Source organism: Brenneria sp. L3-3C-1 (genome assembly GCF_016456245.1).
Classification (GTDB): domain Bacteria; phylum Pseudomonadota; class Gammaproteobacteria; order Enterobacterales; family Enterobacteriaceae; genus Brenneria.
Map to the genome: position 1 here is coordinate 346,028 of NZ_JAEMHF010000002.1, position 57,671 is coordinate 403,698.

Sequence of the window (57,671 nt, forward strand, 5' to 3'; positions counted from 1 at the left end):
ACCTTAGCAAGTTACAGCTAAAACCAACAGTGCTCTAACTTAGCGGTACAAAAAAAGGCTGGCAAGCACGATTTAACTTACCAGCCCTGATTTTATCAAGGGTTTTTGCGATAGGTCACTATTTTGCCTTGGCGGTGGAGTTGGAGCTAACCACCTGCATGCCATAAGGCGCATTCAGCAACGCCAGCGCTAATACTTCCTCGATGCGTTTCACCGGATGGATATCCAGATCGGCAATGACATTTTGCGGGATGTCTTCAAGATCGCGCTTGTTATCATCCGGTATCAATACCGTTTTGATGCCGCCACGGTGAGCGGCCAGCAGTTTCTCTTTCAGGCCGCCGATCGGCAGCACCAGACCACGCAAGGTAATTTCACCCGTCATCGCCACATCTGCCCGCACCGGATTCCCCGTCAAACACGACACCAGCGCGGTGCACATCGCAATCCCCGCGCTCGGCCCGTCTTTTGGCGTCGCGCCTTCAGGAACGTGAACATGGATATCGCGCTTCTCATAGAAATCCGCATTGATGCCCAGTTTTTCCGCTCTGGCGCGCACCACGGTAAGCGCGGCCTGAATCGACTCCTGCATGACCTCGCCCAATGACCCGGTATAAGTCAGCTTGCCTTTACCGGGAACACAGGCGGTTTCAATGGTCAGCAAATCGCCGCCGACCTCCGTCCACGCCAGACCGGTTACCTGACCAACGCGGTTTTCTTCGTCCGCCCGGCCATAGTCGAAACGCTGTACGCCAAGGAAATCCTTAAGATTATCGCCCGTTATCTGGATATGTTTAACTGTTTTATCCATCAGCAGCATTTTTACCGCTTTCCGGCACAGCTTGGAGATTTCACGCTCCAGATTACGCACGCCGGCTTCACGGGTGTAGTAGCGGATAATGCCGACAATCGCGCTATCTTCCACGGACAGCTCGTTTTTCTTCAGCGCATTGCGCTCTATCTGCTTCGGCAAAAGATGCTGTTTGGCGATGTTTAATTTCTCGTCTTCGGTATAACCGGAAAGACGGATCACTTCCATACGGTCAAGCAGCGGCGCCGGAATGTTCATTGAGTTGGACGTGGCGACAAACATCACGTCCGACAGATCGTAATCCACTTCCAGATAGTGATCGTTAAACGCCACGTTCTGTTCCGGATCGAGGACTTCCAGCAAGGCGGACGCGGGATCGCCGCGCATGTCGGAAGACATTTTGTCGATCTCGTCCAACAGGAACAGCGGGTTTTTCACCCCGACTTTCGCCATCTTCTGAATCAGTTTGCCCGGCATGGAACCGATGTAGGTGCGCCGGTGGCCGCGGATTTCCGCTTCATCGCGCACGCCGCCCAGCGCCATACGCACATACTGACGCCCGGTCGCCTTGGCGATGGACTGCCCCAGCGAGGTTTTACCTACCCCCGGCGGCCCGACCAGACACAGAATCGGCCCTCTGATTTTGCTGACGCGGCTCTGCACCGCCAGGTATTCCAGAATGCGTTCTTTTACCCGCTCAAGACCATAATGGTCGGTATCCAGCATTTCCTGCGCCTTGAGCAAGTCTTTCTTCACTTTGCTGCGGGCATTCCAGGGAACCTGCACCATCCAGTCGATGTAGCTGCGCACCACGGTCGCCTCGGCGGACATCGGCGACATCATCTTCAGCTTTTGCAATTCCGCTTCGGTTTTTTCCCGCGCTTCCTTCGGCATTTTCGCCGCGTCGATCTTGCGCTTCAGCGCTTCATGTTCATCCGGCGCATCGTCCATTTCGCCAAGTTCTTTCTGAATCGCCTTCATTTGCTCATTCAGATAGTACTCGCGCTGGCTCTTCTCCATCTGTTTTTTAACCCGACTGCGGATCCGCTTCTCAACCTGCAACAGGTCAATCTCGGATTCCATCATCGCCATCAGGTACTCTAAACGCTCGGTGATGTCGGACATTTCGAGCACCGACTGCTTATCCGCCAGTTTCAACGGCATATGCGCCGCGATGGTATCGGCCAGACGCGCGGCATCGTCAATGCTGTTCAGCGAGGTCAGAACTTCCGGCGGGATCTTTTTATTCAGCTTGATATATCCCTCAAACTGATTGATCGCCGTGCGCATTAATACTTCCTGCTCGCGCTCATCAATCGCCGGGGAGTCCAGATATTCGGCCTGCGCGGCGAAATGCTCGCCGCTGTCGGAAAGTGTCGTGATCCGCGCGCGCTGCAACCCTTCAACCAGCACTTTCACCGTGCCGTCCGGCAGTTTCAGCATTTGAAGAATTGAGGCTACCGTCCCTACCGAGAAAAGATCGTTAATACTTGGCTCATCCGTTGAGGCCTCTTTCTGCGCCACCAACATGATCTTTTTATCATGATCCATTGCAGCTTCAAGGCACCGAATTGACTTCTCACGACCAACAAACAACGGAATCACCATGTGCGGATAAACCACCACATCGCGCAGCGGCAATACGGGGATTTCTATGCGTTCGGAACGCTCAGGGTTCATAGAGCTCTCTCTTAGTTTCGTTTCCGCCAGGTTAAGGGAATCTCGTGAAACGCGATCTTCACGGGTTTCACCAAATAGGTATTCGAGTATATGGGGATAAATATCTCACATTCAACGACCAGAACGCGTGTAAAAGCGAATGGGGGATAAAATCCCCCATTTTTGTCTTGCAGAACGGTGTAATCGGCTAATTATTCGCCGGATGCCTGCTGCGCTTCGTGTTTGCCATAAATCAGCAAAGGCTCGGACTGGCCGGCGATGACGGACTCGTCAATCACCACTTTATCGACGCTTTCCAGCGACGGAAGATCGTACATGGTCTCCAGCAATGCGGCCTCAACGATGGAGCGCAGACCGCGAGCGCCCGTTTTACGCGCCATCGCTTTCTTGGCGATAGCCGTCAGAGCGTCATCACGGAACTCCAGTTCAACGCCTTCCAGGTTAAACAACGCCTGATACTGTTTCGTCAGGGCGTTTTTCGGTTCGCGCAGGATCTGGATCAGCGCGTCTTCGCTCAACTCTTTCAGCGTGGCGACCACCGGCAGACGACCGATAAATTCAGGGATCAAACCAAACTTGATTAAATCGCCGGGTTCGACCTGACCCAACAGTTCGCCTTCCGTCGCCTTTTCAGCCGTGCCTTTTACCGTCGCGCCGAAACCGATACCGCGCCCGGTGTCGGTACGCTGCTCGATAACCTTATCCAGCCCGGCAAAAGCGCCGCCGCAGATGAAGAGGATCTTGGAGGTATCGACCTGCAAAAACTCTTGCTGCGGATGCTTGCGCCCGCCCTGCGGCGGAACGGCGGCGATAGTGCCTTCAATCAGCTTCAGCAACGCCTGCTGAACCCCTTCGCCGGACACGTCGCGGGTAATCGACGGGTTATCGGACTTACGTGAAATCTTGTCGATTTCATCGATATAGACGATACCACGCTGCGCTTTCTGCACGTCATAGTCGCATTTCTGCAACAATTTCTGGATGATGTTTTCAACGTCTTCACCGACATAGCCCGCTTCGGTCAAGGTTGTCGCATCCGCCATGGTGAACGGTACATCAAGGAAACGCGCCAGCGTTTCGGCCAGCAAGGTTTTACCGCTACCGGTCGGACCAATCAGCAAAATATTGCTTTTGCCCAGTTCGATGCCGTTACTGCTGTCGCCGTTGCGTAACCGCTTGTAGTGGTTGTACACCGCAACAGCCAGCACTTTCTTAGCCTGTTCCTGACCGATAACATAATCATCAAGATGGTGACGAATTTCGTGTGGCGTCGGCAGTGCGCTGCGTTCACGATGCGGCGCCACTTCTTTAATTTCTTCGCGAATAATGTCGTTACACAAGTCAACACATTCATCGCAGATATACACTGACGGCCCGGCAATCAGCTTGCGTACTTCATGCTGGCTTTTGCCGCAAAAAGAACAGTACAGCAACTTTCCTGAACCGTCTTTGCGCTTATCTGTCATGAGTAAAACCTCTTCTTAGTCTTTTGCCCGCAGGCCAATCACAGCGATATCGCTACAGCGAACGCCGATATTCATAGCCGATACGCGCCAAAAACATCGCAAACAGACCATCGGTCGAACACTGATTAAACTATCAACATAGCAGATTATCACTCACGGTGAGTAAATACAGAATCCACCAAGCCGTAGTCTACTGCCTCATTGGCAGAGAGGAAACGGTCACGTTCCGTGTCTCTTTCTATCACGTCAAGAGACTGGCCCGTATGTTTAGCCATCAATTCATTCATTCTGGCTTTTACTTTCAATATTTCTTTGGCATGGATTTCAATATCCGTCGCCTGCCCCTGGAATCCGCCCAGCGGCTGATGAATCATTACCCGTGAGTTGGGCAGGCAGATACGTTTGCCTTTCGCGCCCGCCGCCAGCAGGAACGATCCCATGGAACATGCCTGCCCCATACAAATCGTACTGACATCCGGCTTGATAAACTGCATGGTATCGTAAATGGACATGCCGGCAGTAATGACGCCCCCGGGAGAGTTGATGTACAGGAAAATGTCCTTTTCCGGGTTTTCAGCTTCCAGAAACAACATCTGCGCCACAATCAGGTTCGCCATATAGTCTTCGACCTGACCGGTCAGGAAGATTATCCGTTCTTTCAGCAGACGGGAATAGATATCGTAAGAACGCTCCCCACGAGAGGTTTGCTCAACCACCATCGGCACCAGGGCCATGTGGGGTGCTTGTGTTTCTTGTTCGCCACTGTATGACATTCACGTCTCCTAGATAAAATACGTCCTGCACCATTATCGCCCGATTCTACTTGAGATAAACGATGATGACCATGCTCATGCATTCGGCGCGCGTATCCGTGGGACAACACGGTTAGCGGACGTCCCTAATGATACCGGACTTTTCTCTTCACTTATGTGGGGCATTCATAGCGTTTTTCAAGCTTACACTATCCATTGTTTTATATTAAAGCGTAATCAGCCTCGCCCCCCGGCTGGTTAGCTTTCCCCTCTGTTACATAATAGTGCAATTTAAGGTTCGCCGTTTAACAACAAACAGAGGATACGGCTATCATTCAAATAGAAAAAACCCGCGCCATAAGGCTACGGGCTTTTATTGACAGGGAAACATCTCCCCTGACGCAGCAGCGGAATGATGCTTATGCGGTAGCAGGCGCAGTCTGATTCATCAGTTCATTAAAGCTGACGGATTTCTCAACCACTTTTGCTTTGGCAAGCAGTGTTTCAACCGCTTGTTCTTCCAATGCAACGTTACGCATGTTGTTCATCAGTTCTTTGTTTTTGCTGTAGAACTCGATAACTTCCTGCGGATCTTCATAGGCGGAAGCCATCTCTTCGATCAGTGCGTTGACGCGCGCGTCGTCGGCTTTCAGTTCATTGCTGCTGATGACTTCGCCCAGCAACAGGCCGACAATAACGCGACGCTTGGCTTGTTCTTCGAACAGTTCGCGCGGCAGTTCCAGCGCCTGTTTTTCATTGCCGCCAAAACGTTGCGCGGCCTGACGGCGCAGAACGTCAATTTCACCGTCGATCAGCGCGGCAGGCACATCGATTTCATTCGCCTTGACCAGACCGTCGAGAACCTGGGTTTTCACACGGTTACGCACCGCGCCTTTCAACTCACGTTCCATATTCTTGCGAACTTCGGCGCGCAGACCTTCCTGAGAGCCATCTTCCACGCCGAAACGCTTAATGAATTCTTCAGTCAGTTCAGGCAACTCGCGCTCTTCCACTTTCTTCAGAACGATAGCGAATTTAGCCGCCTTACCTTTCAGGTTTTCAGCGTGGTAGTCTTCAGGGAAATTCACATCAATGGTGAACTCTTCGCCGGCTTTGTGACCCACAACGCCATCTTCAAAACCGGGGATCATACGGTTCTGGCCCATAGCCAGTACGAAATCGGAGGCTTTGCCGCCTTCAAACTCTTCGCCATCGATAGAACCGCTGAAGTCGAGAGTAACGCGATCTTCAGCCGCCGCCGCGCGATCGGTTTCTTTCCAGGTCGCCTGTTGCTTACGCAGCGTTTCCAGCATGGTATCCACGTCGGCGTCAGTGACTTCAACCACCGGTTTTTCAACTTCGATGGCTTCCAGATCTTTCAATTCGACTTCCGGATAAACTTCGAACTCCACAGAGTATGTGAAGTCGCCGCCCACCTGATACTCACCCGGAACATAGTTCGGCGCACCAACTGGGTTAATCTTTTCTTTGATGATGGCGTCAACGAAATTACGCTGCATCAAATCGCCCAGCACGTCCTGACGCACGGATGCACCATAACGCTGAGCGACAACGTTCATCGGCACTTTGCCTTTGCGAAAGCCGTCAATACGTACTTTTTTGGCCACGTTGACCAGTTCGCTCTTAACTGCACTCTCAATGCTGTCAGCAGCAACGGTAATCGTTACACGGCGCCCAAGGCCTTGAGTGGTTTCAACAGAAACTTGCATCTTGTTACCTCAAAAAATCACAGTGCTCGGTCAACCCCAAAACTATTCTCACAACAGCAAAACCCGTTTCGAACAAGCGCCAACCGGCACGTCGAAAAGGCCTTACGGAACCGGGACGGCCACCATGTCGTTACCAGACCCGATTCCCTGTAGTCAGAAGCGTCCCGAATACATTCCGGAAAAATAGACGCGGCATTATAGCGGTATAGATAGGATGAGTCGAGGACGGCGGGCAGACTATTACAACAGGACATTCACACTTTGATGAATAACCCGTTCGCAAACGGGTTATATCAAGAATTATGACATGATGCCGGCGCCGCCGCAGGGGGGTGATGAAGGAACGCTATTCTGCAAACTCTCCCATTCTTTTCGCGTATAGGTATGCAGCGCCAGCGCGTGCACCGTACTGGCTAATTCCGCGGCCAATAACGCATAGATAGCCCGATGGCGGCCCAACACCCGTTCCCCGGAAAAACGTTCGCTGACTATCACCACCTTGAAATGGCTTTCAGATCCCGCGGGCACGTTATGACGATAGCTTTCATCGATCACCTCCAGGTGGAGCGGCTCGAATTCCACACGCAATTTTTCTTCTATGACTTCACGTATCATACGGCTACCCCTTCGGCTTTAAAAAAGTTCGCTGTCCCACATCCATTTTAGCTGCTTTGCACAGCGCTATGGCTCTGTAACATAACTATTAAGGGAAAAATAGCAACCGGCCGACATTTATTCAGCGGTCTCGATGTGATAAAAACGATTTTGCCAGAGGTAAGGGAGAGAAAAGATAAATTTCAGGAGAAATTACCCACTCTCCGCTCTTTCCCCTGTCGGCGGCAATGATATGATATCGGGAATTTTTATCAGCTCACCACCCTAATCATTACTGAGAAAATACCAATGTTAAAAAAATTATTTTTCCCTCTTCTGGCCGTACTGATACTTGCGGGTTGCGCAAACAGAAGCAATACCCTCAATATTACGCCCAGCATCAGCCTTCCCTCACAGGATCCGACGCTGATGGGCATTACGATCAGTATTAACGGCGCGGACCAGCGTGCCGATCAGGCGCTGGCTAAAGTTAACCGCGACGGGCAATTGCTGACCCTGACTCCGTCACGCGACCTGCGTTTCCTGTTGCAGGAGGCGCTGGAAAAACAAATGGCCGCTCGCGGCTATATGATCGGCACCGGCGGCCCGGTCGCGTTGCAGATCGTGGTGAATCATCTTTATGCCGATGTATCCGAAGGCAATCTGCGTTACAACATCACCACCAAAGCGGATATTTCGATTATTTCCCAGGCGAACAACGGCAACAAGCAGGTTAAAAACTACCGGGCGACCTATAGCGTCCAGGGCGCTTTTACCGCTAACAATCAGAACATCACCAATGCCGTTAATACCGTGTTAAGCGATGTCATTAACGATATGGCGCAAGACACCAGCGTCAGCACATTTATTAAAGAGAACGCCCGTTAATTACTTCAATCCGCTTCCTTTGCTCTGCAACTTCCCCTGCGGAGCAAGGGAAAGGACTTCCCATGCTTAGTCGTATCATCAATCTGTTTAGTCAGCGTAATTCGCTTTTCCTGCTGCTGCTCGGGTTTGCTTCCGGCCTACCGCTGGCGCTTACCTCCGGCACCTTGCAAGCCTGGATGACGGTAGAAAATGTCGATCTGAAAACCATCGGATTTTTCTCTCTGGTCGGTCAGGCGTACGTCTTCAAATTTCTGTGGTCGCCCTTGATGGATCGCTACACCCCGCCTTTTCTCGGGCGCAGACGGGGATGGCTGCTGCTGAGCCAACTGTTGCTGATCGTGGCGATTGTCTGCATGGGCTTTATGAATCCCGCTCGCGATCTCTGGTGGCTGGCCGCGCTGGCGGTACTGGTTGCGTTTTGCTCGGCGTCACAGGATATCGTGTTTGATGCCTATAAAACCGACCTGCTGCCGCCGGCGGAGCGCGGAACCGGCGCCGCCGTTTCAGTATTGGGGTATCGACTGGCGATGCTGGTCTCCGGCGGACTGGCGTTGTGGATAGCGGACAGGCTATTGGGCTGGCAGGCGACTTACTGGCTGATGGCGGGATTAATGCTCATCGGGGTGCTTGCCACCCTGCTGGCCCCCGAACCGGATAACAGCCAGCCCGCGCCGCGGACGATGGAACAGGCCATCGTTGCGCCGCTGCGTGACTTTTTCGGCCGCAACAATGCCTGGCTGATCTTACTGTTGATCGTGTTGTACAAATTAGGCGATGCCTTCGCCATGAGCCTGACGACCACGTTCCTGATCCGCGGCGTCGGTTTTAACGCCGGGGATGTCGGTCTGGTAAACAAAACGCTGGGCCTGTTTGCCACGATTGTCGGCGCGGTTTACGGCGGATTGCTGATGCAACGGCTGACGTTGTTCAGGGCATTGATGCTGTTTGGTATTTTGCAGGCGGTATCCAATGCCGGCTACTGGTTGCTGGCGATCACCGATAAAAACCTGTTCAGCATGGCCAGCGCCGTTTTTCTGGAAAACCTGTGCGGCGGAATGGGAACCGCGGCGTTTGTCGCGCTATTAATGACGCTGTGCCACAAATCTTTTTCCGCGACGCAGTTTGCCTTGCTGTCGGCCCTTTCCGCCGTGGGACGGGTGTATGTCGGCCCGATTGCCGGCTGGTTTGTCGAGGCCCACGGCTGGGCATGGTTTTATCTGTTTTCGATCGTCGCGGCCTTGCCAGGTCTGTTTCTTTTAATGGTGTGCCGAAGAACATTGGAATACATGCAAAAAACCGACGCTTTCCTGTTGCGTCACTCGTTTCCCGGTTATTACAGCGCGGCATTGCGTACGCTGGCTATCGGTTCGAGTCTGTTGGGCTTGTGGTTAGTGCTGCTGATAACCAATGCCATGGGGTGGACTGCCCTGCCATGGCTGGCCGATTACGTGTTGATGGCGGGCGGCGGACTGGCGCTGCTGGGCATTCTACTCGGCAGCCTGCTGGACTATCTTTCACTGCGGGCGCCGTCGAAACGTTACGGCTGAGCGGCGTCAAAGGGATAAAAGCGCCTTATTCTGTGGTTTTATCCCCTTATTAAATTATTTTTTTGTAAATAATCGGGTAAGGGGAAAAATTTATTTCATACGGCAACCTTTTTCGTAAACCTATTTTGTTTTTTTGACGAAAATGCTTGCCATACCCAAAATATCTACTCTCTTGAAAATAAAAGTCGCTATGGGTTGTAATTTTTTATTATCAATCCATACTTTTGCCTGGGTAAAACGTTAATTACCTGTTTTTAAATACCATTTTTTATTTACTGCTGTCTTTGTGACAATTCGTGCAAAAAGCAGCAACAACTGGCTGACATAACCCTAATCATGTTTACAGTACAGTAACCTTCCCGTAAAATGCCCGCTCGCGTGAAATGACAATAGAGCCCTTGTAATTGAGGTCGCTAGATGAGACTCAGGAAATACAATAAAATTTTTGGGATGTTGTCTTTATTTGCAGCCACAGCACTGCTCAGCGGCTGCGATATGGCATTGATGAACCCCAAAGGACAAGTCGGGTTAGAACAACGATCGTTAATACTGACCGCCATCGGGCTGATGTTGATCGTTGTCGTTCCCGTCATCATTATGGCCATTGCCTTTGCCTGGAAGTTCAGAGCTTCCAATGAGAAGGCGAAATATACTCCCGATTGGTCCCACTCCAACAAGATCGAAGCTGTTGTCTGGACAGTGCCCATTATCATTATCGTTATTCTTGCAGCGATTACCTGGAAAACCACCCATTCGCTTGATCCTTATAAGCCTTTGGAATCCGACGTTAAACCCATTAATGTCGAAGTGGTTTCCCTTGACTGGAAATGGCTGTTCATTTACCCGGATCTGGGGATTGCCAGCGTCAATGAACTCGCTTTCCCTGCCGACACGCCTGTTGCATTCAAACTCACCTCTGACTCAGTGATGAACTCGTTTTTCATTCCTCGTCTCGGCGGACAAATCTATGCAATGGCCGGCATGCAAACCAAGCTGCATCTGATTGCCAACGAAGCGGGTAAATATGATGGTATTTCCGGCGGTTACAGCGGAAGAGGCTTCTCGGGAATGAAGTTCACGGCTATCGCCACGCCTACCCAGCAGGAGTTTGACCAATGGGTTGCCAACGTTCGTGCGTCTTCCAAGACACTCAACAGCATGGATGAATTCAACCAACTGGCCCAGCCAAGTGAATTTCATCCCGTGGAATACTTCTCCAGTGTTCAACCGGATTTATTCAGGAATATTATTCTCAAATTCACAGGCAACAACATGAACATGCAGCATCATGGCGAAGGCATGAAGCACGATGAAAACATGCGCCACGATGAGAGTATGAACATGGGCGAGCATGGCTCGCACCAAGGAGCCGAGGGATAATACGATGTTCGGAAAACTTACACTTGATGCGGTTCCGTATCATGAACCTATTATCATGGTCACCGTGGCGGCGATCATTGTCGGCGGCCTGGCGCTGCTGGCGGCACTTACCTATTTCGGCAAGTGGAAATGGTTATGGACAGAATGGTTTACCTCTGTAGACCATAAAAAGATCGGCATCATGTATGTCATCGTCGCGTTGGTGATGATGGTTCGCGGTTTTGCCGACGCCATTATGATGCGCGGTCAACAGGCGCTGTCCTCCGCCGGTGAAGCCGGCTTCCTCAACGCGCACCACTACGATCAGATCTTCACCGCTCACGGCGTGATCATGATCTTCTTCGTGGCGACCCCGTTCGTCGTCGGTTTGATGAACCTGGCGGTTCCTCTGCAAATCGGCGCCCGCGACGTGGCCTTTCCTTTCCTGAACTCGCTGAGTTTCTGGTTATTTGTGGTCGGCGTCATTCTGATCAACATATCGCTGGGAATCGGCGAGTTTGCCCAAACCGGCTGGGTGGCTTATCCACCGCTTTCCGGCAAGGAGTACAGTCCCGGCGTCGGGGTCGATTACTGGATATGGAGTTTACAGATATCCGGTCTGGGCACCACGCTGACCGGGGTCAATTTCTTCGCCACCATCATGAAAATGCGCGCGCCGGGCATGACGCTGATGAAAATGCCGGTCTTTACCTGGACGGCCCTATGCACCAACGTCCTGATTATTGCCGCATTCCCGATCTTGACGGTGACTATCGCGTTGCTGACGCTTGACCGTTACCTCGGCACCCATTTCTTTACCAATGATATGGGCGGCAACATGATGATGTACATCAACCTGATTTGGGCCTGGGGCCATCCCGAGGTGTACATTCTGGTGCTGCCGGTATTCGGCATCTATTCCGAAATCGTGGCCACATTCTGTAAAAAACGCCTGTTCGGCTACACCTCGCTGGTGTGGGCGACCATCGCGATTACCGTATTGTCGTTTATCGTTTGGCTGCACCACTTTTTCACCATGGGGTCCGGGGCGAACGTCAACGCCTTCTTTGGTATCGCCACCATGATTATTTCAATCCCGACCGGGGTTAAAATCTTCAACTGGCTGTTCACCATGTATCAGGGCCGCATTCAGTCCCACTCCGCCATGCTATGGACCATCGGCTTCATTATCACCTTCTCCATCGGCGGGATGACGGGGGTTCTGCTGGCTGTACCGGGAGCCAACTTCGTCCTGCATAACAGCCTGTTCCTGATTGCTCACTTCCATAACGTGATCATCGGCGGTGTGGTATTCGGGTGCTTTGCCGGTATTACTTACTGGTTCCCGAAAGCATTCGGCTTCACCCTGAACGAAACCTGGGGTAAACGCGCTTTCTGGTTCTGGATCATCGGCTTCTTCGTCGCCTTTATGCCGCTGTATGTGCTGGGCTTCATGGGCATGACCCGCCGTTTGAGTCAGCAGATTAATCCTGAGTTCCATGCATGGCTGGTGGTTGCTTCGGTAGGGGCGGTGCTGATCGGTATCGGCGTACTGTGCCAAGTGATGCAATTCTACGTCAGTATTCGCGATCGCCACCAGAACCGCGATTTGACGGGCGACCCCTGGGACGGCCGCACGCTGGAATGGTCAACCTCCTCTCCGGCGCCGTTCTATAACTTCGCCACCGTGCCGCACGTTCATGAACGCGATGCGTTCTGGGATGCGAAAGAGAAAGGCGAAGCCTACCGGAAACCGGCCGGCTATGAAGAGATCCATATGCCGAAAAACACCGGCGCGGGCGTCATTATTTCCGCCTTCAGCCTGGTGTTCGGTTTTGCCATGATCTGGCATATCTGGTGGATGGCGATTATCGGCTTTGCCGGAATGATCGTGACCTGGATCGTGCATAGCTTTAACCAGGATGTTGATTACTACGTTCCGGTTAAGGAAATCGAGCAAATTGAGAATCAGAATTTTGATCAAATCAGCAAAGCAGGTCTGAAACATGTCAACTGAAACTCTGACCAACCATAGCGCAGCCCATGCCGAGCATGGGCACCACGATGCAGGAGCCACCAAAGTATTCGGCTTTTGGATCTACCTGATGAGCGACTGTATTTTGTTTGCGTCTTTGTTCGCAACCTATGCAGTGCTGGTTAACGGTACCGCCGGCGGTCCGACAGGGCAGGACATTTTCGAACTGCCTTTCGTGCTGGTCGAAACTTTCGTCCTGTTGTTCAGCAGTATCACCTACGGCATGGCGATGATCGCCATGAACAAGGGTAACAAGTCGCAGGTTAACGCCTGGCTGGCGATGACCTTCCTGTTTGGTCTGGCGTTTATCGCGATGGAAATCTATGAATTCCATCACCTGATCGCCGAAGGCTTTGGCCCGGATCGCAGCGCGTTTCTGTCGGCGTTTTTTGCGCTGGTGGGGACGCACGGTATCCACGTTACCGCCGGCCTGATCTGGATCATCATCATGATGGTTCAGGTTTCCAGCCGTGGTTTGACCGCGACGAATAAAACGCGTCTGATGTGCCTGAGCCTGTTCTGGCACTTCCTTGACGTGGTATGGATTTGTGTCTTCACCGTTGTTTATCTGATGGGGGCGATGTAATGAGTCATTCTACCACCGATCATGCAGGCGCCAGCCACGGCAGCGTCAAATCCTACCTGATAGGTTTTGTGCTGTCGGTTATTCTGACAGTGATTCCTTTCGGCCTGGTCATGGCCGGCTCCGCTTCACATAACGTCATTCTTCTGACGGTCCTGGGATGTGCGGTGATTCAGATTCTGGTGCACCTGGTGTACTTTCTGCATCTGAATTCGTCCTCTGAAGAGCGTTGGAATGTGGTGGCCCTTGTGTTTACCGTCCTGATTATCGCAATTGTCGTTGTCGGCTCCATCTGGATTATGATGAGCGCGCACCACAACATGATGATCCAGTAACAGAGCCGTAAAAGATGATTAAGCAATACCTGCAAGTCACTAAACCAGGAATTATTTTCGGTAATCTAATTTCTGTTATCGGCGGATTTCTCCTTGCTGCCCAGGGCAGCATTGATTATGTCCTGTTTCTCGCCACCCTCGTTGGGGTATCGCTGGTTGTTGCGTCCGGTTGCGTGTTCAACAACGTCATCGATCGCGATATCGACAAAAAAATGGAGAGAACCAAGAATCGGGTTCTGGTAAAGGGACTGATTTCACTGAAAGTCACGCTGGTTTATGCGGCGGTGCTGGGTATTGCGGGCTTTGCGTTGCTGTATATCGCCGCCAATCCGTTAGCCATGTGGCTGGCCGTGATGGGCTTCGTGGTTTATGTCGGCGTCTATAGCCTGTACATGAAACGCCATTCTGTTTACGGCACGTTGATTGGCAGCCTGTCAGGCGCCGCGCCGCCGGTTATCGGCTATTGCGCCGTCAGTAACCAGTTTGACGCCGGCGCCCTGATTCTGCTGCTGATTTTCAGCCTGTGGCAGATGCCCCACTCCTACGCCATCGCCATTTTCCGACTCAAGGATTATCAGGCGGCCAATATCCCGGTGTTGCCGGTAGTGAAAGGCATTTCCGTGGCGAAAAACCATATCACGCTGTATATTCTGGCGTTTATGGTTGCGACCCTGATGCTCTCTTTAGGCGGTTATGCCGGTTACAAATATCTGGTGGTGGCCGCCGCCGTCAGCGTATGGTGGTTGGGCATGGCGCTGTCGGGCTATAAAAACGCCAATGACGACCGGGTATGGGCCAAAAAACTGTTTGTGTTTTCCATTGTCGCCATTACCTCGCTGAGCGTGATGATGTCCGTCGACTCCATCGCTCCGACGCAGGACGTGTTGCTGACCTACCTGCGCTGACAAAAGCCGCATTCGAAAACTCAGGCGGATTTATCCGCCTGTTGTTTTTTTATACCGCCCTCTTCGACTCCGCCCGCCAAATAACGTAACAAACCTGTCGTTTACGCAATGATGGATAACCAACTAGAATAGCGCCGACTGTTTTCCCGAGGTATCAATGAACGATAACAAAATGACCCCAGGCGAGCTCCGTGCGACATGGTGCTTAGGCACGGTATTTTCTCTGCGTATGCTCGGCATGTTTATGGTGCTGCCCGTTCTGACCACCTACGGTATGGCGTTGCAAGGCGCCAGCGAAGCCCTTATCGGTATTGCTATCGGCATCTATGGCCTGATGCAGGCCATTTTTCAAATCCCATTCGGACTGTTGTCAGATCGCGTTGGCCGAAAACCGTTAATCGTCGGCGGATTGCTGATTTTTGCGCTGGGAAGCGTGATTGCCGCCCTCAGCGATTCAATCTGGGGCATCATTCTTGGCCGCGCCTTGCAAGGATCGGGCGCTATCTCCGCCGCCGTCATGGCCTTGCTTTCCGATCTCACCCGCGAGCAGAACCGCACCAAAGCCATGGCGTTTATCGGCGTCAGTTTCGGCGTTACCTTCGCCATCGCCATGGTTTTAGGCCCCATCGTCACCCATGCGTTTGGATTACAGGCGCTTTTCTGGGGCATTACCCTGCTGACGCTGATCGGCATTGTGATTACCCTTACCCTGATCCCCGCCGCCCCGGCCCATATACTGAACCGCGAATCGGCGATGGTGCGCGGCAGTTTTCATAAGGTCTTGGGCAATAGCCGGTTACTGAAGCTGAACGTGGGCATCATGTGCTTACACATTCTGCTTATGTCGAGCTTCGTTGCATTGCCAAGGGTGCTGGAACAAGCCGGGCTGGCGCCGCAGGACCACTGGAAAGTCTATCTGGCGACCATGCTGATTTCATTCGCCGGCGTAGTGCCCTTTATTATTTATGCCGAATTGAAACGACGGATGAAGCAGGTGTTCGTCGGCTGTGTCGTGGTGCTTATCGCCGCCGAGCTGGTGCTGTGGTCGGCAGGAAATCAACTCGGATACCTTATCCTCGGCGTACAGCTTTTCTTTCTGGCATTCAACGTGATGGAAGCCCTGTTGCCTTCGCTGATCAGCAAAGAAGCGCCGGCCGGATACAAGGGCACGGCGATGGGCGTCTACTCTACGACGCAGTTCCTCGGGGTCGCGATTGGCGGCAGTCTTGGCGGAGGGGTATTCGAATTGTACGGCGCGGCGTTTGTTTTCATCGCCGGCGCGGCGATTGCGGTTATCTGGCTGATGGTCAGCCTGACCATGCAAGAACCGCCCTACCTCAGCAGCCTGAGAATTACGCTCTCCGATTTCGCCTTACGCAACGGCGATCTGGAGCAAAAAATGCGCACTCAGCCCGGCGTCGCGGAAGTGATTATCGTACCCGATGAGTTCAGCGCCTACGTCAAAATCGATAACCAGAAAATCAGCAGACAGCAGTTAGAGCAGTTGGTCAGCCAGCCGTGAAAAACAGACCGGCCGCGCTGACCTGTTACCGATTAATCACGGAAGTTCGTGAACTGGAACGGTTGCCCCAGGTCGGCGCCGCGCACCAACGCCATGGCGCCTTGTAAATCGTCGCGCGATTTCCCCGTCACCCGCACCTGCTCGCCCTGAATCTGCGCCTGTACTTTCAGTTTGCTGTCTTTAATCAGCTTAACGATTTTTTTCGCCAGCGTACTTTCAATCCCCTGCTTCAGTTTGGCCTCGACGCTGTAGGTTTTACCGCTGTGTTCTATCTCTTCGGGGATCTCCAGCGAACCGCCTTCAATACCGCGCTTCAGCAATTTTTCTCGTAGGATATCGATCAATTGCTGTACCTGAAAATCCGACTCGCTGGCCGCTTTGATGCTTTGTGATTTTTCATTCAGTTCAAAGCTGGCCGGAACATTGCGGAAGTCCCAACGGGTGCTCAGTTCCCGCGTCGCGTTTTCCACCGCATTACGGACTTCCTGCATATCAATTTCCGAAACAATATCGAAAGACGGCATAATTTGTTCTCCTGACAAGTTTGGCTGGCGAGCATCATAACCGCTCCTTTGTCATAAATAAAATACGAGCCGATAGCGAGCTTATCATCGTCAGACTTTACTCTTCGACGCAGACTCATTAGCCTGATATGCAAACTGCCGATAACAATAATGGCCTATGTTGGGCCTGGACAAGAACGTCTGTTCCCGTATCAATAAAGGGAGAATAAAATGAAAATAACCGTTCTTGGTTGCGGCGCGATCGGGCAACTATGGCTCGCGGCTCTGCATCAGCAAGGCCATGATGTCCAGGGATGGCTGCGTATTCCGCAGCCTTTTTGTCCGGTCAATGTGATCCGGTTAAACGGCCAGCACTGTAACCTTAACCTGACGGCTAACGACCCCGACCATCTGGCGCACAGCGAGTTATTGTTAGTGACGTTAAAGGCCTGGCAGGTTTCCAATGCCGTCGCCGCATTACTGCCGCGACTCAGCCCGCATTGCACCATCTTGTTATTGCACAACGGCATGGGCACGCGCGAGGAGTTACCGCCTCTCAGGCAACCGTTGATTTTCGGCATCACGACCCATGCCGCTCGCCGTGATGCGACCACCGTGGTGCATGTCGCCGCAGGCACGACACATATCGGCTCGGTTAATGATGCGGACACGCACGGCTACCTTGCTGAAGTGCTGCATCAGGCTTTACCCGACGTTGCCTGGCATAACAATATTACCGCGACCTGCTGGCTGAAGCTGGCGGCCAACTGCGTCATCAATCCGTTAACGGCGCTCTATCAATGCACCAACGGAGAATTGCAGGCTTACCCGCAACAGCTTAAGTCGCTTTGCCGGGAAATTGCCGAGGTAATGGAGCGGGAAGGTTTTCATACCTCGGCGGATAGCCTGCTACTCTATGTTAACCAAATCATTCAAAACACGGCGGCCAATACCTCTTCCATGTTGCAGGATATTCAGGCTCAACGTCACACCGAGATTGACTATATCACCGGTTACCTGCTGCGGCGCGCGCGCGCCCACGGCCTGAGCGTCCCGGAAAACAGCCGTCTGTTTGAACAAATCAAGCGAAAGGAAAATGAATATGAACGCATCGGTACTGGTGTGTCTGGCTCCTGGCAGTGAAGAAACGGAGGCCGTCACCACGATAGATCTGCTGGTCAGAGCCGGCATTCAGGTGACGCTTGCCAGCGTCGCCAGCGACGGCAACCTGGAAATCACCTGCTCCCGCGGCGTGAGGCTTTTAGCCGATGCCCCGCTGGTGGCGGTGGCGGATCGGCACTTCGATGCCCTGGTGCTCCCCGGCGGGCTGCAAGGCGCCGAATGTTTCCGCGATAGCCCCGTGTTGGTGGAGTGTATTCGTCAGGCGCATCAGGAAGGGAAAATCGTGGCGGCGATGTGCGCCACCCCGGCCTTGGTGCTTGAACACCATCAGCTTTTCCCGATCGGGAATATGACGGGCTACCCGGCGCTGAAAGATAAAATCGCGCCCGAAAAATGGATGGAAAAACGCGTGGTTTACGATCCGCGCGTCAGCCTGCTGACCACGCAGGGGCCGGGAACCAGTATGGATTTTGCCCTGAAATTGATTGACCTGCTGCTGGGTAAGGAAAAAGCCGCCGAGGTGGCGGCGCAATTAATTCTGCCGCCCGGTATCTATAACTATGCGGATTAATTAATAGACTGATTGATCAATCCGGCGTGAAAATGCCGTCCCACAGGTGAGACGGCATGGTTCAAGCGTTTATATTACGCGTTCACGGTTTTATTGGTACTCAATTGGGTGCGTTGGCGTTCCAGTTCCAGCGCGCCCCGATGAGACAGATAGCAGAAAATAATGCAGCAAATGATGCCGCCCATCAGCAGGTAAAAACCGCCATGCCAGCCTGATTTATCAACGATAAAACCAAATAGGCTGGTTCCCAGGCTGGCGCCCAGAATATAGCTCATAAAGCCGCGCAGACCGACCGCGGAGCCGACGGCAAAACTGGGAACAATCTCCATAGTTTGCACGGAAGCCAAAAATTGCGGCACATAGATCAGGCAACCCACAATCGCGGCAAAGAAGGTGACCACCAGCAGTGAATCCGATTTCCAGTATCCGATCAGGCAAATGAAAATCAATGCCATACAAATCATCGCCAGCGGCATACGACGCCCGCGGAACAACTTATCCGACAACCATCCGGCAAATAAGGTTGACGGGATCGCCGCCCATTCAAAAAATAAAAACGCAACGCTCATTTCACTCTTGGTGAAATGCTTTTCGCTTAACAGGTAGATAGGCAACCAGCTAATTATCCCGAAGCGCACCATATAGACAAAAACATCGACGAAAGAAATGTACCAGGCATGTTTATTTTTCAGCACATAGGTACAAAATATCTGCCAGGTGGTCATATTTTCCGGCGCGGCATGCGACTGCCCGGCGGTATCAATGACAATTTCATCCTTGATGATCCGGTGGAGAGGGGGCAGGCCTTCACTAACGGGAGAACCTTTCCCAATCATCATCACTACGCCCGCCATTAAAATAGCGATAAGAGCCGGCACGATATAACTGGCGGTCTGCCAGTGTTGGCTTCCCAGAAAAGCGAAGGCGGTGCCGACTATCGGCGCGACAATACCGCCGCCCACATTATGAGAAATATTCCATACCGCGCCGACGCGTCCCCGTTCGTGCCGGGGAAACCAGTTGGCAATGGTGATAAAGGATGGCCCTACTCCCATTCCCTGGAAAAAACCATTACAGACCACCAACAGGGCAAATAGCCAGAAAGCGCCGCTGAAACCCATGCCGATATTAACCAGCGCGCACAGCAACAGGCCGATCGCCATATACATTTTGGGATTCGCCTTATCCGCCAGGGTGCTCATAAGACCTTTACTGATGCCATAGGTCATCAGCATACAGCTGCTGAGCAGGCCGATCTCCGTCGCGCTTAAATGTAACTGTTCCTTTAAATACGGCGTGGAAAGCGTGAAGTTATTACGAACAATATAATAAGACAAATAACCCAGAAAAACGCCTAAAAGCGCCTGAATTCGATTACGCTGATAAACCACCATAATTTCATTATCAGGAACTTTGTGCGTTGCGATTCTGGGTTTAATAAATGAAAACATAATTTTACCCTGGTGTTATAAATAATTAATAATCATCCCCATCAACCCGAATAAAATACTCGAATGATGTATTGACGGAATAAAAAACGATATATCACTATGACATGACTGGATGTTTCACTCTATTTCACTGCGGTATGAACACAGCATGAATAGATTGAAAGCAGGATGCAACCGCCTGGTTTTGAGTCAAAACTGACTCAAAAAAATAAAAATTACGAGTCAATATTATCTCAATTTAATTATTTTATTTTTTATTTCCCTTTAGGCCGGTTAAAATGGTAAAAAACGGAACAAATTATCATTAAACACTTTATTCTCTATTTTTTATTTTTTTGATGCGAGTCACACAAAACAGGTGTAAGAATGCGTTCGTTCAGGCTGGTCACGATCTGGCTTATAAACTTTCTGATGTTGTCGCCGCTGTGGGCCAATGAATTGGTTATCGCCACCACCTTCTCGCCCGAGGCAACGGCGAAGATGATGTCTCACTGGCACAGGCAATCGTCATCCCTGCCTGTGCGCACCCTGAACCGTACCAGTTCTTCGCTGGAACGCCTGATGGATACGCCATTAAATGACGGCATCGATCTGATCCTGACCTCATCCCCTATGCTGATGCAACATTTGCAGGATCGCCAACTGCTGTCGCCAATCCCTGTTCTTCCGCTGGAAAGCCAGCGTCTGGTTCCCGATTCCATTCGCGGCAGCGCCGCCGCCATCGCGATTTCCGGGTTTGGCATTCTGGCGAATTCCGCGGCGCTGCAAGAGAAAAATCTGCCGCCGCCGGCTAGCTGGGATCAGCTAAAAGATCCTCGCTATCAGTCGTTGATTTTGATGAGCAGCCCTTCCCGCTCGGATACCAGCCACCTGATGATTGAAATGCTGCTGCAACAACAGGGGTGGCGGCAAGGCTGGGCGACGCTGATGGAAATTTCCGGTAATCTGGCGACCATTTCCTCGCGCAGTTTTGGCGTGGCCAGCAAAATAAAAACCGGGCTGGGCGTGGCCGGGCCGATCATCGATAATTACGCCACGCCGTTGCTAAAAGATCCGCATCTGACATTCCGTTATATTCCCCAGGCCGGCGCCGCTCCTACGTTTATCGCCATTGCCCGTAACAGCGCCAATAAAGATCTGGCGATACGTTTTATTCATTTTTTGCTCAGTAAACAGGGGCAGGACATTCTGGCGGATAACGATACCGGCAAATTCCCGGTTTTCCCTCTGCCCGCGCATAACCCGCGCGCCCAGCAACAATTTATTCTGCTGCAATCATCGCCGCCCGATTACCGCCGCGTTTTACTGCGCCAAAAATTGGTTCAGCGGCTGTTCGACACCGCGATTACCTTCCGCCTGAACCAGTCTCAAGATATATGGAAAGCGCTGCATAATGCGGAAACGCGTCTGCATCGCCCGTTGCCCGACATTCGCGCGCAACTGACCGCCATGCCCGTCAGCGCGCAACAGGCCGACGACCCTGACTATCTGCGGCAATTCAATCAGTCGGCAAACAATAGCATTCCGCTTGAATCACGCTTGATTGAATGGCAACGGTTTTTTCAGCATCAACATCAGCAGGCGCTCCAACAACTGGAGGCGGTGGGTGATTAAATTTTTTAAAACCATGACCATCAGCAACAGCTTACGCTGGGCGTTTGCTTTCGGCGCCGTATTGACGCTCTCCGTCAGCGCCATCAGTCTGTATTCATGGCGTGAACAAAGCTCGCAGATCCGCTATGCGCTAAACGAGTATTTTCCCAAAATCCAGGCGTCTTTTCAGCTTGAGGATAATCTTAATATTCTGATTAAAGAGCTGAATGAATTTCTGACGGCGGAGAGCACCAGCCTCAGGCTACAGCGACGGGAACAAATTCTTTCCCGGCTGAATATTATTCACAAAGCCAGCCGGCAGTTAACCTTTGACGATCGCCATCTGCTGGAAGAGACGATCCGGCAGATGCGCAGCCTGTTGACCCAGCTCGACGGCATATTGGCGGCCAACCTGGTTATGCGGGAAAAAGCCAATGAAATGACCACCCGCATCAACTGGCTGCATGATGATTTTAATCTTGAATTAACCTCGCTCTCACAGGATATCAGTTGGCAGCAAAGCTCGTTGCTGGATCAATTCACCCAAAGCGCCGGGCAAAATAAAAACCCGCGCTTGCAGGATACGTTGCGGAATATTCAGGATGAGCTGCAACTGATTTACACCTTAGCCCATATCGAAAACCAGATCGTCGACGATTTACGGGAACAGCTGGCCGATCGGCATAGTGAAAATCTGGACAGCCATATACGCTATCTGAACTACCTGAGACAATCCGTCGACGACCTTATTCAGTCGTTGTCCCGTCATCCCAGCACCGTCACGCTGCGGCAAACCATCGACGAACTCTTGGCGCTGGGACTGGAAGAAAACAAATTACCGGCAATGTTGCGCGATCGAAGCCGGATTCAGGCTTCCCTCCGACAAACGACCCGTAGCAAGGAACAGGCGCTGAGCCAATTTCGCCATCAGATTGAACAGCAGTTGGGTAATAACCACCAGCAACTGCAAACCTTTAACCAGCGCCTTGAACATATTATGAATATCAGCGGCATGGTGATGGTGATAGCAACGCTGCTGGCGTTGCTATTCGCTTTTATCCTCAATCATGTCTATATCCGCTCGAAGCTTATCAAACGTTTCACCCAACTTAATCAGGCGGTCGCCAGGCTGGGGTACGGCGATCTGAATACCTCGATTCCGGTGTATGGGCGCGATGAACTGGGGCGTATTGCCGGTTTGCTGCGCAACACCCTGCATCAGATCAAGCGCCAACGTTCGCAGCTTGAGCAGGAAATTACCGAGCGTAAAGCCATTGAAAATAACCTGCGCACCGCCCAGGATGAATTGATTCAGGCGGCCAAACTGGCCACGGTCGGGCAAACCATGACCACCCTGGCGCATGAAATCAACCAGCCGCTCAATGCCCTTTCTCTGTATCTGTTTACCAGCGAACAGGCCGTGAATCGGCGCGATCGGGACACTGTCGCCGCTAACCTCACGAAAATGCGCGGCTTATTACAACGCATTGACAGCATTATTCGCCAACTGCGGCAGTTTTCACGCCGCAGCGACAGCGATGCCCCGCTCGGCCCCATCGATTTACGTCACGGCCTTCTCGCGTCCTGGGAGCTATTGGCCCTGCGTCACCGCCCGCTTAACGCCCAACTCATCCTGCCGGAAACGCTGGTTCGGGTGATTGGCGAAGATATCAGGGTGCAACAGGTACTGGTCAACTTGCTGACCAACGCGCTGGAAGCGACGAGCGAGGCGGCGCCGCGCATCACCATCAGTCAAATCATGCAGGGCGGCGAGTGTCTGTTGCTGATCGAAGATAACGGCCCCGGCTGGCCGCTGATATTGGCTCCCCGGCTGTTGAAACCTTTTACCACCAGTAAAGATATCGGCCTGGGAATCGGCCTGTCCATCAGTCAGTCCATCATGCGACAATGCGGAGGAGAACTGTATCTGGCATCAACGTTGGATCGGCATGCTCTGGTCATTCTACAGTTCAGGAAATCAGATGACGTTAACTGAAGAACAACACGTCCTTTTAATTGATGATGATAACGATGTGCTCGACGCCTACTATCAGATGCTCAAGCAGGCGGGCTATCAGGTCGTTCCCTGTAATAATCCCCAGCTCGCCGTTGAGATGATCCCGGACGAATGGCCTGGCGCGGTCATCAGCGATGTTTATATGCCGCAACTCTCCGGTCTGTCGTTACTGGAATATTTATTAAACCGGGATAAGCAACTGCCGGTGTTGCTGATAACCGGCCATGGCGATGTTCCTATGGCCGTCGAGGCGGTCAAAAAGGGGGCGTATGATTTTCTTGAAAAACCCGTCATGCCGGAAAAACTGCTGCGCTGTTTGCAGCAGGCGCTAAAAGAACGTCGACAGTTGATCCAACGCCGCCGCTGGCAGCGCAGTCAGTTGGCGGAAAATCTTATCGGCGTCAGCGGGTGGAGCAAGCAATTACGCGAGCGGCTGCAAATGCTGGCGGAAACCCGTATGCCGGCTTTTTTCTATGGCGAACTGGGCACGGGCCGGACGCTAGCGGCACGCCATCTGCACCAGCTCAGTATGAACCGCCACTTGCCGCTGGTCGTCTTTGACGCCGCCAGCGACCGGGCGGAAACGTTTGAAGAACACTGCGCGCGGGTACGGCAGGGAACCCTGATCGTTCGCAATATTGAACAGCTCAACCATCAGCAGCAGTATTTTTTGGCTCAACAGCAAAGCGATGAGGAGCGCGCGTTCAGGCTGCTGGCGATCGGCCAGCAGTGCGCAACCCGGTCGGCGACGCAGCAAAAAATCCTACCTGAACTTTATTATCAGTTTTCCATGACCCAGATAGAATGCGTGCCGTTATCCAAACGCCCGGGCGATATCGAACCGCTGTTTCGCCACTATCTCAAGCTGGCCTGCCAACGGCTCAACCGGGAATATCCCACGCTGAGCGATACATTTAGCAAAAGCCTGTATCGCCGCAGTTGGAGCGGCAACATCAAAGAGTTACGCAACGCGGCCGAATTATTCGCCGTTGGGGTAATGCCTATCGCCAGCGACGAAAAGGAGTGGGTCAGCCAGAGCGCCACCCCCACCCCGCTCGACGACCGCATCGAACAATACGAATGCCAGATCATTACGGAAGCGCTGGATATTCATCAGGGACGGATTAACGATGTGGCGGAATACCTTCAGGTGCCGCGCAAGAAGCTCTATTTAAGAATGAAGAAATACGGCATTGATAAAAAGGATTATCGCTTTTAACCGGCACCCGCGCCGCCGCCGGAAACCGACGGCGGCGCGGCGACGATCAGGGACGGTAGACTTTTACGTTGGTGAACCCTTGCTCATGCAGGTAAAGCGCCTGTAAACGGCTCATCACGCCACGCTCGCAATACAGCAGATAGGTTTTGCTCTGATCCAGGTCGCCGAACTGGGTGCCCAATTTATAGAACGGCAGCAGCCGGATCTCAATCTGCTCCAGCGCCAGCGGCTTATCTTCCTGCTCGTCCGGCGCGCGGATATCCAGCAACACATCGGTAGGCGCGAAAGCCACCACCGTTTCCACCTCAACCACTTCCTGACGGGTTTGCTCGGCAATTTCGCGAATATCAATATTGCGGGCTTCGCTGACCACCCGATCCAGAATAGTGAAATCGAAATGGCTCTCTTCGTGCTCGATTTTCGCTTTTACCGCTTTCACCGTGGGGCTTTTGGAGATAACCCCGCAGTATTCCGGCATGGTCTTGGCAAAGTCTTCCGTGCCCAGTTCACGCGCCTGCTTGATAATGTGCTCTTTGTCATGAGAAATCAGCGGACGCAAAATCAAGGTGTCGGAGGCGTTGTCAATCAAACGTAAATTGGTGAGCGTCTGGCTGGAAACCTGGCCCAGCGCTTCCCCGGTCACCAATGCCTGCACGCCGTAGCGCTCCGCCATTTGGGAAGCCGCGCGCACCATCATACGCTTAAGCACCACGCCCATCTGACCATCGTCGATTTTTTCCAGGATCTCGCCGACCACCGGCTCAAAATCGATGGCGATAAAACGCACCCGATGCGAGCTGCCGTAACGATTCCACAAATAGTGAGCCACCTGCTTTACGCCGATCTCATGCGCGGCGCCGCCCAGATTAAAAAAGCAGTAGTGTACGCGGCAGCCGCGACGCATCAGCATGTAACTCGATACGCCGGAATCAAAACCGCCCGAAATCAGCGACAGCACATCTTCCTGCGTCCCGATAGGAAAACCGCCGATACCTTCGTAGCGGGCATTAATCAGCAGTAAACGATCCTGATCGATTTCCAGATGAACGGTAACCTGCGGCGAGGTAAGATTGACCCGGGCGGTTTCAATATGTTGATTCAGACCGCCGCCGACATAGCGTTCCACGTCCTGCGAGCTAAACTCATGTTTACCGCGACGTTTTGCGCGAACGCAGAAGGTTTTCCCTTCCAGTTGTTCACGGTACAGCGCCAGCGTTTGCTCGAAGATGTCATGAACGTCGGTATATTCGCGATCTTCAACGTCAAGAATATGGTGAATGCCGGGAATGCGCGTCAGAGCGTCGCGAATAATCTCGCGCCGGCTCTCGTCTTTTGCGCGAACTTCGATATGATCCCAGTGACGGACAACCGCCAGCGCGTCATCATAATGTTTTAATACGTTGCGAATGTTTCCGGTCAGAATCTTGATAAAGCGCAACCGCACAGATTGGCTCTTGATGGTGATTTCCGGGAACAATTTAATGATAAACTTCATGGTGGCTGTCGTTACTTGGTCAGAACGGCGTAAAAAAATTTACCCCGAGCGCTAAAATCACGTTATCGGTAAAATCGGCCGGACAAGGATGATTTTACCCATAGCATCCAGGGCGCGGAGTATATCATTATATATACTCAAAGTAATTGGCGTTGCATCCCGGCGGTAAACGCCCCCCTCGCCGGATAATCCGCCGCCCAGGCCAGGGAGAGACAGCGTCTGCGACTTGCCGGATAACGCGTATAATGGCGTCGTTATACGTTGGCGATCACACGAAACAACGCTATGCAGCGACAAGGCTACGGCGTATAAAACCAGGATCCTGAAAGACTATGCCCAAGAAAACCGAGCAGCCAGCCAGCTTTGAAAGCTCACTGAACGAGCTGGAAAAAATCGTTACCCGTCTTGAATCCGGCGAATTGCCGTTGGAAGAGGCGCTAAATGCGTTTGAGCAGGGAATACAGCTTGCGCGTCAGGGACAGCAAAAGCTGCAACAGGCGGAGCAGCGGGTACAGATTCTGCTGAGCGACGAACCTGATGCGGCATTATCCCCCTTTACCCCGGACAGTGAATCGTTATGACAGACTTCACTGAGCAATTGAATGCTCACTCCCAGCGGACCAATCGTGTGTTACGTCATTTTATCGCCGCACTTCCCTTTCAGAGGAGTCCACTGGTCAATGCCATGGAGTATGGTTCACTGTTAGGCGGCAAGCGACTCCGTCCGTTCCTGGTTTATACTACTGGTGAACTGTTCGCTATGCCGTTGGAAAGTCTGGATGCGCCCGCCGCCGCGATAGAATGCATTCATGCCTATTCATTAATCCATGACGATCTTCCGGCAATGGACAATGATGATCTGCGCCGCGGTCAGCCGACCTGTCATATCAAGTTCGGCGAGGCAGGCGCCATTTTGGCCGGCGATGCCCTGCAAACGTTGGCATTCTCAATTTTGGCCGACGCGCCGATGCCGCAGGTCACCGACCGCTCCCGGCTGGCGATGTTGTCTGAACTGGCGCTGGCCAGCGGCGTTGCCGGCATGTGCGGCGGTCAGGCGCTGGATTTGGCGGCGGAAGGCCATCAGGTGGATCTCGCCGCGCTGGAACAGATCCATCGTCATAAAACCGGCGCGCTGATCCGCGCAGCGGTAAGACTTGGCGCATTGGCGGCCGGCGATCAAGGTCGCGCGGCGCTGCCTTATCTCGATCGCTACGCCGACGCTATCGGGCTGGCGTTCCAGGTGCAGGACGATATTCTGGATGTGGTTGGCGACAGCGCCACGACGGGCAAACGTCAGGGCGCCGATCAACAACTGGGCAAGAGCACCTACCCCGGATTACTGGGGCTGGAAAACGCCCGGAAAAAAGCTCGGGAGCTTTATCAGGAATCACTGGCATCGTTGGATGATTTAGCCACTTTCAGCCAGGCACCACTGAATATTGCGCCATTACAAGCGCTGGCGAATTTTATCGTTGAGCGCAATAAATAAAATCTCTGAATGAGTCTCTAATGAGTTTTGATACAGCGAAATACCCGACATTATCGTTAGTGGAAACACCCGATGAACTACGTCTGCTACCGAAAGAAAGCCTGCCGAAGCTGTGTGATGAACTTCGTCAATATCTGCTGGACAGCGTCAGCCGTTCAAGCGGCCATTTTGCCTCAGGGTTGGGCACGGTCGAACTGACGGTGGCGTTGCACTATGTCTACAACACGCCGTTCGATCATCTGGTCTGGGATGTCGGGCATCAGGCCTATCCGCACAAGATCCTGACCGGCCGCCGCGACCGCATTTCAACCATCCGGCAGAAAGGCGGTTTGCACCCTTTCCCGTGGCGGGATGAAAGTGAATACGACGTATTGAGCGTCGGTCATTCCTCGACCTCCATCAGCGCCGGGTTGGGTATGGCGGTGGCCGCCGAACGCGAAGGAAAAGGCCGCCGCACCGTTTGCGTGATTGGCGACGGCGCCATTACCGCCGGTATGGCGTTTGAAGCCATGAACCACGCCGGCGACATTAAATCAGACCTGCTGGTGGTGCTGAACGACAATGAAATGTCGATTTCAGAAAACGTCGGCGCGCTGAATAACCATCTGGCGCAATTACTGTCCGGCAAGCTCTACGCCAGCCTGCGCGAAGGCGGAAAAAAAGTGTTATCCGGTCTGCCGCCGATCAAAGAGCTGGTCAAACGCACGGAAGAGCATATTAAAGGGATGGTGGTTCCCGGCACCCTATTTGAAGAGCTGGGCTTTAATTATATCGGCCCGGTGGACGGCCACGATGTGCAAGCGTTGGCGCAGACGCTGAAAAATATGCGCAGCCTCAAAGGCCCGCAGTTGCTGCATATCATGACCAAAAAGGGCAAAGGCTACGCGCCGGCCGAGCAGGATCCGATTAGCTGGCACGCCGTGCCCAGGTTCGACCCCGCCAGCGGCACGTTACCGAAAAGCAAAGACGGCGCGTTGCCGACCTACTCCAAAATTTTCGGTCAATGGCTACAGGAAACCGCAGCCAAAGACAGCAAACTGATGGCCATCACCCCCGCCATGCGCGAAGGCTCAGGCATGGTGCAATTCTCCCGTGATTACCCGCAGCAATATTTTGATGTGGCGATTGCCGAACAACACGCGGTGACGTTCGCCGCCGGATTGGCCATCGGTGGTTATCATCCGGTGGTGGCGATTTACTCGACCTTTTTACAGCGCGCCTACGATCAGGTTATCCATGACGTGGCGATTCAGAATTTACCGGTGCTGTTCGCCATCGACCGCGGCGGCATCGTCGGCGCCGACGGACAAACCCATCAGGGCGCATTCGATCTGTCATTTTTACGCTGCATACCGAACATGATCATCATGACGCCCAGCGACGAAAACGAGTGCCGTCAGATGCTGTATACCGGCTATCACTATCAGCAAGGCCCGACGGCGGTGCGTTACCCGCGCGGCAACGGCACAGGGGCCGCACTGGCGCCGCTGGCTGAAATACCGATGGGTAAAGGCGTGGTTCGCCGTCAGGGTGAAGAGATCGCCATCCTTAACTTCGGCACGCTATTGCCGGAAGCGCAAAAAGCGGCAGATAAACTGAACGCCACGCTGGTCGACATGCGTTTCGTTAAGCCATTGGATGAAGCGCTAATAGTAGAACTGGCTAAAACACACGGCACGTTTGTGACCGTGGAAGAGAATGCCGTTATGGGCGGCGCCGGCAGCGGCGTAAATGAGCTGCTGATGGCAAAACGTATTACGGTTGCGGTACTCAACCTCGGCCTGCCGGATAAATTTATCCCACAAGGCGGTCAGGAAGAGATCCGTGCCGATATCGATTTAGACGCCGCAGGCATTGAGCGCAGAATAACCCAGTGGTTGAAGTAGATAACGCAGAAACAGGCCGGACAGCACATCTGGCCTGAATATCCTCTCGCGCGCCACGCTCAGTTCAGGCGCTCAATATCCGTCCCGCCCTACCAGCCCATGTCTACACAGACCCGGCATTCTAGCGTTTTTTTTTATCCGGCAACGGGAACCACCGCGCATCACTCGCCACTAAGATGGGAAAATGGAGGGGATGGAATGAACAAACGCGCTTTTCATATTGTCATGTCCCGGCTGATGAAATCATACGATATTGATACCACAAAAGCGGCTCAGAGCGGACATGACGTCTATATCATGACGCTGGAAGACGGCACCTCAATCTTTTTAATGGGCAACCAGCAGGAGTACCTGAACATCATGAGTCCCTTTGCCAGTCTGGAACAAGGGATAAACACGGCCAGCGGCACCCTGTTGTCACTTCTGGCGATCAATGCCTGGAGCCCCCGCCATCCCATGTTTACGCTTGGCGTTGATATTCACAAGATGAAAATAATACTTTCGTGTCGGCAGGCGCTCGCAGAACTGAATGACAGCGAAACGCACAAGCTGGTTCGCACTTTTATTGAAACGGTATTAACACTTCAGACATGGCTACGCCGGTAGGCGAAAGACGCGCGGAAAGCATAACGTTCGTTTCCGGTTGGAAACCGGGCCTATTACAGACCAATAAAGCAACAGATAAACAAGGAAGTCACCATGTTAAACCCATTGCAAAACCGATATTTTAGCGGCGAGAGGGCCGTCGATCCTCTGGCGAATTTCAATCGGGAATCCGTGGTGAAACTGCATGATGCGGTGAGTGCGGATTTTCTCGGCATCAGCCGTTTCGAAGGCAAAAACATTCGGGTTGACTCGTCTACCATGGAAAATCTGAACCTGGCGCAGGAAACCCTGCGCCAAGTAAAAATGATGCTGCCTTATGGCGCGGGTAATCAAAAAGCCGATATTATCGCGACGCAGGGGGAAAGCGCGGTACGCGTGTTGATGCATAGGGAAAAATCCGATTCCCCTTTTCCGATGGTAAATGCCAGAGAAGCCGCCCGCTATCAGGCAGGCAACTGCCATGAACATGCCGATTTGGCCTACACGCTGCTGGCCGGGAAAAAAGTCGATGCCCCGGTACAAATCGTCGACGATAAAAACTGGGAGCATGAATACGTGTTGATTGGCGATCCGCGCGACCAGACGTGGGGTGAACAAAAAACCGTGGTGGTTGATCCCTGGGTTAGACTCCCCACGGCGGCAACCCTGGCGCAAACCAGCAACAGAAATCCAGAGTCACACGCACAATCTCAAAGAGAGCGAAATGCGGAACCCGCACCGGCGGCGCTGGCATTACATAACATCAAACACGTGACGAGCGCGGAAGTAGCCCAATTCATAAGAGAAGAGCACATGCCCCAAATCGGCCCCGAGTTTCTTGCATGGATCCTCAATCCCGAGATCCCGGAAGGGGCTGATGCAAGCGAAGCTGAATTACTCGATGAGAAAAACGTCGCTAAAGATCCAAGTACGCGCTATTCCAGCCACTTTTTCAATGCCGCATCAATGGATAGCATTGCAAAAACCACGGTTGATCACCAAAAGGCCGCGCAACGCGCCTGGGACGAGATGCGCGCCATGACGCGTGATTAATGGCGACGGCGGCCTGATACAGGACGGGAAAGAGGATCAAAAAACGGGCCAGTGATACCCCAACCCGTAAATAATCCCCGCGGAAATAACGCCTGCGACGATGTCGTCGATCATAATCCCCATCCCGCCGTGCACATTGCGATCAAACCAGCGGATTGGCCAGGGTTTCCAGATATCCAGGCAGCGAAACACCACAAAACCCGCGGCAACCCATTGCCATTTATCCGCCGGCAACGCCATCAACGTTATCCACATGCCGACAAACTCGTCCCAGACGATACTGCCATGATCGTGAACGCCCATGTCTTTAGCCGTCTGATGGCACAGATATACGCCGATACAGATGCTGAACATCACCACCAGCGAATACAGCTCAAGCGGAAGAAACGACATCACATACCACAGCGGGATCGCCGCCAACGACCCTACCGTACCCGGCATCCAGGGCGACAAACCGCTGCCGAACCCGGTCGCCAACAAGTGCCACGGGTTGCGTAAACGCAGTCGGCTTTTCGCCGTTTGCGACCCTTTAGTTTTGTTCGCTAAAATGGTCATATCCTTTCCAGTTCAACGTAATCTCTTTCTCATCCCGGAAAAAGCGCAACCCTTCCGACGAAGGGCCGATTTGCCCAATACAGGTATAATCTGCGCCCAGATGCCCTAATGCGATATCCAGTGCGCCACGATTGATTTCCGGCACGGTAAAGCACAGTTCATAGTCTTCACCGCCTGACAGCGCCCAACGCAGCGCCTGCTCCTCATCCACGCGATCGCGCAAATAAGCAGAATAAGGGATTGCGTCCAGATTAATCCGCGCGCCGCATTCACTGGCTTTCAGCACATGTTGTAAATCAGAAATCAGTCCGTCGGAAATATCAATCGCCGAACTCGCCAAATCCCGCAGCGCCTGTCCCTGCAATATTCGGGGCTGCGGGCGCAGATGACGCCGGATCAGCGCCTGACGGGCGTCCTTCTCGCTAACCTGCAATTTATTCTGCAAGATCGCCAAGCCGGCGGCGCTGTCGCCCAACGCTCCGGTGACATAAATCCAGTCGCCGATTCGGGCGCCGGCGCGGGTCAACGCTCGGCCAGCCGGAACCAAGCCATAAATCGTCAGCGTCAGGCTAAGCGGACCGCGGGTGGTATCGCCGCCGATGAGCTGCATACCATAATAATCGAGCAGCTCAAACAGGCCGTCGCTATAGGCCGACAACCAGTCACTGTTGCTTTCAGGCAGGGTAATCGCCAGGGATAGCCAGGCGGGATCGGCGCCCATTGCCGCGAGATCGCTTAAGTTCACCGCCAGTGATTTATAACCCAGATCGGAGGGGGAGATATCAGGCAGAAAATGAACGCCAGATACCAATGTATCGGTACTTACCGCCAGTAATTGTTTCTCTGCGACCGTCAGTAACGCGCAATCGTCACCGATGCCCAACTCAACATCCCGGCGTGAACTTCTGACCCGATTGAAATAGCGGGCAATAAGGTCAAACTCACCTTTAACCATAACCTTTCCAGCCAGCGTTTATACCCGTCATCTTTCAAGTTGCCGGCGTATGGGTTTCCCGCATCTTGAAATCTATTGGGGATAATTCAAAAGATCAGGGCCGGATATCCGGCCCTGACTCACTTATTTCTTGCCTTTGCGCACGGTGGGCGCGGCTTTATCAAGTACGCCATTCACAAATTTATGGCTATCCTCTGCACCAAATACTTTCGCCAGTTCAATGGCCTCGTTGATAGCCACTTTGTAAGGAACATCCTCACGTTTGCTGAGTTCAAATATCGCCAAACGCAGAATGGCTCTTTCCACCTGACCCAGTTCATCGAGTTGACGGGACAGGAAGGGCGCCATCAGTTGATCCAGCTTTTCAGCCTGGGAGGCAACCCCCGCCAGCAGCTCACGGAAATAGGTGATGTCGACATCTTTGACATCCTGCTCGCTCAGGAATTGGAGTTCAATATCGGCAATATCGTTTTTAGACAACTGCCAGGAATAAAGCGCTTGAACCGCACATTCACGGGCGCGGCGACGAGCAGCAGGTTTCACGGAATTCCCCTTACTTAATCAGGCTTACTTGATAGCTTTCAATACGTTAATCATTTCTAGCGCGGTCAGGGCGGCTTCAGCGCCTTTATTACCCGCTTTGGTGCCGGCACGCTCTATCGCCTGCTCAATGCTTTCAGTGGTCAGTACCCCAAAGGCAACGGGGACTTCACTCGTCATGGCGACATGAGACAAACCGGAACTGCATTCGCCGGCAACAAATTCAAAATGGGCGGTTCCGCCACGGATAACCGTTCCCAGCGCAACCACGGCGTCATACCCCCCGTTTTGGGTGCTCTTGGTCAGCGCACGCACGGCCAATGGCAGTTCATAGGCGCCGGGAACCCAAACGACGGTAATATTCTCGTCTTTAACCTGGCCGATGCGCTTTAAGGCATCAATCGCGCCTTCCAACAGGCTGTCGTTAATGAAGTGGTTAAAACGGGCAATGGCAATCGCCACGCGGGCATCAGGAGTCGCGACAACACCTTCGATAACGTTCATAACATTCCTTTATCTGGTTTTTATACCCCGCAGGGGGGCGGATTCTATCATATTCTTCCGGCCACGTATCCGGTTTTGTCGGCCCCCGCTTGCGCATTTAAAGGGCGTATCGGACATCATGAGCGAAAGAATAATAAACGATTAATTTTTCGGCTTTAAGCGCAGCCGCAAATCCGGTCCTATTTGGCGGACATCACGTATTTCAAATTCGGGCGCTTGCGATAGCCGGCTTAATCCCGGCAGCACGCAAAGCGCGCGCGCTTTCTCCCCCAACAGTTTTGGGGCAAGGTAGACAATCAGTTCGTCGACCACGCCCGCCGCTAATAACGCGCCAGCCAGACTCGCGCCCGCTTCCACCCATACCGAATTAATCTGCCGTTTCCCCAGCACCATCATCAGCGCAACCAGATCGATGCCGCCATTGTGCTGCGGCAGTCTCAGTTGCTCGACCGTTTCCGGCCATGCCTGCTCATCCGTTTGCGAGCGCGCCAGCCAGGTTCGCCCCGGCTGCGCAATGAGGCGATGATGAGGCGTAACGCGTTGCCGGCTATCGACAATAATACGCACGGGCTGTCTTACATCCGCTTCGCTATACTTCCGCTGCGTATCGGCATCCAGTTCTTGCCAGCGCACCGTTAGCGACGGGTCATCCGCCAATACCGTGGCGCTGCTGCTCAGAATGGCGGCGCTTTCCGCCCGAAACCGCTGTACGTCCTGTCGGGCCTGAGCAGAGGTGATCCACTGGCTTTCCCCCGAGGCCATTGCCGTTCGCCCGTCCAGCGACGCGGCCATTTTTAGCCGCACATAGGGAAACCCGGTGCGCATGCGCTTCAGAAAGCCGAGGTTGATGTTCTCCGCCTCGGACATCATCAAACCATGGCTGACGGTAATCCCCGCCTGTTGCAGGCGATGTAGCCCGCGACCGGCCACCTGCGGATTGGGATCCTGCATGGCGGCGACCACGCGCGAGATCCCCGCCGCGATCAGCGCGTCGGCGCAAGGGGGGGTTCTACCGTGGTGACTGCATGGTTCCAGCGTGACATACGCGGTTGCGCCGCGAGCCAACTCGCCGGCCATCCGCAATGCGTGAACTTCCGCATGAGGCTCGCCGGCCAGTACATGGTAACCCTCGCCGACGATCCGCCCCTCCCTGACTATCACGCAACCGACATTGGGGTTAGGCGCCGTCGTAAAACTGCCGCGCCGCGCCAGTTCAAGCGCCCGCGCCATATAGAATTCGTCTTGTGGACTCACCATTCCCGCGCTTCTCATCTCTGACGCCCCGGCCGTATCATGCCTTATCCTGTAGGCGAGCGATCTCTTCGCCGAATTCCCGAATATCCTCAAAGCTGCGATACACCGAGGCAAAGCGGATATAAGCCACTTTATCCAGCTTTTTCAGCGCATCCATCACCAGGCCGCCGATCATTTTCGCCATCACCTCACGCTCGCCGGTCGCTCGCAGTTGGGATTTAATATGATTAATCGCCATTTCAACATCATCAGAACTGACCGGCCTTTTCTCCAACGCTTTAAGCATACCGCTGCGCAATTTATCTTCATTAAAAGGTTCGCGCACATCGTTGCTTTTCACCACTCGGGGCATAACCAGCTCCGCGACTTCAAAGGTGGTAAAACGTTCATTGCAAACCAGACACTGCCGGCGGCGGCGAACCTGCGAACCTTCGCCGACCAGGCGGGAATCAATGACTTTGGTATCAACAGCGGAACAAAACGGGCAATGCATGATGTCTCCTGACCACTAATCCTTCACAGAAAGACAGTTTACCCTGAATTAATAGACTAACCAAAACTCCTGAACATTGTTGCGAACAGCCTCGCACGCTCAGGCGTCGGCCTGAAAAAAGCCCGCGCGTCTATACCCAATAGATTGCAAGATGCGGGAAACCCATACGCCGGCGATTTGAAAGATGACGGGTCTATAACTTGCCCGTAATCACGACTACACTATCAATAAAGGCAACCGAAGGATTAGTAAGTAAAACCTCGAAGGGGAAAAACAGAAATGATAACCCGATACCGCATGCTGGCTATGTTGCCGGCAATGGTTTTCCTGGCTGGCTGCGCGCAACAACGCCCTTTGCCACAGTTACAGAATCAGTTGGGTCAGTTAAATCAGCAGTTACGAACATTGACCGATCGGGCAACGCTGCTGGAACAGCAAAATGCGCTGAATGCGCAATCAACCTCCGGCGTTTATTTGCTGCCTGCCGCGCAAGACGGCGCAATCGTGCAAAGCAGTATCGGCCAACTTGGCGTATCGCTCAGCAATGTCGAAACCGAGGCCAACGGCACCCGCGCGCTGCTGCATATCCGTCTTATCGACAACGGTCTGTTGCCCGCGTTCAGCGCTCAGCTCGATTGGGGCCAACTCGATCCCGTCAGCGGCAAGCCGTTAACCAGCGATATGCAGACACAGGCTTTGATTTTTTCACCGTCGCTGTTGCCAAAACCCGAGGCGGCGATTGAACTGCGGCTCAGCGGAGTATCGCCGGAACAACTGGGATTTATTCGGTTGCATAACATCCTGCGGGAAGAACAGACCTCGCCCCCGGTCGCCAGCATTGACGCACCTTGATTTTTAGCGCCGACAGGCATTCTTCCGACGAAAAAAAACCCCAAAATGGGGTTTTTTATTAGGCTATACCGAACGCTTACGGCAGTAATGAGGGTTGATCGGCGCCCTCTTTTTCCACCTTCTGCACCAGCAGGTGTTCGCGCTTCATCCCCAGCTTCAGCGCTAGCGCGGAAGCCACATAGATCGAGGATACCGTACCGATCGAGACGCCGATCAGCATCGCCAGCGAGAACCCTTCCAGCATCGCGCCGCCGAAAATGTACAGCATCAGCACCACCACCAGGGTGGTTGCCGACGTCATAATGGTACGGCTCAGCGTTTGCGTCAGAGAGACGTTCATAATCTCATACGGCGTACCGCGGCGAATTTTACGGAAATTCTCACGGATACGGTCAGAGACCACAATACTGTCGTTCAGCGAGTAACCGATGACCGACATCAGCGATGCGACAATCGTCAGGTCGATCTCTATCTTGAAGAGCGACAGCACACCCATGGTGATAATGACGTCATGCGCCAGCGCTATCACCGCCCCTAACGCCAGCCGCCATTCAAAACGGAAGCCGACATAAATCAGGATACAGATCAGCGCGCTCAGCAACGCCATCCCCCCCGCCTGGGCTAAATCGCTCCCCACGCTGGGACCGACGAACTCAATCCGTTTTACCGTCGCGTGCTGTTCAGTGCCCTGATTGATCACGCTCAATACGCGGTTGCCAAGCTCCTGACCGGAGGTGCCGATACTCGGCGGCATCCGCACCATCACGTCGCGGCTGCTGCCAAAGTTCTGGATCAGCGGATCGTGAAACCCGGCTTGCTCCAGCGAATCACGGATCAGATCCAGATCGGCTGGCTTTTCGAGATTGATCTCAATCACCGTACCGCCGGTGAAATCCAATCCCCAGTTAAAACCCCGTACGCCCATCACAATTAACGAAAGGATCAACAGCGTTCCTGAAATCAAAAACGCGACGTTGTCCCAACGCATAAAGTCATGAACCCGGCGTCCGTAGTTCAGTTGTTCAACAGTATAATCCTGTGCCACAACGCACTCCTCAGATAGACAGCTTGTTAATGCGTTTGCCGCCGTAAAGCAGGTTAACGATGGCACGAGTACCGACGATCGCCGTAAACATCGAGGTAGCTACCCCGATTGCCGTCGTGATGGCAAAACCTTTGATCGAACCCGTTCCCACAGCGTAAAGGATGATGGCGGTGATCAGGGTGGTCAGGTTGGCATCCACGATACTGGAGAATGCGCCCTTATAACCCTCATGAATCGCCTGCTGGACGCTGCGTCCGTTTCTCAGTTCTTCCTTGATACGTTCATTGATCAGCACGTTGGCGTCAACGGCCACCGCCAGCGTCAATACGATACCGGCAATCCCCGGCATGGTTAGCGTCGCCCCCGGCAGCAGAGACATGACGCCGACGATCAACACCAGGTTCGCCACCAGCGCGGTTGTCGCAATCACGCCGAATTTACGGTAGTAAACCACCATAAAGACGATTGATGCGACCAGCCCCCACAGACAGGCCTCCAGCCCCTGGGTAATGTTCTGCATCCCCAGCGTCGGCCCGATGGTGCGTTCTTCCACAATCTGGATCGGGGCGATCAACGCGCCGGCGCGCAGTAACAAAGACAGCTGACGCGCTTCGTTGGGGTTATCAATGCCGGTAATACGGAAGCTGTTGCCCAGACGTGACTGAATGGTCGCCACGTTGATCACCTCTTCCTGTTTCTCCAGAATCGCCCGGCCGTTGGCGTCTTTCTTGCCGCTGTCTTTATATTCAACAAACAGCGTCGCCATCAGCTTGCCGATACTGTCTTTGGTGAAGTTGGACATGGTGTTGCCGCCCGCGCTGTCCAGCGAAATGTTCACCTGCGGTCGATTGTACTCGTCGTTGCTTGAAGTGGAATCGGTGATGTGATCGCCGGTCAGGATCACGCGCTTAAACAGCACCACCGGCGCACCATCGCGCATGTGTTTCACTTCGGAATCGCCCGGCACGCGGCCATTGGCGGCGGCGGTCGCATCGGCGTCGCTGTTCACCAGACGGAATTCCAGCGTCGCCGTGGCGCCCAGAATCTCTTTCGCCCGGGCGGTGTCCTGAATACCAGGCAATTCAACCACGATGCGGTCGGCGCCCTGACGCTGCACCAACGGTTCCGCAACGCCAAGCTGGTTGACACGGTTACGCAAGATATTGATATTTTGCTGAACCGCATATTCACGCGATTCACGCAGGCGCTCATCGCTCATTACCGCCCGCAACAGATTGCTGCCGCTGGCGCTGATGACCAGATCTCGGTGACGAGAGCTCAGGTGACTCACCCCGCTATCACGCGTTTGCGCATCGCGGAAACGAACTTCAACGCCGTAATTATCGATTTTACGTATCGCGGCGTAAGGAATGTTTTGCTCGCGCAAATCGCTGCGCAGGGAATCCATCGATTGTTCTTGCAGCTTGCCCAACGCGGTGTCCATATCCACTTCCATCAGAAAGTGAACGCCGCCGCGCAGATCGAGGCCGAGCTTCATCGGCTCCGCCCCCAGGACACGCAACCATGTCGGGGTGGCCGGCGCCAGATTGAGCGCTACAACAAATTTATCGCCCAGTTCACTCAGGAGGGCTTCACGGGCACGGATCTGAATGTCCGGATTGGAGAAGCGAGCCAAAATCGCACCATCTTCCAATGCAATCGACTTACTGGCGATATTTTGCTCTTGTAATACATTCTGGACTTGGATCAGCGTCGTTTCGCTGGCGGCGGTTCCCCGCGCGCCAGTAACTTGTACCGCCGGATCCTCACCATACAGGTTAGGAAGCGCATAGAGCAGACCAATGACCAAAGCCACGATCAGCATCAGGTACTTCCACAAAGGATAACGGTTTAACACGGCAGTTCCCTTCGGGAAAATCAAAAATTACAGGGCTTTAATAGTGCCCTTCGGCAGCACGGCAGCCACGAAATCACGTTTGATAACCACTTCGTTGGTATCATTCAACGCAATGGCGATGTAGCCAGTCTCAGACACTTTGGTTACGCGCCCGACCAGACCGCCGGTGGTCAAGACTTCATCACCCTTGCTGATGGAATCCATTAACTTTTTATGCTCCTTGGCGCGCTTTTGCTGCGGACGCAGGATCATAAAGTAGAAAATCAGACCAAAAACGGCCAGCATAATAACCAGAGAGTACGGGCTTCCCTGAGCCGGAGCGCCAGTCGCTGCTACAGCATCGGAGATAAAAAGACTCATTTAAATTTCCTCTTTGTTATCAAAAAGATAAGTTATCAATATTACAAAAGTGAATAATATAAAAATCACACTAAGGCTGATTGTCAGTTGCTATTAGACACATCTTCAACAAGCGGTGGAATCGGTTTGCCTATCCGTTGGTAAAAATCCACCACAAAGCGTTCTAATTTACCCTCTTCGATGGCCTGACGTAAACCCGCCATCAGACGTTGATAATAACGCAAATTATGAATGGTATTGAGTCTTGCGCCGAGTATTTCGTTGCAACGGTCGAGATGATGCAAGTAAGCGCGGCTATAATTGCGACACGTATAGCAATCACAGTGGTCATCAAGCGGGCGAACATCATCCTTATGCTTCGCATTACGGATTTTCACCACGCCGTCAGTGACGAACAAATGACCGTTGCGCGCGTTGCGCGTCGGCATGACGCAGTCAAACATATCAATACCGCGACGGACGCCTTCCACCAAATCTTCCGGTTTGCCGACGCCCATCAGATAACGCGGCTTGTCGGCCGGGATCTGCGGGCAAACATGCTCCAAAATACGGTGCATATCCGCTTTCGGTTCACCCACTGCCAAACCGCCCACAGCGTACCCATCAAAGCCAATGTCTACCAGTCCTTTTACCGATACGTCACGTAAATCTTCGTAAACGCTGCCCTGAATAATACCGAACAACGCATTCTTGTTATTCAGTTCGTCAAAACGCTGACGGCAGCGTTTAGCCCAGCGCAGGGACATTTCCATCGAGCGCTTGGCGTAATCCCAGTCGGCGGGATAAGGGGTACATTCGTCAAAGATCATCACCACGTCAGAACCCAGATCGTACTGGATTTCCATCGACTTTTCCGGGCTGAGGAAAATTGAATCGCCGTTGATGGGGTTGCGGAAATGCACGCCTTCTTCGGTGATCTTGCGGATATCGCCCAGGCTAAATACCTGAAAACCGCCGGAGTCCGTGAGGATCGGGCCATGCCACTGCATAAAGTCATGTAAATCGCCGTGCAGCTTCATGATTTCCTGCCCGGGGCGCAGCCACAGGTGGAAAGTGTTTCCCAGCAGAATCTGCGCGCCGGTGTCTTTGACTTCTTCCGGCGTCATGCCTTTGACCGTACCGTACGTGCCCACCGGCATAAATGCCGGGGTTTCCACCACGCCGCGCTCAAAAATCAATCTGCCGCGACGCGCCCGGCCATCGGTTTTTTGTAATTCGTATTTCACTTCACCTCCAGCATCAGAAAAACAGTCTGATGTTGCTATTGATAATGCCTGTCGAACGCCTGACAGAACCTGGTCTGCGGCGCGGATATAAATCAGAGATCGGGCGGTGACGCCACATTCTCTTGCTCAGCGGCAGGATTGCGCGTGATAAACATGGCGTCGCCGTAGCTGAAAAACCGGTATTGCTCGGCCACCGCCTGCCGGTAGGCCGCCATCGTGTGTCGGTAGCCGGCAAAAGCCGACACCAGCATGATCAATGTCGATTCCGGCAGATGGAAATTGGTGACCAGCGCGTCGATAATCCGGTAGTGATAACCAGGATAGATAAAAATACGGGTATCGCCGAAAAAAGGCGCGATAAGCGCATCCTTACTGGCCTGGGCGGCGCTCTCCAGCGAACGAACCGAGGTGGTGCCCACGGCAATCACGCGATTGCCCCGCGCTTTGCAGGCCAGAACCGCCTCCACCACCGCCTGCGGCACTTCGGCGTATTCGGCATGCATAACGTGATCTTCGATGGTCTCGACGCGTACCGGCTGAAACGTTCCGGCGCCGACGTGCAGGGTGACAAACGCCATTTCCACGCCTTTGTCGCGCAAAGCCGCCAGCATCGGTTCATCAAAATGCAGGCCGGCGGTGGGCGCCGCCACCGCACCCGGCCGCTGGCTGTAAACCGTCTGATAAAGCTCGCGATCGGCCGCTTCGTCCGGCCGATCGATGTAGGGCGGCAGCGGGATATGTCCGATATCATTCAGGATCGTCAACACGTCGCGGTCATCGCCAAAATGCAGTTCAAACAAGGCGTCGTGACGGACGGCCATCGTCGCCCTGACGCTCTCGTCATCGCCCAGCAACAGCTCGGCCCCGGGTTTTGGCGCTTTGGACGCGCGGACATGGGCCAAAACCCGATGCTCATCCAGCACACGCTCGACCAGCACCTCCAGCTTGCCGCCGCTGGCTTTGCGACCAAACAAGCGGGCCGGGATCACCCGCGTATTGTTAAACACCAGCAGATCGCCGGCATCCAGCTTATCCAACAAATCGGTAAACACGCCGTGCGTCAGATTTCCCGTCGGCCCGTCCAGCGACAACAGGCGACAACCGCTGCGCTGAGCCTGTGGATAATGGGCGATTAATGATTCAGGAAGTTCAAACGAAAAATCGGCAACACGCATGACAATTCACTTAGCTGGTCAACACATTAAAAAAGGGCGGCCTAGTCTAGAGCCGCAAGCGCATGGCTGCAAGAAATAAGCACCCAAGTCGTAGAATGCATTATACTGTCGCGATGAATTTTCTTGCTCATCTCCATTTAGCCACGCTGGCCGACAGTTCGTTGCTAGGCAACCTGATGGCGGATTTCGTTCGCGGCAATCCTCAGGACAGCTATGCCGACGATATCGTCGCCGGCATTCGTTTACACCGGCGGGTTGATGTCCTGACCGATAGCCTGTCGGAAGTCAAACAGGCGCGTCAGTATTTCAGCGATGATTATCGGCGGGTGGCGCCAATTACCCTTGATGTGCTGTGGGATCACTTTCTGGCGAGACATTGGCGACAGTTGGAACCCGGCATGTCGTTGTCTTTATTTGTCCGTCAGGCGCAATCGTGCATTACGCCGCATCTGGCGCAAACGCCCGAACGCTTTCAGCATCTGAATCATTACCTCTGGCCGGAACGCTGGCTGGAACGTTATGCCGAATTGCCGTTTATTGCCGATGTGCTGCACAGAATGTCGGTGCGTCGCCCCAAACTGGCGGCGCTTTCCGGTTCATTTAGCGATATCGAGCGGCATTACCCTCAATTTGAAACACTTTTCTGGCAGTTCTATCCACGGATGATGCTGCTGGCGAAGACACGGCAGCTATAAAACGGCGGGTTGATTATCACGTTGCCCGACGGTATTTACCCTTTTAAAGGCAAAGGACAATATAAGACTTTGATATATATTGCCTATTGGTTTAATAGCTGAAACCTATCTTATCGATTGGTCTGTTTGACTGTATTCATACCGGCGAAATCCCTATACTTATTGATGTTTTTCACATCAATCCAATATAAACAATTATTTACAGGAGTAATTATGGTCCTGGTAACTCGTCAAGCCCCTGACTTCACCGCCGCAGCCGTTCTCGGCAGTGGCGAAATCGTTGAAAATTTCAACCTGAAAAAACACATCAGCGGTAAGCCGGCGGTGATCTTCTTCTGGCCGATGGATTTCACCTTTGTTTGTCCGTCAGAACTGATTGCGTTCGATCACCGTTACGCGGAGTTCCAGAAACGCGGCGTTGAAGTGGTTGGTGTTTCTTTCGACTCAGAATTCGTGCATAACGCGTGGCGTAACACCCCGGTCGATAAAGGCGGCATCGGCGAAGTGAAATATGCCATGGTTGCCGATGTTAAACGTGAGATCCAGAAAGCTTACGGTATCGAGCACCCGGATGCCGGCGTGGCGCTGCGCGGATCGTTCCTGATCGACAAAGAAGGCATTGTTCGTCATCAGGTGGTGAACGATCTGCCGCTGGGTCGTAACGTTGATGAAATGCTGCGTATGGTCGACGCGCTGCAATTCCACGAAGAACACGGCGAAGTGTGCCCGGCTCAGTGGGAAAAAGGCAAATCCGGTATGGGCGCATCTCCGGACGGCGTCGCGAAATACCTGTCTGAAAACGCCGACAAACTGTAATATTTCACCGGTCGGTGGTTTATCGATCATAAAAGCCAGTCGCCAACGCGACTGGCTTTTTTATATCCATTGCTTTTTTATTCAACGCTATTATCCCTTGATACACGTTCAGTCAAAACAAAAGGAGAAGACATGCAACAGAATCTGACGCTGTGGCTGGAAAATGCGGGAGTGCAATACGCCGGCATGATTGCGCTACTGATTGTTCTGGGGCTGATACTTCTGGTCTCTGCGGTCATTCATCTTATTTTGCATCAGGTGGTGCTAAAACGGATCATCGTACGCTCGCTGAATAAACCCGGAACCGGCGCCCCATCCGGCTGGAAGTCGGCACTCACGCAGCACGGTCTGTTTAACCGCTTCGCTTTCCTGTTACAGGGGATCATCCTTAACATTCAGGTCGTGCTGTGGTTACCGGCGCAAAGCGAAACGCGTGAAGCGCTGGTGATCGCTTCTCAAGTCTGGATTATGGTTTTTGCTTTGCTGGTGCTGTTTTCCCTGCTGGATATCTTGCTCGCGGTCTCTTCACGCGCCAAAATCGCCACACAACTGCCGCTGCGGGGGCTGTTTCAAAGTCTGAAACTGATCGCCACGATAGTGATTGGCATTATGGTGGTTTCGTTACTGATAGGAAAATCGCCGCTGCTGCTGATCAGCGGGTTGGGCGCCATGACCGCCGTTTTGATGTTGGTCTTCAAAGATCCCATCATGGGGCTGGTCGCGGGGATCCAGCTTTCAGCCAATGATATGCTATCGCTGGGCGACTGGCTGGAGATGCCGAAATACGGGGCCGACGGCGCGGTGACGGACATCGGTCTGACCACGGTCAAAGTCAAAAACTGGGACAATACCATCACCACCATTCCCACCTACGCGCTGATTTCCGACTCATTCAAAAACTGGCGTTCCATGTCTGAATCCGGCGGACGACGCATCAAGCGCAGCGTAAATATCGACACCACCAGCGTGCATTTCATGACGGAGGAAGAACAGGCGCGGCTGATACGCAGCAAGCTGCTGTCGCCGTATATCCAGAATAAAACCAGTGAACTGGAACGCCATAATGCGCAAACGGATGCCGACCTTGCTTCACCGCTGAACGGCCGCCGGCTGACTAACCTTGGGACATTCCGCGCCTATCTTCAGGCCTATCTACGCGCACATCCGGGGATCCACAAGGGGATGACGCTGATGGTGCGCCAGTTGGCTCCCACGCCGGAAGGGCTGCCGCTGGAGATCTACGCCTTTACCAATACCACCGCCTGGGTGGAATATGAAAGCATCCAGTCGGATATCTTCGATCACATTTTCGCCATCCTGCCCGAGTTCGATCTGCGCGTGCATCAAACCCCAACTGGCAATGATATGCAGGTCATGGCGCAGCGGGCATGAACGCCCGCTTTTTATCTTACTTTTGCTGACGTTTTATCTTAATCACATAGCCCGCCAGCAGCAGCGCAATCCAGATCAGGCCGACATACAGGGAAACGCGGGTCGCAGGGAAATAACCGATCAGACCGATGATAAACAACAGGAAAACGATGCCGAACACCGAGGTCGCCACACCGCCGCGCAGCGGAAAGGCCAGCGACTTCACCGCTTCGCGGCTTAAACTGCGGCGGAAAGCGATTTGGGAGCACAGGATCATGATCCACACCCAGACGGTGGCGAAGGTTGCCAGCGAAGCGATAACCAGAAAGACTTTGCCCGGCATAATGTAGTTCAGATAGACCGCCACCAGCAGCGCCGACATCATCACCACGACCGTTACCCACGGAATACCTCGTTTAGACACCCGGGTGAAGGCTTTTGGCGCATGGCCTTGTCCCGCCATGCCGTGCAGCATACGCCCAACGCCAAACACATCGCTGTTGATCGCCGACAGCGAGGCGGTGATCACCACAAAATTCAGGATACCGGCCGCCGCAGTAATCCCCATATGCTGGAACGTCAGCACAAACGGGCTGCCGTTGGTGCCCACCTGATCCCACGGATAAATCGACATGATCACAAACAGCGTACCCACATAGAACACCAGAATGCGCCAGGGCACGGAATTGATGGCGCGTGGGATAGATTTTTGCGGATCTTTGGCCTCACCGGCGGTGATACCGATGATTTCCACCCCGCCATAGGCGAACATCACCAGTTGCAGCGACAGGATCATGCCCATCACGCCGTTACTGAAAAACCCGCCGTTGGTCCACAGGTTATGAATGCCCGTCGGCTCGCCGCCGTTGCCAATGCCCCAGACGATGATGCCAATCCCGGCGACGATCATGATAATAATGGTGGCGACTTTGAAAAAGGACAGCCAGAACTCCAGTTCGCCGAACACTTTTACGTTCATCAGGTTAATCGCCCCGATGATCAGCACCACGCTGAGTACCCAAACCCAGTGGGGAACGGCCGGAAACCAGACGCCCATGTAAATACCAAATGCCGTGACATCGGCGATGGCGACAATCAGCATCTCAAAGCAGTAAGTCCAGCCGGTGATATAGCCCGCCAAAGGCCCGAGATAATCCTGCGCGTAGCGGGAAAAAGAGCTGGATTGCGGGTTGTTGACCGACATTTCACCCAGCGCCCGCATAATAATGTAAGCGACGAGTCCGCCAATCAGATAAGCCAGCAAAACGCTGGGCCCCGCCATCTGGATGGCGCTGGCTGAACCATAAAAAAGACCGGTACCGATCGCCGAACCCAAGGCGATAAAACGGATATGCCGCGTACTTAACCCACGCTTGAGCTTAGTGGATTGTTGTTCCATAAATAAGCAACCCTGTTTTACAAAAGAAAAAACCACAGGCAATGGCCTGTGGTGCTAGATCAAAAACTCACCGTATTATTGATGTACTGTGACTTCCTGACGGCTACACAGCCGATCGTAAATCACCGCTGCCAGCAAAATCACTAATGAAGGCGGCAACCAGGCCAGGCCCTGCTCACTCAGCGGCAGGTTCAGACTCCACTCGGGCAGCAACGATTTGAAAGTCGACGATTTTATACCATCAATCATGCCGAACAACAGACTGATTAACATCACCGGCGCCACAATACGCGAATAATTATTCCACCATTGCCGCGTAAAACTCAGTAAAACCAGGACGATACAAGGCGGATAGATCGCCGTCAGCACCGGGATGGAAAGCTGAATCAGATGGCTTAAACCCAGGTTTGACACCACCATGGAGAAGCCGCCCAGTATAAATACCAGCGTGCGGTATGAAAACGGCAGATACTGGGCGAAAAACTCGGCGCAGGCGCACGTCAGGCCAACCGCCGTGACCATGCAGGCGATAAAGATCAACAGAGACAGGAAGCTGCTTCCCACATTCCCGGACGTATGCTGAACGTAGGCATGCAGAATTTCAGCCCCATTTTGCGCTTCCGGCACCAGCACGCCGCTGACAGAACCTAATTGGAACAGACTCAGGTACACCAGCGCCAAACCGATGCCCGCAATCAACCCGGCCCACACGGTATAGCGGGTAAGCAGTTTAGCGCTTTCGACCCCGCGTGAGCGCGCCGCATTAACGATAACAATGCCGAACACCATCGCACCCAGCGTATCCATGGTGAGATAGCCATTCACAAACCCGTTGGAAAACGGCACATGCTGATAGGTATCAATCGCCGGAAGGGGCGAACCCGCCGGCCACATGACCGCGGCAATACCCAGCACGGCCAGCGCGGCTATTTTCAACGGCGCCAGCACATGCCCCACCGTATCCAACAAACGCCCGGGATACAGCGAGATTGCGATAACAATCGCAAAATAGATCAGGCTATAGATTAATAACGGAGCAGCGCCATTTCCCACCAGCGGGGCAATGCCTACCTCGAACGATACGGTAGCGGTACGCGGCGTCGCAAACAGCGGGCCTACGGCCAGATAACAAACCGTCGCCAATACCACGCCCGCTTTCTTGCCAATCGGGGAGCTTAATGCATCAATTCCCCCGCCAACCCGCGCCAGCGCAACAATAGTAAGCACCGGCAAACCGACGGCGGTAAGCAGAAAGCCAAACGCGGCTACCCAGACGTGTTCACCCGCCTGTAACCCCACCATCGGCGGAAAAATGATATTCCCCGCGCCGACAAACAAGGCAAAGGTCATAAAACCTAATGCCACGATATCTTTGGACGTTAAACGATGACTCATAGTTATGTCGTGTTGCCTGTATCAATCGATAGAAAAGGAGAACTGTGCTGCTGATCGCCGTTCGTCACGACGGGCGTTCGCATGCTCATAAGCAGATTTATTGGAATTATATTTTGGCGCACAGCCATATTGGGGGGTAAGTAAAACGTTTATAGCGGAAAAAGACAAGACACAATCTAAAAAGCAGAGTTTTTGACTAAATCAAGACAATTATTTGGTAGATAAAATTACTTATCGCTTATTGCTTGCTACATGATTTGTGCATTTATTGACGGCTCAGTGCAATAAAACCGAAAAATAATCACTATAAATGCGCGCTTAAGCCATAAATAAATCTTATTTACTTAAAAAAAGCCGGATCTCACGATCCGGCTGCGGCCTATAACAGCGAAAAAGACCGGCTAACTGACCATCACCACACCTGACGGGCAATATCGACAACCCGCTTCAACTTATTCCACTGCTGCTCTTCCGTCAGACTATTGCCCTCTTCGGTGGAAGCAAAACCGCACTGCGGGCTGAGACAAAGCTGGTTGATATCGACGTATTTCGCCGCTTCGGCAATACGCGCCTGTACGCTTTCCACGCTTTCCAGATCGCCGTTTTTGCTGGTAATCAACCCCAGCACCACCTGCTGGTGGCCCGGTTTTATAAAGCGCAAAGGCTCGAAGCCCCCAGCCCGTTCGGTGTCGTATTCAAGGAAAAAGGCATCCGCGTTGACTTCACCGAACAATATTTTCGCCACTGGCTCATAGCCGCCCTCGGAAATCCAGGTAGAGCGGAAGTTGCCGCGGCACACATGCAGACCAATCACCAGATCGGCGGGTTTATCCGCCAGCGCCTTATTCAACACATCGGCATAAATACGCGCCAGCTGTTCGGGATCCTCACCCCGCTCGCGGATCTGTCGTTTCTGATCGTCGGAACACAAGTACGCCCATACGGTGTCATCCAGTTGCAGGTAGCGACAGCCCGCCGCGTAAAAGGCGTGGATCGCGTCACGCCAGGTTTGCGCCAGATCGTCAAAATAGGCGGACAGATCGGGGTACACCGTGCTGTCAATGGCTTTACGACCGCCGCGGAAATGCAGCACGCTGGGGCTGGGGATGGTCATTTTCGCCACCGCATCGCCTGAAATACTATTCAGATAACGAAAATCCTCCAACATAGGGTGCTGGTGATTGAAGCTTACTTTCTTCGTCACCCGAATAGCATGTGACTTAGTCTGAATCCCGTTAAATTGAATGCCTTGCTCCGCCTCATAACGTTCAACCCCGTTCAGTTCGGCAAAGAAATCAAAATGCCACCAGGCGCGGCGCAATTCACCATCCGTGACGACCTGCAAGCCCGTTTCACGCTGCCGCTCGACCAGCCGGAGAATTTCCCGATCTTCTATTTCGCGCAGCTGCGCCCCATCAATCTCACCGGACTGATACTGTAAGCGAGCCTGTTTGATTGCCGCGGGACGCAGCAAACTGCCGACCACATCGGCACGAAAAGGGGGAAGTGATTTAGCCATTGTTGCTCCTGACAAGCCGCCGGTGCATCAACAGAGGATGAGCGGCAAATAGTTTCGTTGTGAGATATTCCATTATGGCGTAGTAACTGACGGGATAGTCACCTTGAAAGCAAAATCAGCCATCTGGACGTCTAAAGCTGGCATTTATCCTGTCATGCGCATTGATGCAGAGCAATGGAATAATTTTCACATAACGTGAAATAAATTCATCTTGCAACGGGCTGGCGTTGGGAATCAATCAGCGCGGCAGGCACAATCAACCGATTCGGCAGCGTAAACATAAAACGGGAGCCGACGCCATCCTCGCTCACGATCTCCAAACGGGAATCATGGTGGCTGAGCGCATGCTTAACAATCGCCAACCCCAGCCCGCTCCCCCCGGTCTGCCGCGAACGGGCTTTATCGACGCGATAAAAGCGCTCGGTCAAACGAGGCAAATGTTCCGCTGCGATCCCCGGCCCGTCGTCACTGACCTGAAAGCGCGCGCCCTGTGGAACGTTCTGCCAGCCAACCTCAATGCGCGTACCTGCCGGCGTATGATTAATCGCGTTATACACCAGATTGGAAACCGCACTGCGCAGTTGTTCCTCATTACCGAAAATCTGAAGGTCTTCATTTATGCGAAACACGATCTCATGCCGCCCCTGGCTTAACGTCTGGGCTTCACGCTCAACTACGCGCAACATTAGCGGTATATCGACTTTCTCATGCAGATCGATTACCGCCGCCGCTTCGATACGCGACAGGGTTAAAAGCTGTTGCACCAGTCCGTCCATGCGCCGGGTCTGCTCCTGCATGGTATTCAGGGCTTTATTGCGCAGAGCATCATCCAGCGAGTCATCCTGCATCATCTCCAGATATCCCTGCAATACGGTCAGCGGCGTGCGCAGCTCATGACTGACATTGGCGAAGAAGTTACGTCTGGCCCCTTCCAACTGGTGCATTTGCGTAATATCACGCACCACCATCAGCTGTTGTCCTTCGGAATAAGGCATCACCCGAAATTCGAGGTGGCGGGCATGACTCAGTTGCAGCGTTAACGGACGGCTGAAATCCTGTTTTTTCATATAGCCGGCGAATTCAGGGTGGCGCAGCAAGTTGAGGATATTCTGGCCGTTATCTTCCGGCCAGCGTAGGCCGAGCAGATGCTGGGCCAGATGGTTACACCAAAAGATGGTGCCCTCTTCGGTAATAGTTACCAGTGCATCCGGCAGGGACTCCGCGCCGCTGCGGAAACGCTTAATCAATAACGCCAGCTCGCGCCGACGCCGACGATTACGCAATTGCATCTGATAAAGGCCGTAAAACAGCGGCTCCCAGCTCCAGCGGCCGGGAGGCGGCGTCATGCTGCGATCGACCCACAGCCAGTGGGAAAGTTTAAGTTGGTTATAAAAATTCCAGCCTAGCGCCGCCAGAACGGCGGCCAACAGAAACCAGGGTAGATAGCCGAAGATCAAACCCAGCAACAGCGCGGGCAGGCAAAAAAAAACCAGCTCCAGCGCCAGCCTTTTCCATGAGAGACGTTCTAGCACGTTAATGTTTCTCCGCTATGCCAGCCTTCAGTAACGTGTTGAAAAACGGTATCCCGTTCCGCGAACGGTCTGCACCATTTTGTCATGACCGCTGGTTTCCAGCGCTTTACGCAACCGGCGGATATGAACATCAACTGTCCGATCTTCAACATAAACGTTAGTGCCCCATACATGATTCAGCAACTGTTCACGGCTGTAAACCCGCTCAGGATGCGTCATAAAGAAGTGCAACAGTTTAAATTCCGTTGGCCCCATATCCAGCGCCAGCTCGCCCGTCGTCACCCGGTGCGAGGAAGGATCGAGGTTCAGGCCGCGCATTTCTATGACGTCTTCAACCGCCATCGGCGAGATACGGCGCATTACCGCCTTAATGCGCGCCACCAACTCTTTAGGCGAAAACGGTTTAATGATGTAATCATCCGCCCCGACCTCAAGCCCGCGCACGCGATCCTCTTCTTCACCGCGGGCGGTCAACATCATGACCGGTATATCGCGGGTAAGCGCCTCGCGCTTCATATGCCTAATGAATTGCAAGCCCGATCCGCCCGGCAACATCCAGTCCAGCAACACCAACTCAGGGAAAGGTTCCGCCAATAGTGCGACTGCGCCGTCATAATCTTCGGCTTCGACTGGTTGATAACCATTCTGCTCCAGTACAAAGCATACCATTTCACGAATCGGTGCTTCATCTTCCACGACCAATATGCGTCTTGCCATCATTAATCCGCCGTTAATCATCGTCGCCGTTAGCATACGGAAAGCATTATGCGTCAGTTTTGTGACATATTTATGAAAAAAATGCAGGAGCATTTTTCAACAATGCGCAGCATTGGCCCGTAGGGTGGCGGGCAGGGATAGCCCGCCATAAAAAAATGCAGGAGCATTTTTCAACGTCACGTAGTGCTAGAAATCCCCACAAATTGGAATATGCCACATCGGAGAATCTTTCGTGCGCGATAAAGCCGCCGTTTCTCTGCTATGTCGTAGCACGCGCCCGACGCAGGGTGGTTCAAACGCCACCACCCTACGAACCCGGGCTTGTGGCTGAAATCACGCCGCTAGCGCGGTTCCTTCGGCGGTCGCCCCCTTTTCCGAACCGCCAGTGACGCGTTCCCGACGCGGCACTGGCTTGCGCCGCCTCCATGCGGCGCATTCGCGGGGGCACCCACCTCAGCGTAATTTCTTACGCCGTGGGGGTGAACGGCTTAAACACTAAATTTATATTAATATCATAGTGTTATATATAAAAACACAAACAAGATATTTTTCTGAAGACTCGTCAGCCTATAGAGCGAGCCTCAGGGATGGCGCGAGTAGAAAAAGCGCCGGGAGCGATTTTCAACGTCAAGTAGTAATGACCCGCATATTTTCGAGCCGCTTTCCAAACTCATGTTTTCGCAACGACAGTTGCCCCTACGGCTGTTTATAATCAATGGCATTGCTATTACACGCCACTCAGGGAGTTCCATGCGCATTATTCATACCGCCGACTGGCATCTGGGGCAGTATTTTTATACCAAGAGCCGCGCGGCCGAGCATCAGGCTTTCCTGCACTGGCTTATCGCCCAGGTCGAGCAGCATCAGGTGGATGCGGTAATCGTCGCGGGCGATATCTTTGATAACGGTTCGCCGCCCAGCTATGCGCGGGAAATGTATTACCGTTTCGTGGTTGAACTGCAACGTACCGGCTGCCGGTTAGCGGTATTAGGCGGCAACCACGACTCGGTCGCCACGCTGAATGAGTCCCGCGATCTTCTGGCCTGCCTGAATACACAGGTCGTCGCCAGCACCGACGGCGATCTCGACAAGCAAGTGTACGTGCTGAAAAACCGTCAGGGGCAGCCCGGCGCCATACTGTGCGCCATTCCTTTTTTACGGCCGCGCGACCTGATAACCAGCCAGGCTGGGCAATCCGGCGATGAGAAACAGCAGGCCCTGCTGGATGCCATCACCACGCACTACCGGCAGTGTTACCAGTTGGCCTGTCGGAAACGCGACAGGCTGGGGTTGCCGTTGCCCATTATTGCCACCGGACACCTGACCACCGTCGGCGTCACCGCCTCCGATTCCGTGCGCGATATTTACATCGGTACGCTGGATGCGTTTCCGGCGCAGGCGTTTCCTCCGGCGGACTATATCGCCCTCGGCCATATTCACCGGCCGCAGCGGGTGACGAAAAGCGCGCATATTCGCTACAGCGGTTCCCCTATCCCGCTCAGTTTTGATGAATTAAGCAGTGAGAAATCGATTTGTCTGGTCACCTTCGCCGCCGACAGCCCGCCAACGGTGGAGACGCTGCCTGTTCCGATGACCCAGCCGATGCAGCTTATCAAAGGCGATCTGGACGACATCGAACGCCGGCTCGCGGCCTTTAACGATTATCAGGGTGAAAAACCGGTGTGGCTGGATATTGAAATCACCACGCAGGATTATTTGAGCGACATCCAGAAACGCATTCAGACGCTGACCGACGCTTTACCCGTCGAGGTTCTGCTGTTGCGCCGCGCGCGCGAACAACATCTACAGGCGATTGTCCGGCAAGAGAAGGAAACGCTGAATGAGCTGACGGTGCAGGATGTTTTCGAACGGCGGCTGGCCGCGGCGACCGATCTGGAAGAAAGCCGCCAGCAGCGCGTGCGGATGCTGTTCGATCAGGTTATTGATGAATTGGAAAACGGTGAGCACGTCGAATGAAAATACTTAGCCTGCGCTTAAAAAATCTCAATGCTCTAAAAGGCGAATGGAAAATTGATTTCAGGCAGCAACCTTTTTCCAGCAATGGCCTGTTCGCCATTACCGGCCCCACCGGCGCGGGGAAAACCACGCTGCTTGACGCCATTTGCCTGGCGCTGTATCACGCGACGCCACGGTTAAAAAATATTTCCGCCAGCCAGAATGAGCTGATGACCCGCAACACCGCGGAATGTCTGGCGGAAGTGGAGTTCGAGGTCAAAGGCATCGGTTATCGCGCCTTCTGGAGCCAACGCCGGGCCAGAAACTCGCCTGACGGCAATCTGCAAACCCCGAAAGCCGAACTGGCGCGGATTGATGACGGCAAAATCCTGTGTGAAAAACTGACCGAAAAGCTGGAGATGACCGCCGAACTCACCGGGCTGAATTTTGACCGTTTCACCCGCTCCATGATGCTGTCGCAGGGGCAGTTCGCCGCTTTTCTCAATGCGGATGCCAATGAACGCGCCGAACTGCTGGAAGAACTGACCGGCACGGATATTTACGGGCTTATTTCCGAGCGCGTTTTCGATCGCCACAAACAGGCGCGGGCAACGTTAGAAAATTTGCAGGCGCGGGCTTCAGGCATTGAGCTGCTGAACGACGAACAGCGTCAGCAGTTGGAAGGGCAACTGTCGTCATTGACGCAACAGGAGCAGGCGCTGATTGCCGAGCGTGAGCAAGCGCTAACTCATCAACGCTGGTTTGAACAGCGGGAGCAGTACCAACAATCGCTGACCACCAGCCAGGAGCAACGTACGGCGGCGGAAACGGCCATCCGGCAGGCGCAGCCTGCGCTCGAACGGCTGGCGCAAAATGAACCGGCGGAAAAACTCAGGCCGCTCCAGCAGGAGAGAGAGCGTTACCAGTTGGAATCCGACTCGCTGCTACAGCACATTGCCCGCCTGAAGGAACAGCAGCAAACGCAGCTAAACGCCGTGGAGACATTCCGCCAGCAGGAAGAACACGCCATACAAGCCCTGCGTCAGCACGCGGATTACCGTCAGCAGCAGGAGACGCTGATCGGTGAACGCGTCATGCCGCTGGATCACCAGATCCAAACCCTGCAACAGCAGACAGAGAAACAGCAGCGCGATCTGGATCAATCGCAAACGCGCCAGCAGGCCGACCAGCTTAAGCTGACGCAGACGGAACAGCAGTACCGGCTTGCCCAGCAACGGCTTGAGCAGTTACGGGACTATCGCCAGCAGCACCCGCATCATCAGCGCTGGGGGGAATATCTTTCCCTGTGGCGCACGCAGTTTCAGCGGCTGCAACAGCTTGGGGAAGACGGCATAAACCTGACGCAAAAGCAGTCGCAGTACGCTTTGCAAGCTGAAACGCTGGAGAATAACGCGGCTCAGTCAGCCACGCAGCGAACCCGACAGCAGACGGACGTCGATAACGCCCAGCGGCAGTTCGCGCAACATCAGCAAGCAATGCAGGAACAGGAAGCGCAACAGCCCATCACTGTTTTACATCAGCAGCTTAGCCAGTCGATTACGCAACGCCCCGCGCGCCAGCAGTTGTCCACCATCAGCGCATTGTTTCATGGCGTTGACGCCCGCAGGCGGCAACTGGACACGCAGTGCGACCAGATACGGGAACAGATCGGACAACAGGAAGCGCAACAACGGCAACAGCGTAAAACCTGCGAGCAGCGCCGTGAATACCTAGCCGAAGTGGATAAAAACCATCAGTTGGAAATGCGCATCGTTCGGCTGGAAGCAGAAAGAACCCGGCTACAGGCGGGTGAAGCCTGCCCCCTCTGCGGCTCCACCCACCATCCGGCGATTGAACGCTATCAGGCGCTGCAACCATCGGAAACCGAACAACGCCTATTACAGTTGAGCCAGGAAGTCAGCCGCCTGGAAAGCGAGCTGACGCAGACTGACGCCACCTTGGTTGCATTACGGCAACAGCATCAACGGTTGCTGAGCGAACGCACCCAGCAGGACGAGGAATACCAGACCTTGCTGCAACAGTGGCAGGATGTCAGTAAGCGCTTACAAGTAGATTACGCGCCGCAACAGACCGCCGAGGTGGCCGATTGGCTGACGCAACGTGAAGCATCGGAACAGCAGATCCAGCAACAGATTTCAGTGCGTGAGCAGGCACAGCGGCAATGGCAGGAAAGTAAGGATTCACTGACCCATGCGGATGCACTGCTGCAACGCACCCTACAGCAGATAGCGCTCAATACCCAACAGCGGCAAACGCTGAAAAATGCCCAGGATGACCTCCAACGAGCACTGCAAGAGACGCAGCAACAGCAAACACAGCATCAGCAGGAGATGGAAAACACGCTGGCCGGGTTTGACCTGGCCGTACCGGATCCGGCGGAGCAATCAGCCTGGCTGAAGCAACGCGCTGAAGAGTGGCAGGTATGGAAAGACGTCGAGCAGGAACAACAGCGGTTAATCAATAGCCAGACGGCATTGGAAGCGGAACGGCAGCATCTCACGAAATCCATTGCCGAGACCGAACAACAGCTATCGGCCTTACGACAACAACAGGCGGCGCATCTCAAAACGCTGGAGGAATGTCAGCGGCAGCGGCGACAGTTGTTCGGCGATCGGCAGACGGCCGAGGTCGGCAATCAGTTGCGGCTGCAAAGCCAACAGCACGAGCAAACCAGTCAACAGACTCAGGCGCAACGTCAGCAGGCGGAGTCGGCGCTCAGCCGCTTAACCGGCGAGTTGACCGGGATACAGCAGCAGCAGACCCGCGTGGCGGCATTGCATCAGCAAGCCGCGCTGAGCTTCGCTCAGGCGTTACAGGACAGTATTTTTGCCGATGAACCGGCGTTTAAACGCGCCTTACTGAATGAACAAGAGCGCGACGAACTGCGCGACCGGAAGGAAAAACTGCACCGGGAATGGCAACAGGCCGCCGCCCTTTATCAACAGGCGGAGCAGCTCCTGAACCGGCACCAACAACAGCGCCCGGAAACGCTGGCGGCAGAGGAAACCCCGCTCGCTCTGCAACAAAGACTGCTCGAATTGAGCGAAAGACTGAAAACCAACCTTCAGCAGCAGGGGGAAATCCGTCAGCAGCTCACCACCGACCAACGCCACCGCCAGAATCAGCAGGCGCTGCTGGCCGAAATCGCCCATAGCCAGCAGCACTATGACGACTGGAGCTGTCTGAACGAACTTATCGGCTCGCAGAAAGGCGATAAGTTCCGCAAATTCGCGCAAGGACTGACGCTGGATCATCTGGTGTATCTGGCCAACCTGCAACTCGCCCGTCTGCACGGGCGCTATCTGTTGCAACGTCAGGCCAATGACGAGTTGAAGTTACAGATCGTGGATACCTGGCAGGCCGATGCGCTAAGGGATACCCGCACGCTTTCCGGCGGAGAAAGCTTTCTGGTCAGTCTGGCGCTGGCGTTGGCGCTCTCCGACCTGGTGAGTAATAAAACCAGTATCGACTCGCTGTTTCTGGATGAAGGCTTCGGCACGCTGGACGCCGAAACGCTGGATACCGCACTGGACGCGCTGGATAACCTCAACGCCGCCGGTAAAACCATCGGGGTAATCAGCCACGTCGAGGCCATGAAAGAGCGCATTCCGGTGCAGATCAAGGTCGCCAAGGTTAATGGCTTAGGCATCAGCCGGTTAGCGCCGGAATTTGCGGTGTAGCCGACGTTCTGGCCGCCGATCAATCTTATTTTATGCAACATGATCCGGCTGAATTCGTTATCATGCGCGCTGCATCAATGAACCTGCGTGCAAGCTTGCACGCCCAGTCAGGGATAACGCCATGCTGTGGTTTAAAAATTTAATGATTTACCGCTTAAATCGGGAAAACGTTTTATCTGCGGATGAGATGGAAAACCAGTTAAGCGCCTTTGCTTTTACGCCGTGCGGCAGTCAGGACATGATGAAGACGGGTTGGGTGTCGCCAATGGGTTCCCACAGCGATGCCTTAACGCACGTGGTTAACGGGCAGATCGTTATCTGCGCCCGTAAAGAAGAGAAAATCCTGCCCTCGCCGGTTATCAAGCAGACATTGCAGGCCAAAATCGAGCGGCTGGAGGCGGAACAACACCGCAAGCTGAAGAAAACCGAAAAAGACGCCCTGAAAGACGAAGTGCTGCATAGCCTGCTGCCGCGCGCATTCAGCCGTTTCAGCCAAGTCTGGTTGTGGATCGATACCGTCAACGGTTTGATCATGGTCGATGCCGCCAGCGCCAAAAAAGCG

At 53.6% G+C, this 57,671-nt stretch carries 49 protein-coding genes (1 of these 49 cut by a window edge); 25 read left to right on the top strand and 24 right to left on the bottom strand.

All coding sequences use genetic code 11. The annotated features are described in order from the left end of the window. Positions 1-118: 118 nt before the first annotated feature. From lon to bolA, 5 genes are all read right to left on the bottom strand, one after another. Positions 119-2,491 carry an endopeptidase La gene (gene lon, locus JG725_RS08040; RefSeq protein ID WP_172289704.1) on the bottom strand — a complete coding sequence of 791 codons (2,373 nt, stop codon included), beginning with the start codon at positions 2,489-2,491 and terminating at the stop codon, positions 119-121. A gap of 191 nt (positions 2,492-2,682) precedes the next feature. Continuing rightward, complete coding sequence (clpX, locus tag JG725_RS08045; RefSeq protein WP_172289703.1) at positions 2,683-3,957, bottom strand: ATP-dependent protease ATP-binding subunit ClpX; 1,275 nt, start codon at positions 3,955-3,957, stop codon at positions 2,683-2,685. Positions 3,958-4,106: 149 nt separating this feature from the next. Then, positions 4,107-4,730, bottom strand: coding sequence for an ATP-dependent Clp endopeptidase proteolytic subunit ClpP (gene clpP / locus JG725_RS08050; protein ID WP_172289702.1), 624 nt, complete (start codon positions 4,728-4,730; stop codon positions 4,107-4,109). Between the two features lie 398 nt (positions 4,731-5,128). After that, positions 5,129-6,439, bottom strand: coding sequence for a trigger factor (tig, locus tag JG725_RS08055; protein WP_172289701.1), 1,311 nt, complete (start codon positions 6,437-6,439; stop codon positions 5,129-5,131). A 300-nt stretch (positions 6,440-6,739) separates the two neighbouring features. Beyond that, positions 6,740-7,054, bottom strand: a complete 315-nt coding sequence (bolA, locus tag JG725_RS08060; protein WP_199377517.1) for a transcriptional regulator BolA — start codon at positions 7,052-7,054, stop codon at positions 6,740-6,742. Between the two features lie 288 nt (positions 7,055-7,342). Here bolA and JG725_RS08065 point away from each other — a divergent pair, with 288 nt between their 5' ends. From JG725_RS08065 to JG725_RS08100, 8 genes are all read left to right on the top strand, one after another. After that, on the top strand, positions 7,343-7,921 hold the full coding sequence (locus tag JG725_RS08065; RefSeq protein WP_172289699.1) for a lipoprotein: 579 nt from the start codon (positions 7,343-7,345) through the stop codon (positions 7,919-7,921). Positions 7,922-7,983: 62 nt separating this feature from the next. Then, entirely contained in the window at positions 7,984-9,468 is a 1,485-nt protein-coding gene (gene ampG, locus JG725_RS08070) for a muropeptide MFS transporter AmpG (RefSeq protein ID WP_199377519.1), read from the top strand. 417 nt (positions 9,469-9,885) lie between these two features. Then, positions 9,886-10,848, top strand: a complete 963-nt coding sequence (gene cyoA / locus JG725_RS08075; protein WP_172289697.1) for a cytochrome o ubiquinol oxidase subunit II — start codon at positions 9,886-9,888, stop codon at positions 10,846-10,848. 4 nt (positions 10,849-10,852) lie between these two features. Further along, positions 10,853-12,844 carry a cytochrome o ubiquinol oxidase subunit I gene (cyoB, locus tag JG725_RS08080; protein WP_172289696.1) on the top strand — a complete coding sequence of 664 codons (1,992 nt, stop codon included), beginning with the start codon at positions 10,853-10,855 and terminating at the stop codon, positions 12,842-12,844. Then, on the top strand, positions 12,834-13,448 hold the full coding sequence (locus tag JG725_RS08085; RefSeq protein ID WP_172289695.1) for a cytochrome o ubiquinol oxidase subunit III: 615 nt from the start codon (positions 12,834-12,836) through the stop codon (positions 13,446-13,448). The genes cyoB and JG725_RS08085 overlap by 11 nt, the downstream gene beginning before the upstream one ends. Then, a complete protein-coding gene (locus JG725_RS08090; RefSeq protein WP_172289694.1) occupies positions 13,448-13,780 on the top strand; it encodes a cytochrome o ubiquinol oxidase subunit IV in 333 nt (110 codons plus the stop codon). The genes JG725_RS08085 and JG725_RS08090 overlap by 1 nt, the downstream gene beginning before the upstream one ends. 14 nt (positions 13,781-13,794) lie before the next feature. Then, entirely contained in the window at positions 13,795-14,685 is an 891-nt protein-coding gene (gene cyoE / locus JG725_RS08095) for a heme o synthase (protein WP_172289693.1), read from the top strand. Between the two features lie 157 nt (positions 14,686-14,842). Next, positions 14,843-16,207, top strand: coding sequence for an MFS transporter (locus tag JG725_RS08100; RefSeq protein WP_172289692.1), 1,365 nt, complete (start codon positions 14,843-14,845; stop codon positions 16,205-16,207). A 32-nt stretch (positions 16,208-16,239) separates the two neighbouring features. On the opposite strand, the gene JG725_RS08105 is transcribed toward JG725_RS08100, so the two are convergent. Beyond that, positions 16,240-16,731 carry a YajQ family cyclic di-GMP-binding protein gene (locus tag JG725_RS08105; protein ID WP_172289691.1) on the bottom strand — a complete coding sequence of 164 codons (492 nt, stop codon included), beginning with the start codon at positions 16,729-16,731 and terminating at the stop codon, positions 16,240-16,242. A 210-nt stretch (positions 16,732-16,941) separates the two neighbouring features. On the opposite strand from JG725_RS08105, the gene panE reads away from it, so the two are divergent. Both panE and yajL read left to right on the top strand, forming a co-directional pair. Beyond that, positions 16,942-17,853: a 2-dehydropantoate 2-reductase gene (gene panE, locus JG725_RS08110; RefSeq protein WP_199377521.1), complete on the top strand. Its 912-nt coding sequence runs from the start codon at positions 16,942-16,944 to the stop codon at positions 17,851-17,853. Then, a complete protein-coding gene (gene yajL / locus JG725_RS08115; RefSeq protein WP_172289689.1) occupies positions 17,813-18,403 on the top strand; it encodes a protein deglycase YajL in 591 nt (196 codons plus the stop codon). The genes panE and yajL overlap by 41 nt, the downstream gene beginning before the upstream one ends. A gap of 74 nt (positions 18,404-18,477) precedes the next feature. Here the strand turns inward: yajL and JG725_RS08120 are convergent, their stop codons facing one another. After that, positions 18,478-19,797 carry an MFS transporter gene (locus tag JG725_RS08120; protein WP_370541620.1) on the bottom strand — a complete coding sequence of 440 codons (1,320 nt, stop codon included), beginning with the start codon at positions 19,795-19,797 and terminating at the stop codon, positions 18,478-18,480. Between the two features lie 468 nt (positions 19,798-20,265). On the opposite strand from JG725_RS08120, the gene JG725_RS08125 reads away from it, so the two are divergent. From JG725_RS08125 to JG725_RS08135, 3 genes are read left to right on the top strand one after another with little or no spacing between them, the layout of a single operon-like run. After that, positions 20,266-21,468, top strand: a complete 1,203-nt coding sequence (locus JG725_RS08125) for an ABC transporter substrate-binding protein (protein ID WP_370541621.1) — start codon at positions 20,266-20,268, stop codon at positions 21,466-21,468. 13 nt (positions 21,469-21,481) lie between these two features. Further along, on the top strand, positions 21,482-23,443 hold the full coding sequence (locus JG725_RS08130; RefSeq protein WP_199377733.1) for an ATP-binding protein: 1,962 nt from the start codon (positions 21,482-21,484) through the stop codon (positions 23,441-23,443). Next, on the top strand, positions 23,430-24,683 hold the full coding sequence (locus tag JG725_RS08135; protein WP_172289686.1) for a sigma-54 dependent transcriptional regulator: 1,254 nt from the start codon (positions 23,430-23,432) through the stop codon (positions 24,681-24,683). Before JG725_RS08130 ends, JG725_RS08135 begins: the two co-directional genes overlap by 14 nt. A 46-nt stretch (positions 24,684-24,729) precedes the next feature. On the opposite strand, the gene thiI is transcribed toward JG725_RS08135, so the two are convergent. Further along, positions 24,730-26,178, bottom strand: coding sequence for a tRNA uracil 4-sulfurtransferase ThiI (gene thiI, locus JG725_RS08140; RefSeq protein WP_172289685.1), 1,449 nt, complete (start codon positions 26,176-26,178; stop codon positions 24,730-24,732). A gap of 332 nt (positions 26,179-26,510) precedes the next feature. Between thiI and xseB the strand changes: the two genes are divergently transcribed. The 5 genes from xseB (at position 26,511) to JG725_RS08165 (ending at position 31,191) form a co-directional block, all read left to right on the top strand. Continuing rightward, on the top strand, positions 26,511-26,759 hold the full coding sequence (xseB, locus tag JG725_RS08145; RefSeq protein ID WP_172289684.1) for an exodeoxyribonuclease VII small subunit: 249 nt from the start codon (positions 26,511-26,513) through the stop codon (positions 26,757-26,759). Then, the gene (gene ispA / locus JG725_RS08150) at positions 26,756-27,667 is read left to right on the top strand and encodes a (2E,6E)-farnesyl diphosphate synthase (protein ID WP_172289683.1); all 912 of its coding nucleotides are present in this window, start codon (positions 26,756-26,758) and stop codon (positions 27,665-27,667) included. The genes xseB and ispA overlap by 4 nt, the downstream gene beginning before the upstream one ends. Positions 27,668-27,687: 20 nt before the next feature. Next, positions 27,688-29,553: a 1-deoxy-D-xylulose-5-phosphate synthase gene (dxs, locus tag JG725_RS08155; protein ID WP_199377527.1), complete on the top strand. Its 1,866-nt coding sequence runs from the start codon at positions 27,688-27,690 to the stop codon at positions 29,551-29,553. A 198-nt stretch (positions 29,554-29,751) separates the two neighbouring features. Beyond that, positions 29,752-30,159, top strand: coding sequence for a CesT family type III secretion system chaperone (locus JG725_RS08160; protein ID WP_199377529.1), 408 nt, complete (start codon positions 29,752-29,754; stop codon positions 30,157-30,159). A 93-nt stretch (positions 30,160-30,252) separates the two neighbouring features. Further along, positions 30,253-31,191: a type III effector gene (locus JG725_RS08165; protein WP_172289680.1), complete on the top strand. Its 939-nt coding sequence runs from the start codon at positions 30,253-30,255 to the stop codon at positions 31,189-31,191. Between the two features lie 36 nt (positions 31,192-31,227). Here JG725_RS08165 and pgpA read toward each other — a convergent pair whose 3' ends face one another. The 6 genes from pgpA to nrdR all read right to left on the bottom strand — a co-directional run bounded on the left by pgpA (position 31,228) and on the right by nrdR (position 35,492). Next, the gene (pgpA, locus tag JG725_RS08170; RefSeq protein WP_172289679.1) at positions 31,228-31,746 is read right to left on the bottom strand and encodes a phosphatidylglycerophosphatase A; all 519 of its coding nucleotides are present in this window, start codon (positions 31,744-31,746) and stop codon (positions 31,228-31,230) included. Next, complete coding sequence (thiL, locus tag JG725_RS08175) at positions 31,721-32,701, bottom strand: thiamine-phosphate kinase (RefSeq protein WP_172289678.1); 981 nt, start codon at positions 32,699-32,701, stop codon at positions 31,721-31,723. Before thiL ends, pgpA begins: the two co-directional genes overlap by 26 nt. A 123-nt stretch (positions 32,702-32,824) precedes the next feature. Further along, complete coding sequence (nusB, locus tag JG725_RS08180) at positions 32,825-33,244, bottom strand: transcription antitermination factor NusB (protein WP_172289677.1); 420 nt, start codon at positions 33,242-33,244, stop codon at positions 32,825-32,827. Positions 33,245-33,268: 24 nt separating this feature from the next. After that, positions 33,269-33,745, bottom strand: coding sequence for a 6,7-dimethyl-8-ribityllumazine synthase (ribE, locus tag JG725_RS08185; protein ID WP_172289676.1), 477 nt, complete (start codon positions 33,743-33,745; stop codon positions 33,269-33,271). 141 nt (positions 33,746-33,886) lie between these two features. Next, positions 33,887-35,002: a bifunctional diaminohydroxyphosphoribosylaminopyrimidine deaminase/5-amino-6-(5-phosphoribosylamino)uracil reductase RibD gene (gene ribD, locus JG725_RS08190; RefSeq protein ID WP_199377531.1), complete on the bottom strand. Its 1,116-nt coding sequence runs from the start codon at positions 35,000-35,002 to the stop codon at positions 33,887-33,889. A gap of 34 nt (positions 35,003-35,036) precedes the next feature. Further along, complete coding sequence (gene nrdR / locus JG725_RS08195) at positions 35,037-35,492, bottom strand: transcriptional regulator NrdR (protein WP_172289674.1); 456 nt, start codon at positions 35,490-35,492, stop codon at positions 35,037-35,039. Positions 35,493-35,771: 279 nt separating this feature from the next. Here nrdR and JG725_RS08200 point away from each other — a divergent pair, with 279 nt between their 5' ends. Beyond that, complete coding sequence (locus JG725_RS08200) at positions 35,772-36,344, top strand: DUF3251 domain-containing protein (protein WP_172289673.1); 573 nt, start codon at positions 35,772-35,774, stop codon at positions 36,342-36,344. A 76-nt stretch (positions 36,345-36,420) separates the two neighbouring features. Here JG725_RS08200 and secF read toward each other — a convergent pair whose 3' ends face one another. The 5 genes from secF to queA all read right to left on the bottom strand — a co-directional run bounded on the left by secF (position 36,421) and on the right by queA (position 42,008). Then, a complete protein-coding gene (gene secF / locus JG725_RS08205; protein WP_172289672.1) occupies positions 36,421-37,389 on the bottom strand; it encodes a protein translocase subunit SecF in 969 nt (322 codons plus the stop codon). Between the two features lie 10 nt (positions 37,390-37,399). Continuing rightward, entirely contained in the window at positions 37,400-39,247 is a 1,848-nt protein-coding gene (gene secD, locus JG725_RS08210) for a protein translocase subunit SecD (RefSeq protein WP_172289671.1), read from the bottom strand. Positions 39,248-39,274: 27 nt separating this feature from the next. Continuing rightward, the gene (gene yajC, locus JG725_RS08215) at positions 39,275-39,607 is read right to left on the bottom strand and encodes a preprotein translocase subunit YajC (protein ID WP_048635837.1); all 333 of its coding nucleotides are present in this window, start codon (positions 39,605-39,607) and stop codon (positions 39,275-39,277) included. Positions 39,608-39,690: 83 nt separating this feature from the next. Further along, positions 39,691-40,833 (bottom strand): tRNA guanosine(34) transglycosylase Tgt, encoded by a 1,143-nt coding sequence (tgt, locus tag JG725_RS08220; protein ID WP_172289670.1) that lies wholly within the window; start codon positions 40,831-40,833, stop codon positions 39,691-39,693. Positions 40,834-40,925: 92 nt separating this feature from the next. Beyond that, positions 40,926-42,008 (bottom strand): tRNA preQ1(34) S-adenosylmethionine ribosyltransferase-isomerase QueA, encoded by a 1,083-nt coding sequence (queA, locus tag JG725_RS08225; RefSeq protein ID WP_199377533.1) that lies wholly within the window; start codon positions 42,006-42,008, stop codon positions 40,926-40,928. A 113-nt stretch (positions 42,009-42,121) separates the two neighbouring features. Here queA and JG725_RS08230 point away from each other — a divergent pair, with 113 nt between their 5' ends. The 3 genes from JG725_RS08230 (at position 42,122) to JG725_RS08240 (ending at position 44,911) form a co-directional block, all read left to right on the top strand. Then, on the top strand, positions 42,122-42,703 hold the full coding sequence (locus JG725_RS08230; protein WP_172290020.1) for an ACP phosphodiesterase: 582 nt from the start codon (positions 42,122-42,124) through the stop codon (positions 42,701-42,703). A gap of 213 nt (positions 42,704-42,916) precedes the next feature. After that, positions 42,917-43,519: a peroxiredoxin C gene (locus JG725_RS08235; RefSeq protein ID WP_172289668.1), complete on the top strand. Its 603-nt coding sequence runs from the start codon at positions 42,917-42,919 to the stop codon at positions 43,517-43,519. 132 nt (positions 43,520-43,651) lie between these two features. Beyond that, complete coding sequence (locus JG725_RS08240; RefSeq protein ID WP_199377534.1) at positions 43,652-44,911, top strand: mechanosensitive ion channel family protein; 1,260 nt, start codon at positions 43,652-43,654, stop codon at positions 44,909-44,911. Positions 44,912-44,927: 16 nt separating this feature from the next. Here JG725_RS08240 and proY read toward each other — a convergent pair whose 3' ends face one another. The 5 genes from proY to phoB form a co-directional block, all read right to left on the bottom strand. Beyond that, entirely contained in the window at positions 44,928-46,289 is a 1,362-nt protein-coding gene (gene proY, locus JG725_RS08245; protein WP_172289666.1) for a proline-specific permease ProY, read from the bottom strand. Between the two features lie 75 nt (positions 46,290-46,364). Further along, the gene (gene brnQ, locus JG725_RS08250; RefSeq protein ID WP_172289665.1) at positions 46,365-47,684 is read right to left on the bottom strand and encodes a branched-chain amino acid transport system II carrier protein; all 1,320 of its coding nucleotides are present in this window, start codon (positions 47,682-47,684) and stop codon (positions 46,365-46,367) included. A gap of 412 nt (positions 47,685-48,096) precedes the next feature. After that, the gene (locus tag JG725_RS08255; protein ID WP_172289664.1) at positions 48,097-49,203 is read right to left on the bottom strand and encodes a cobalamin-independent methionine synthase II family protein; all 1,107 of its coding nucleotides are present in this window, start codon (positions 49,201-49,203) and stop codon (positions 48,097-48,099) included. A 206-nt stretch (positions 49,204-49,409) separates the two neighbouring features. Next, a complete protein-coding gene (phoR, locus tag JG725_RS08260; protein ID WP_199377537.1) occupies positions 49,410-50,735 on the bottom strand; it encodes a phosphate regulon sensor histidine kinase PhoR in 1,326 nt (441 codons plus the stop codon). 27 nt (positions 50,736-50,762) lie between these two features. Further along, positions 50,763-51,452: a phosphate response regulator transcription factor PhoB gene (gene phoB / locus JG725_RS08265; RefSeq protein ID WP_172290019.1), complete on the bottom strand. Its 690-nt coding sequence runs from the start codon at positions 51,450-51,452 to the stop codon at positions 50,763-50,765. Positions 51,453-52,202: 750 nt separating this feature from the next. Between phoB and sbcD the strand changes: the two genes are divergently transcribed. From sbcD to rdgC, 3 genes are all read left to right on the top strand, one after another. Continuing rightward, positions 52,203-53,429: an exonuclease subunit SbcD gene (sbcD, locus tag JG725_RS08270; protein ID WP_199377539.1), complete on the top strand. Its 1,227-nt coding sequence runs from the start codon at positions 52,203-52,205 to the stop codon at positions 53,427-53,429. Continuing rightward, positions 53,426-57,109: an AAA family ATPase gene (locus JG725_RS08275; protein ID WP_199377541.1), complete on the top strand. Its 3,684-nt coding sequence runs from the start codon at positions 53,426-53,428 to the stop codon at positions 57,107-57,109. Before sbcD ends, JG725_RS08275 begins: the two co-directional genes overlap by 4 nt. Positions 57,110-57,230: 121 nt before the next feature. After that, positions 57,231-57,671: the beginning of a recombination-associated protein RdgC gene (rdgC, locus tag JG725_RS08280; protein WP_172289660.1), read on the top strand. Its footprint extends 471 nt past the window's final position; the window shows 441 of its 912 coding nt (coding positions 1-441); it begins with the start codon at positions 57,231-57,233; its stop codon lies off the right edge, out of view.

Bases quoted from the DNA above. Each gene is read 5' to 3' on its own strand.
- clpX (WP_172289703.1), bottom strand. From the start codon at position 3,957: ATGACAGATAAGCGCAAAGACGGTTCAGGAAAGTTGCTGTACTGTTCT.
- JG725_RS08275 (WP_199377541.1), top strand. From the start codon at position 53,426: ATGAAAATACTTAGCCTGCGCTTAAAAAATCTCAATGCTCTAAAAGGC.
- cyoA (WP_172289697.1), top strand. From the start codon at position 9,886: ATGAGACTCAGGAAATACAATAAAATTTTTGGGATGTTGTCTTTATTT.
- JG725_RS08120 (WP_370541620.1), bottom strand. From the start codon at position 19,797: ATGGTGGTTTATCAGCGTAATCGAATTCAGGCGCTTTTAGGCGTTTTT.
- queA (WP_199377533.1), bottom strand. From the start codon at position 42,008: ATGCGTGTTGCCGATTTTTCGTTTGAACTTCCTGAATCATTAATCGCC.
- ribD (WP_199377531.1), bottom strand. From the start codon at position 35,002: ATGGTGAGTCCACAAGACGAATTCTATATGGCGCGGGCGCTTGAACTG.
- pgpA (WP_172289679.1), bottom strand. From the start codon at position 31,746: ATGACCATTTTAGCGAACAAAACTAAAGGGTCGCAAACGGCGAAAAGC.
- JG725_RS08090 (WP_172289694.1), top strand. From the start codon at position 13,448: ATGAGTCATTCTACCACCGATCATGCAGGCGCCAGCCACGGCAGCGTC.
- cyoE (WP_172289693.1), top strand. From the start codon at position 13,795: ATGATTAAGCAATACCTGCAAGTCACTAAACCAGGAATTATTTTCGGT.
- ispA (WP_172289683.1), top strand. From the start codon at position 26,756: ATGACAGACTTCACTGAGCAATTGAATGCTCACTCCCAGCGGACCAAT.
- cyoB (WP_172289696.1), top strand. From the start codon at position 10,853: ATGTTCGGAAAACTTACACTTGATGCGGTTCCGTATCATGAACCTATT.
- yajL (WP_172289689.1), top strand. From the start codon at position 17,813: ATGAACGCATCGGTACTGGTGTGTCTGGCTCCTGGCAGTGAAGAAACG.
- JG725_RS08165 (WP_172289680.1), top strand. From the start codon at position 30,253: ATGTTAAACCCATTGCAAAACCGATATTTTAGCGGCGAGAGGGCCGTC.
- JG725_RS08235 (WP_172289668.1), top strand. From the start codon at position 42,917: ATGGTCCTGGTAACTCGTCAAGCCCCTGACTTCACCGCCGCAGCCGTT.
- lon (WP_172289704.1), bottom strand. From the start codon at position 2,491: ATGAACCCTGAGCGTTCCGAACGCATAGAAATCCCCGTATTGCCGCTG.
- JG725_RS08130 (WP_199377733.1), top strand. From the start codon at position 21,482: ATGACCATCAGCAACAGCTTACGCTGGGCGTTTGCTTTCGGCGCCGTA.
- JG725_RS08125 (WP_370541621.1), top strand. From the start codon at position 20,266: ATGTTGTCGCCGCTGTGGGCCAATGAATTGGTTATCGCCACCACCTTC.
- proY (WP_172289666.1), bottom strand. From the start codon at position 46,289: ATGGAACAACAATCCACTAAGCTCAAGCGTGGGTTAAGTACGCGGCAT.
- ampG (WP_199377519.1), top strand. From the start codon at position 7,984: ATGCTTAGTCGTATCATCAATCTGTTTAGTCAGCGTAATTCGCTTTTC.
- JG725_RS08105 (WP_172289691.1), bottom strand. From the start codon at position 16,731: ATGCCGTCTTTCGATATTGTTTCGGAAATTGATATGCAGGAAGTCCGT.
- sbcD (WP_199377539.1), top strand. From the start codon at position 52,203: ATGCGCATTATTCATACCGCCGACTGGCATCTGGGGCAGTATTTTTAT.
- JG725_RS08230 (WP_172290020.1), top strand. From the start codon at position 42,122: ATGAATTTTCTTGCTCATCTCCATTTAGCCACGCTGGCCGACAGTTCG.
- thiL (WP_172289678.1), bottom strand. From the start codon at position 32,701: ATGGTTAAAGGTGAGTTTGACCTTATTGCCCGCTATTTCAATCGGGTC.
- clpP (WP_172289702.1), bottom strand. From the start codon at position 4,730: ATGTCATACAGTGGCGAACAAGAAACACAAGCACCCCACATGGCCCTG.
- JG725_RS08255 (WP_172289664.1), bottom strand. From the start codon at position 49,203: ATGGCTAAATCACTTCCCCCTTTTCGTGCCGATGTGGTCGGCAGTTTG.
- JG725_RS08065 (WP_172289699.1), top strand. From the start codon at position 7,343: ATGTTAAAAAAATTATTTTTCCCTCTTCTGGCCGTACTGATACTTGCG.
- JG725_RS08160 (WP_199377529.1), top strand. From the start codon at position 29,752: ATGAACAAACGCGCTTTTCATATTGTCATGTCCCGGCTGATGAAATCA.
- dxs (WP_199377527.1), top strand. From the start codon at position 27,688: ATGAGTTTTGATACAGCGAAATACCCGACATTATCGTTAGTGGAAACA.
- JG725_RS08200 (WP_172289673.1), top strand. From the start codon at position 35,772: ATGATAACCCGATACCGCATGCTGGCTATGTTGCCGGCAATGGTTTTC.
- tig (WP_172289701.1), bottom strand. From the start codon at position 6,439: ATGCAAGTTTCTGTTGAAACCACTCAAGGCCTTGGGCGCCGTGTAACG.
- phoB (WP_172290019.1), bottom strand. From the start codon at position 51,452: ATGGCAAGACGCATATTGGTCGTGGAAGATGAAGCACCGATTCGTGAA.
- nrdR (WP_172289674.1), bottom strand. From the start codon at position 35,492: ATGCATTGCCCGTTTTGTTCCGCTGTTGATACCAAAGTCATTGATTCC.
- bolA (WP_199377517.1), bottom strand. From the start codon at position 7,054: ATGATACGTGAAGTCATAGAAGAAAAATTGCGTGTGGAATTCGAGCCG.
- panE (WP_199377521.1), top strand. From the start codon at position 16,942: ATGAAAATAACCGTTCTTGGTTGCGGCGCGATCGGGCAACTATGGCTC.
- JG725_RS08240 (WP_199377534.1), top strand. From the start codon at position 43,652: ATGCAACAGAATCTGACGCTGTGGCTGGAAAATGCGGGAGTGCAATAC.
- JG725_RS08135 (WP_172289686.1), top strand. From the start codon at position 23,430: ATGACGTTAACTGAAGAACAACACGTCCTTTTAATTGATGATGATAAC.
- ribE (WP_172289676.1), bottom strand. From the start codon at position 33,745: ATGAACGTTATCGAAGGTGTTGTCGCGACTCCTGATGCCCGCGTGGCG.
- brnQ (WP_172289665.1), bottom strand. From the start codon at position 47,684: ATGAGTCATCGTTTAACGTCCAAAGATATCGTGGCATTAGGTTTTATG.
- xseB (WP_172289684.1), top strand. From the start codon at position 26,511: ATGCCCAAGAAAACCGAGCAGCCAGCCAGCTTTGAAAGCTCACTGAAC.
- yajC (WP_048635837.1), bottom strand. From the start codon at position 39,607: ATGAGTCTTTTTATCTCCGATGCTGTAGCAGCGACTGGCGCTCCGGCT.
- JG725_RS08100 (WP_172289692.1), top strand. From the start codon at position 14,843: ATGAACGATAACAAAATGACCCCAGGCGAGCTCCGTGCGACATGGTGC.
- JG725_RS08085 (WP_172289695.1), top strand. From the start codon at position 12,834: ATGTCAACTGAAACTCTGACCAACCATAGCGCAGCCCATGCCGAGCAT.
- thiI (WP_172289685.1), bottom strand. From the start codon at position 26,178: ATGAAGTTTATCATTAAATTGTTCCCGGAAATCACCATCAAGAGCCAA.